The sequence below is a fragment of the Neisseria blantyrii genome (genome assembly GCF_962747855.1).
GTDB classification, from domain to species: Bacteria; Pseudomonadota; Gammaproteobacteria; order Burkholderiales; family Neisseriaceae; genus Neisseria; species Neisseria viridiae.
Map to the genome: position 1 here is coordinate 1 of NZ_CAUIZY010000014.1, position 47,861 is coordinate 47,861.

A 47,861-nucleotide genomic window follows, 5' to 3' on the forward strand; every position below is an offset into this window, starting at 1 on the left:
ACCTTGTCCACCTCCTGAATAAACTTCATTGGGATTATTTTCTGCTTGATGGATAAATTCTAAATTTTCATCAATGTCTTTTTGTAGATAAAGGTCTCCTGTTAAAACATAAATTAAGTATTCATATATTCTATCTTTAATTATTTCATTATTTTCTTCATCTAAAAATATACATCTTTTTAATAGTTCTCCATTAAATTCATAAATATCGTAATAAACTTTAAAAATAGATATCATATCATTTCCTTATCTTCCATAAATTGGATATGCTGTTCCTCTTGGTGTAATAAACCCTTTATAATGTTTCAGCACCGCCCGGCTTTGATACCCAAAGGATTAGGCTGCAATAAAAACCCTTTTCCGCTTTGGTAACGATTGAAATTTATGTAAATTCAAATACCTAGATTCCTTCCTACGCGGGAATGACGCGGAAAGGTTCAGATGCAGGGTGGGCATTCCCGCCCGCCAAATCCCGCCCTTGCATCGGTCGGCAAGAATGCTCGCCCTACGGTTTGACGGTTCGATATGATGCCGTCTGAAAACCCAACGGCGGCATGACAATGCCGCCCTGCCAACGCACGTAAGTCAAAATTTCCATCCCGACATCAAACGCTTGGAAACGAAATGCCGTCTGAAAATCAAACGGCAACATAACAATGCCCCCCTAACAAATGCAAAAATGCCGTCTGAAAGCCCTTCAGACGGCATTGGCGCGACGGGTTTACCGCCTCCTGCCGAAACCGCGCATAGCGGGGCGGCGGTAATTGGCGGGCGGGCGCGTTGTCGGGCGGTAACGCTGCGCCTGCGCCGCCTGTTGTTTTGCACGGAGGCTGCGCGTGTTCAAATCCCTGCTGGTGCGCGCATTGGGATGTGCGGACTGATGGTAGGCTGCACGCGCGCGCCGGGCGACGGGACTGTCTTGGTTGCCTGCCCGTGTGAATTTGTTTGCCAGCGCGTTGCCGATAAACGCGCCTGCCGCCGCGCCGACCAAGCTTTGCAGCAGCCAGCTTCCTGTCGATTGGTCGTAAATATACTGCTGCCCGTCTTTACCGGTAACGGGTTGCCCGTTGTTGCCGTTTGCCTGTGCTTCGGCAGGAATGGTGTCTTTGACTGCTTCGGGAGTCAGTTGGTAAACCGTATCGTCTGCCTGCTGTGCGAGCTGCTGTTGCAGGGCTTCAATCTGTTTCTGCTGCTGTTCGAGCCGCGCCTGCGTGTCGTCTTGGCAGGCGGCGAGTGCGAATGTTGCGATAAGCGCGGAGGCGATGATTTTTTTCATGTGTGTCCTGTTTGGGTGGAAAATCGGTTTTATTGTATCGCCGTCGGGAATTTTGGCAAGCATTCTGCCGACAAATCGTGATGTTTACAGGGGCAGGGTGTGCAGTTTGCGGACAAATGCGAGGCTGTTGGCGACTGGGTTGCCTTTGTTTTCGACTTCGTGTTCGGTTTCTACGGTCAGCAGGCGGCGGTTTTTGTGTTTGTTCAGGCTCAATTCGGCTTGTGCGGGTGTGAAAAACAGGCGGTGTTTTTCGGCAAAGCGGCGGGCGCGCTTGTTTGCGGTTTTCAAAATCTGAAGCAGCGATACGTCAAGATGGAAGCGTCGCACACCCAATACGAGAATCCGTGCGGCAAAAAAATCGGCGGCATCGGTAAACTCGGCGGGGCTGCTGCGGCTGAAGTCGTGCCGTTCGGCGGCTATCAGGGCGGCAACGGTGCGGATTTGCGGAATCATCGATTCGCTGATGAGTATGTCGTCCCGCCCTGCATTAAGAAGCATGGGGGAAAAATCCCGTGCATCATCGACAATAATGCTGCAAGTGTGCAGGGTTTCGTTTTGTGCGGCGGTTTGGGGCATTGCATTCATGGTCATTTTTCTGATTCTGCCGTGTGTTGCCGAATCGGGCGACCTGTGTGAAGGTAACAAAAAAGCCGCCCCGTTTTCGAGCGGCCTGTTTTGCGTATGGGATGGATTTCAAGCAAGCGCAAAAAAGTACCGCACGTCTGTGTGGTACCAATAGCAGTAAGCGGTTGTAAACATTTTGCCTTGCATGATGAAATGCCGTCTGAAGATAAAAATATGGGGGAGAGTTTAAATCAAAACGCTGCCGCGCCTCAAGCACTTTATCGAAATTTTTTTGATTTTTCATCTATCCTATTGAAAATATTTCAGTTTATTTTTACCGCTACCCGATATTGTCGGCAATTTCCCTTTATCCGCCTTGAAAAACGGTGCATAATCCCGAGCAAAACCGCAATCAGGAGCAATTATGCAAAACTATCTGACCCCCAATTTCGCCTTTGCACCGATGATTCCCGAACGCGCTTCAGGCAGCCGCGTTTGGGATACGGAAGGGCGTGAATATATTGATTTTTCAGGCGGCATCGCCGTTAACGCGCTGGGACACTGCCACCCTGCCCTTTTCGATGCTTTAAACGCGCAGATGCACAAGCTGTGGCACATTTCCAATATCTATACGACGCGTCCGGCGCAGGAATTGGCGCAAAAATTGGTTGCAAACAGCTTTGCCGACAAGGTTTTTTTCTGCAACTCGGGCGCGGAGGCGAATGAGGCGGCGTTGAAGCTGGCGAGGAAATATGCGCGCGACCGTTTCGGCGGAGGCAAAAGCGAAATCGTCGCCTGTATCAACAGTTTCCACGGGCGCACGCTGTTTACCGTGTCCGTCGGCGGCCAGCCGAAATACAGCAAGGATTATGCACCGCTGCCACAAGGTATTACGCACGTTCCGTTCAACGATATTGCCGCTCTGGAAGCTGCCGTCGGCGAACAGACCTGCGCGGTCATCATCGAGCCGATACAGGGCGAAAGCGGCATCCTGCCCGCCACTGCGGAATATTTGCAAACCGCGCGCCGTCTGTGCGACCGGCACAATGCGTTGTTGATTTTGGACGAAGTTCAAACCGGTATGGGGCATACAGGCAGGCTGTTTGCCTATGAACATTACGGCGTTGTTCCCGATATTTTGAGTTCGGCAAAAGCCTTGGGCTGCGGCTTTCCGATCGGCGCGATGCTGGCGGAGGAAGAGGTTGCCGCCGCCTTCCAACCGGGTACGCACGGCTCGACTTTCGGCGGCAACCCGATGGCGTGTGCGGTCGGCAGCCGCGCATTCGACATCATCAATGCGCCCGAAACTTTAAACCATGTCCGTGAACAGGGGCGGAAACTTCAGACGGCATTGCTGGATTTGGGCAGGAAAACGGGCTTGTTCTCACAGGTTCGCGGGATGGGGCTGCTGCTCGGCTGCGTGTTGGACGCGCCTTATCGCGGACGCGCATCCGAAATCGCCGCCGCCGCGTTGAAACACGGCGTAATGATTTTGGTTGCGGGTGCGGACGTATTGCGTTTCGCGCCTTCGCTGCTGTTGAACGATGAAGATATGGCGGAAGGTTTGGCGCGTCTGGAAAACGTGCTGGTGGAATTTGCCGCCGCAAACCGCCCCTAGGCAGAAAGCAGATGCCGTCTGAAGACCGGAAGGCTTCAGACGGCATCAGAAACAAAAAACCGCTTCGGAAACGTGGTTCGGCGTTCCGAAGTGGTTTTGTTTGCCATCAGGACTCGAACACCAATTCCGGTTCCCTGCCCTCTTCAATGACTGCCTTGCCGACCACCACTTTTTTCAAGCCTTGCAAATCGGGCAGGCGGTACATCGTATCGAGCAGGCAGCGTTCGACAATGGAACGCAGGCCGCGCGCGCCGGTTTTACGTTCCATTGCCTGACGCGCAATGGAACGCAATGCGCCTTCTTCAAATTCCAACTCGACGTTTTCCATGCCGAACAAGACCTGATACTGCTTGACCAAAGCGTTTTTCGGCTCGGTTAAAATATTAATCAGCGCGTCCTCATCCAGTTCTTCTAGTGTTGCAATCACGGGCAAACGTCCGATCAGTTCGGGAATCAGGCCGAATTTAATCAAATCTTCCGGTTCGACAATACCGAACAGCTTGGTAATGTCGGCATTTTCGTCCTTGCTGTGAACGGACGCACCGAAACCGATACCGCCTTTCTCTGTGCGCTGGCGAATCACTTTTTCCAAGCCTGCAAACGCACCGCCACAGATAAACAGGATGTTGGTGGTATCGACGTTGATAAATTCCTGATTTGGATGCTTGCGACCGCCTTGGGGCGGAACACTAGCCACCGTACCTTCAATCAGTTTCAGTAAGGCTTGTTGCACACCTTCGCCGGATACGTCGCGGGTAATCGACGGGTTGTCGCTTTTGCGTGAAATTTTATCGATTTCGTCGATATAGACGATGCCGCGCTGGGCTTTTTCGACATCGAAATCACATTTACCCAAAAGCTTGGTAATGATTTGCTCGACGTCTTCACCGACATAACCTGCCTCGGTCAGCGTGGTTGCATCCGCCATCACGAACGGCACATCCAGTTTGCGTGCCAAAGATTGTGCCAACAGCGTTTTACCCGATCCGGTCGGGCCGATAAGCAGGATGTTGGATTTCGACAATTCGACATTACCGCCGGCTTTAGGGTGGCGCAGGCGTTTGTAATGGTTGTACACCGACACCGCCAAGGCTTTCTTGGCTTGTTCCTGACCGATAACGTGGTCGTTAAGGTTGGCGACGATTTCGGCAGGAGTGGGCAGCTTGCCGGATTCCTCCGGCTCCCCTCCGGCACTTTCCGAAGGCGTGCCGTCATTTCCGTCTTCATGCAATATTTCAATACAGTTTGAGACGCATTCGTCGCAGATAAAGGCGTTTTCGCCCTCAATCAAATGTTTGACGTGTGATTTGGATTTTCCGCAAAAGGAACAGGTACGGTTTTCGTTGGACATGGCTTTCTTTACAATGTATGCGTTGCAGAAACGGCACGCGCCGTTCGGGTTGCCAAGTATAATAACTATATCCGTGCTTATCAATATAAAAGAATAGCATACATCTCAAGAATCAATTCTCTCGACTGAGATGTATATACCAACCATTTTTTATAGGACGATATAACTCTATATTTGCAGAATATCTTTGAGCAACTTGATCCAAATCTTCCTCCGTAATTCTTTCTACGATATACATTTCAGTGCTGGGATCTAAGGCAACCTCTTTATCGTAGTTCTTTATATGATTCTCAAGATTTGGAGTATAGACATACTCCTTGTACCCTCCACTGATAGAAACACCCCATGTATGAAAGAGCAAGCATACTTCTGATATCCCATCATACTGTATACTAATAATATCCAGTCTCTTGATTAAAGAGTCCAATTCCTTTTTATCTTTAGATGAGATAACATGGGCCGTACTATCTGTTTCGTCATAAGGGGGATAATGAAATCCATCGTACTTAACAGAAATTTTTCTCAATCTCTCAAATTCAGACTCGTAGAGCTTGAAATGCTCTAACATTTGATGATCTGACGACACATTATTTCTTGTACACCCAAAAAGCAAAAAAATGAATGTAATTAAAAAGAATATTGATGATTTAGGCATTTCTTGATATTTACAGGTTTGTTATCTTGATAAGATTTATAGATTTCATCTAAGATAACTTGAGCCGTTAAAAAAGAAGGAGTTCCTCCATATCTATTATATAGTCTGAAACCTATTTTGATAGCTTCATTATATCTATAAAGGAAATTTTAAAGTACACCCATAATGGAAAAAATGTTTTATCAAATTAGCGACCCCACACAAAATGTTCCCGAAGGAGATGACAGTTGGATAGATCAATTGAAACAAGAGAATATAATGTGCGATTGTGGAAATATCATTAAACATACAGCAATTGATGTCTTTCTAAATGAAAAAATAAAAAAAAGTTTTGCTCCAATTACCTACGCAAGAGGTACATTTATTGGAATGTTACATAAAGATATTGTTTCATTACTGGGCATTCAAAATATTGAGAATGTATATTTTGTAGGAAAGGTTTATGATGTAAACAAAACTGTATCCAAAGAATACATTTCAGTTGTTCCAAAATTTAGAATTTATATAAGGGGAGGGAAAGAATCAACTTGTAGTATATGTGAAAAGTGCGGAGTCGTTTTATATTTTCCTTTGCCATTAAATAGTTGGTATATTGTGGATAAATCTATCCCAAATCTCACTTTCTTTCCAAGCGCTTTAACAGGTATTATTGTGAATGACGAAATTTTAAAACAAATAAAAAAATCAGGAATTAAAAGAATTGGATATGAAAAATTGCCAGTATTAAAAGAAGCAATTGATGGTCACAATAGTTGTTTTGGGGCTTTGCCACCGGAATAATGACCTTTTCGGCAAAATCAAGAGTACTAATGTCTTAGTTCCCTCAATGACAAGTAATTGCAGGCTCATTATGGCTGGCAGGAGGGAGATACCGCCTACGAGTGGTACGGCAACGGCATGCTCAGGAGCGTACGCACACCCGAAGGTGCCACCATAAGGTTTGAGTACGATGCCTTGGGCAGGCGTATCCTTAAAGAGACGCACGACACATGCCATCGCTATGCCTGGGACGGCAACGTGCTTCTGCATGAGTGGAGCTATGACAGGCGGGAGAAGACGCGTCCGACGCATCGGTTTCGTGCGTTCAGACGGCATCTTCGATTTCTTTTGACGAAACCGCCGTGCGCAAACCGAAAGAAGTTTTCAAGCACGGTGCGAGCTTCGCGTTCAAGAGCCGGCAGATTGTCCGTTATTACGACCCCAAACGCAAAGCCTTCGCCTATTTGGTTTATAGCGATAAAATCGTCCAAGGCTCGCCGAAAAATTCCTTAAGCGCGGTTTCCTGTTTCGGCGGCGGCATACCGCAAGCCGATGGGGTGCAAGCCGATACTTCCGGCAAACTGCTTGCCGGCGCCTGCATTATTTCCAACCCGATAGAAAATCCCGACAAACGCTGATATGAACCTCTCCAACCACTTTCTCGTCGCCATGCCCGATATGGAAGACGCATTTTTTTCACAATCGGTCGTCTATATCTGCAAACACGATGAAGACGGCGCACTCGGCATCGCCATCAACAAACCCTCTCCGATTACGATGGACATGATTTTTTCCGCCACCGGCAAAAACATCCCCATGCGGATGCAGCACGACAGCGTGATGATGGGCGGGCCGGTGCAGGTCGAGCGCGGTTACGTCGTCCACACGCCGGTCGGCAACTGGCAAAGCAGCATCGGCGTTTCAGACGGCATCGCGCTGACCTCTTCCCGAGACGTGATTGAAAATATTTCACGCGAAGGTGCGGTTGACAAAGCCTTGATCAGCATAGGCTATTCGAGTTGGGGCAAAGGGCAGCTCGAACGCGAACTTACCGACAATGCGTGGCTGACCGTTCCCGCCGACAAACACATCCTGTTCGACATCCCCTACGAACACCGTTACGCCGCCGCATTCGCCAAACTCGGCATCGACCCGCTCGCCCTGTTTTCGGGAGCCGGCCATGCATAAAATTCCAAAAGGAACGGCACTGGCATTCGACTTCGGCGAAGCGCGTATCGGCGTGGCACAAGGAGACGCGGAATTAGGGCTATCCCATCCTTTGAGCACCGTTACCGGCGGCAGCAACGATGAAAAGTTCGCGGCAATCGCCAAGCTGGTTCAAGAATGGCAGCCGCGTTATTTTGTCGTCGGACTGCCCGTGCATACCGACGGCACGAAACATGAAATGATGCACCTGTCGCGCAAGTTCGGACGCAGGCTGAACGGCAGGTTCAATCTCCCCGTCTATTGGGTTGACGAACGGCTGTCGTCCGTCTATGCCGAAAGCCTGCTTTCGGAAGCACAGGTCTTCGGCAAAAAACGCAAATCGGTGCTCGACCAAGTGGCGGCGCAAGCCATCTTGCACGGTTTTTTCGAGGGCGGTCCGGCGGAATGTTTCAACGGGCGTGAGGGTTAAGCGGCGCGGTTAACACCCTACCGTGAAAGAGGCGCGCACCAAGCCGTCCAGCTCCAATGCCAAATTGTCCCCCGCACCGATTGCGCCCACGCCGGAGGGCGTTCCGGTAAACACCAAATCCCCTTTCCCCAAACCGTAATCCGCCGCCAGTTTGTGTAAAATTTCCCGAATCGGGTAAATCATCAAACCGGTATCCCCGCGCTGTTTCAATACGCCGTTTTGTTTTAATGAAAACAACACCTTCTCGGGATTGCTGATTCTGCCTGCCGCCGCAAAATCCGACACGCACGCGGAATGCCTGAACCCTTTTGCCTTCAGCCAGGGCAGCCCCTGCGCCTTCAGATGGCATTGGATGTCTCGCGCGGTCAAATCCAAACCCACGCCGTACCCCGCCACACATCCCAAAATATCTTCACCCTCTCCCATGCCGTCTGAATCCTTACCGACCAGCAGCACGAGTTCGCACTCAAACTGCACATCCCTACTGAACTCGGGCAGTAAGATTGTACCGCCGCTATTCAAAATGCTGCCTGACGGCTTCATAAACACCACAGGTTCGGAAGGTATTTCGTTTTTTAACTCTTCAATATGTGCGGCATAGTTCCTGCCGATACAGAAAATATTGCCGACCTCGACTGCTTCTCCTTCTAAAAATACTGAGGCCACTTCACTTTCTCCCCAAATAAAAATGCCGTCTGAAATTATTTTCAGACGGCATTTGACCAAGCTTACCCATTTAATGAAGCTGTTACACGCGCAACAATTTCTCCGATTGCAACTGCCTGCGCTTCGTTGTTGCGGCGTTCGGCGTATTCGACATTGCTTTCTTTCAAAGCGCGGTCGCCGATGACGATGCGGTGCGGAATACCCAACAGCTCGGAGTCGTTCAGCAATACGCCTGCGCGTTCGTCGCGGTCATCCAGCAGCACATCCGCGCCTGCCGCCAGCAATTCGGCATAGATTTTGTCGGCGGCTTCGCGTACGGTGTCTGATTTTTTGTAGTTCATCGGCACGATAACGACTTCAAACGGCGCCATTGCTTTGGTCCAGATGATGCCTTTTTCGTCGTTATTCTGCTCGATGGCGGCGGCAACGACGCGGGTGATGCCGATGCCGTAGCAGCCCATTTCCATAATTTGCGATTTGCCGTTGTTGTCAAGGAAGCTTACGTTCATGGCTTGGGTGTATTTGTCGCGCAATTGGAAAACGTGTCCGACTTCGATGCCGCGCGCCAGTTTCAGACGGCCTTGCCCGTCGGGGCTTTCGTCGCCTTCGACCACATTACGCAAATCGACGAATTCAGGCTCGGCGGCATCGCGCCCGAAGTTGAAGCCGGTATAGTGGTAGCCGTCTTCGTTCGCACCGATGACCCAGTCCGCGCCTTTTTCAGTGGCGAAATCGGCATAGACTTTGCCTGTGAAGCCGACGGGACCGAGAGAGCCGCCGTTTGCGCCGAACTGTTCGATAATCGCGGCAGGACTTGCCATGGTCAGTGGCGATTTCACGCCCGCCAGTTTTTCTGCCTTGATGTCGTTAAACTCATGGTCGCCACGCAACAGCAGCAGGACAAGTTCGCCTTCATTTTCGCCTTCAACCACGATGGATTTGAGAGTTTGTTCAACCGGAATATTCAGGAATTCAACCAAAGACTCAATGGTTTTGACGTTTGGTGTATGTACTTTGGTCAACTCGGCCTGAGCAGCGGCGCGTTCGCCTTTGAGCGGCAAGGTCGGTGCCAGCTCGACATTGGCGGCATAATCGGAAGTGTCGCTGTATGCAATCACATCTTCGCCGCTTTCCGCCAACACTTGAAACTCGTGCGAACCGGTGCCGCCGATGCTGCCGGTATCTGCGGCAACGGGGCGGAATTCCAAGCCCAGACGGGTGAAGATACGGCAGTAAGCGTCATACATGGCATCATAGGTCGTCTGAAGCGAGGCGTAGTCGGCATGGAAGGAATAAGCATCTTTCATGACAAACTCGCGCGCACGCATCACACCGAAGCGCGGACGCACTTCATCACGGAATTTGGTTTGGATGTGGTAAAAGTTTTTCGGCAGTTGTTTGTAGCTGTTGACTTCTTTGCGCACGATGTCGGCAATGACTTCTTCGCAAGTCGGACCCATACAGAAATCGCGGTCATGACGGTCTTTCAGGCGCAGCAGTTCTTTACCATAAAATTCCCAGCGACCGGATTCCTGCCACAGTTCGGCAGGTTGTACCACCGGCATCAGCAGCTCCACGCTACCCGCGCGAGCCATTTCTTCACGCACGATATTTTCAACTTTGCGCAATACACGCAGACCCATTGGCATCCAAGTATAAAGACCGGATGCGTTGGCTTTGATCAAGCCGGCACGAATCATCAGCTTGTGGCTGGCAAGTGCGGCTTCAACAGGGGCTTCTTTTAAAGTAGAGATAAAGAATTGGCTGGCTTTCATAAAAGTATTTTTCCAAACAGGCAGATTCAAAAGTAAATCGGGTGCAGATTGTAACGCGAAAAAAGCAGGTTTTGCACCAACCTCCAAAATTCACCCCCTGCCCCAAGCGCGGGACAAATCCCATAACAGACGGCAAAAACATGACCAGAAACATCATATTGAACATAATCACATGATTTTTATAGATTTAAATGTGCCTATTTTTTAATCAAAATAAGCGTACATTTGTTGCGTAAGACTTTTTTAACACAAGCCGTGGCTTATCAACACGGTTATCCACAAAGCTTGTGTATAGATTTTCTACAATAGGGAAATTGCCGGCAGAGACATAACGATTCGACATCCCACAATTCCGAAAAAATATAACCAAAATCAAACAGAATGTTTTCGCAATCAAAAAGACCTGTCCTTACCAAACGCCAACTTCAGTATAAAACCTGCTTTTAAAAGCATGGTTATTTGCCAGCAGACCCGATTGCTGATAGGATTTCGTGTGGAGCAGACCGAACATTTTTTTCAAGTTTTCCCTTGTTTCCAAGACTTTTATAATTTTTTGAAAACATTGGACTTAAATTGTTTTGTTTCGGTTTGATTTAGAAATTTTCGTTTTTGCTTATTATTTTTCACAAACGAAAATAAAGGGGTTGGCTACACCCTCCCTGCCGATTAAACACTCAACATAAAGGATAGATACTATGTCCACCCAATTACACGATGTTGACCCTATCGAAACCCAAGAGTGGCTGGACGCGTTAAGCTCCGTCCTCGAATATGAAGGCGGCGAACGCGCGCAATACCTCTTGGAAAACCTGGTCAAATACTGCCGCGACAAAGGCGTACGTATGCCACATGGCACGACCACCCCGTATTTGAATACCGTTTCGGTTGAAAACGAAAAAGGCATTCCGGGCGACCAAAACATCGAACACCGCATCCGCGCATTCGTGCGCTGGAACGCCGCCGCCATCGTATTGCGCGCCGGCAAGAAAGATTTGGAACTGGGTGGGCACATCGCATCTTTTCAATCTGCCGCCACCATGTACGAAGTCGGTTTCAACCACTTCTGGAAAGCCAAAGGTGAAGGTGAAGAAGGCGATTTGGTCTTTTTCCAAGGACACGCCTCCCCGGGCATCTATGCCCGCGCCTTTGTCGAAGGCCGCCTGACCGAAGACCAATTGAACAACTTCCGTCAAGAAGTTGACGGTAAAGGCCTGCCTTCTTACCCTCACCCTCACCTGTTGCCTGACTTCTGGCAATTCCCAACTGTATCTATGGGTCTTGGCCCATTGATGGCAATCTACCAGGCACGCTTCCTGAAATACTTGGAATCTCGCGGTCTGGCTAAAACCAAAGGCCGTAAAGTATGGGTATTCTGTGGCGACGGCGAGATGGATGAACCTGAAAGCCAAGGTGCTATTGCTCTGGCTTCACGCGAAGGCTTGGACAACTTGGTATTCGTCATCAACTGTAACCTGCAACGTTTGGACGGCCCAGTACGCGGTAACGGCAAAATCATTCAAGAGCTGGAAGGCAACTTTGCCGGTGCCGGCTGGAATGTTGTGAAAGTCATCTGGGGTCGTCGTTGGGACCTCCTCTTGGCAAAAGATAAAGATGGCATCCTGCGCAAACGTATGGAAGAGTGCTTGGACGGTGACTACCAAACTTACAAATCCAAAGACGGTGCATACGTTCGCGAACACTTCTTCAATACGCCTGAACTGAAAGCATTGGTCGCTGATATGACCGATGATGAGATTTGGGCATTGAACCGCGGCGGCCACGACCCTCAAAAAGTGTACAACGCTTACGACCGCGCAGTGAACCACGCTGACGGCAAACCTACTGTCATTTTGGCTAAAACCATTAAAGGTTACGGCATGGGCGCATCCGGCGAAGGTCAAAACGTTGCCCACCAAGCTAAAAAAATGGACAAAGCTTCTCTGAAACAATTCCGTGACCGCTTTGACATTCCTGTTACCGACGAGCAAATCGACAGTGGTGACCTGCCTTACCTGACTTTTGCTCCCGACAGCGAAGAATACAAATACCTACATGCACGCCGTGAAGCTTTGGGTGGCTACCTGCCTCAACGCAAACCTACCCAAGAAGTTCTGGAAGTGCCTGAACTGTCAGCATTTGAGACTCAACTGAAATCCAGCGGCGACCGTGAATTCTCAACCACTATGGCTTTCGTCCGCATCCTGTCTACTTTGCTGAAAGACAAAAAAATCGGCAAACGCGTGGTACCTATCGTTCCTGATGAGAGCCGTACGTTCGGTATGGAAGGTATGTTCCGCCAATACGGTATTTGGAACCCTAAAGGCCAACAATACACTCCTCAAGATAAAGACCAACTGATGTTCTATAAAGAGTCTGTTGACGGTCAAATCTTGCAAGAAGGTATTAACGAACCGGGTGCCATGGCTGACTGGATTGCTGCTGCGACCAGCTATGCGAACAGCGACTTCGCCATGATTCCGTTCTATATCTATTATTCCATGTTCGGTTTCCAACGTATCGGCGACTTGGCATGGGCGGCGGGCGATATGCACGCGCGCGGCTTCCTGTTGGGCGGTACTGCCGGCCGTACGACGCTGAACGGCGAAGGTCTGCAACACGAAGACGGCCACAGCCACATCCAGGCCGACCTGATTCCGAACTGCGTATCTTATGACCCGACCTTCCAATACGAAGTCGCCGTCATCGTACAAGACGGTCTGCGCCGTATGTATGCCAATAATGAAGACGTGTTCTACTACATCACCCTGATGAACGAGAACTACGCTCACCCAGATATGCCTGAAGGCGCAGAAGAAAACATCCTGAAAGGTATGTATCTGCTGAAAGCTGGCGGCAAAGGCGACAAGAAAGTTCAATTGATGGGTTCCGGTACCATCCTGCAAGAAGTCATTGCTGGTGCTGAATTGTTGAAAGCCGACTTCGGCGTAGAAGCAGACATCTGGTCTTGCCCATCATTCAACCTGTTGCATCGCGACGCTATCGAAGTGGAACGCTTCAACCGCCTGAATCCTTTGGAAACTGCAAAAGTACCGTTTGTTACTTCTCAGCTGCAAGGTCATGACGGTCCGGTTATTGCCGCTACCGACTACATCCGCAGCTATGCTGACCGTATCCGCGCCTACATCCCTAACGACTACCACGTCTTGGGTACTGACGGCTTTGGTCGCTCCGACAGCCGTGCCAACCTGCGCCGCTTCTTCGAAGTTGACCGCTACAACGTTGCCGTTGCTGCATTGAGCGCATTGGCCGAGCAAGGCAAAGTCAGCAAAGAAACCGTTCAACAAGCCATTGAAAAATATGGTATCAAAGCCGATTCAGCTCCTAGCTGGAAACGCTAATTGATGTTTCAGACGGCCTGTTTGCTTCGTTCAGACATCAGGCCGTCTGAAAACCGAATGCTTGAATGGTTTAACAAACTGTACCGATGCCGTGTGAAACAGTTTTCAGACGGCATCAAACTGAAAATATTAAAGGAACTCAAATGAGTATCGTAGAAATCAAAGTCCCTGATATCGGCGGTCATGAAAACGTCGACATCATCGCCGTAGAAGTCAAAGTAGGCGACACTATTGCCGTTGACGACACCCTGATTACATTGGAAACCGACAAAGCCACTATGGACGTACCTGCCGATGCAGCCGGCGTCGTGAAAGAAGTTAAAGTTAAAGTTGGCGATAAAATCTCTGAAGGCGGCGTGATTCTGACCGTTGAAACCGATGCTGCCGCTGCTGATGCTGCTCCGGCTCCTGCTGCAGAAGCTCCCACTGCTCCAGCTGCTGCGCCTGCAGCCGCTCCTGCCGGTGGTGCTACCGTACAAGTTGTTGTACCTGATATCGGCGGCCACTCTGACGTAGATGTTATTGCCGTTGAAATTAAAGTTGGCGACACTGTTGCCGTTGACGACACCCTGATTACTTTGGAAACTGACAAAGCCACTATGGACGTACCATGTACAGAAGCCGGTGTGGTTAAAGCCGTATTTGTAAAAGTTGGCGACAAAGTATCTGAAGGTTCTGCCATTATCGAAGTAGAAACCGCCGGTTCCGCCGCAGCTGCTCCTGCTCCTGCCGCCCAAGCTGCCGCTCCTGCACCGGCTGCCGCTCAGGTTCCGGCTGCTGCCGCCGCGCCCGCACCTTCTGCACCTGCCGCTGCCAAAATCGATGAAGCCGCTTTCGCCAAAGCACACGCCGGTCCTTCCGCACGCAAACTGGCGCGCGAATTGGGCGTGGATTTGGGTCAAGTCAAAGGTACCGGCTTGAAAGGCCGTATCATGGGCGACGACATTAAAGCCTTTGTGAAATCTGTGATGCAAGGCGGTGCGGCGAAACCTGCTGCTGCCGGCGCATCTTTGGGCGGCGGTCTGGACTTGCTGCCGTGGCCGAAAGTGGACTTCTCTAAATTCGGTAATGTCGAAGTTAAAGAGTTGTCCCGCATTAAGAAAATTTCCGGTCAAAACCTGTCCCGCAACTGGGTAGTCATCCCGCACGTTACCGTTCACGAAGAAGCGGACATGACCGAACTGGAAGAATTCCGCAAACAGCTGAACAAAGAATGGGAACGCGAAGGCGTGAAACTGTCTCCGTTGGCGTTCATCATCAAAGCCTCTGTTGCTGCGCTGAAAGCCTTCCCTGAATTCAATGCTTCTCTGGATGGCGACAACCTGGTGCTGAAAAACTACTTCAACATCGGTTTCGCAGCCGACACGCCAAACGGCTTGGTTGTTCCAGTGATCAAAGACGTAGATCAAAAAGGCTTGAAACAAATTAGCCAAGAATTGACCGAATTGTCCAAAAAAGCCCGCGAAGGCAAGCTTAAACCGCAAGAAATGCAAGGCGCGTGCTTTACCATTTCCAGCTTGGGCGGCATCGGCGGCACAGGTTTCACGCCGATTGTGAACGCTCCCGAAGTCGCCATCTTGGGCGTGTGCAAATCCCAAATCAAACCGGTTTGGAACGGCAAAGAGTTTGCCCCGCGCCTGATGTGCCCGTTGAGCCTGTCCTTCGACCACCGCGTCATCGACGGTGCGGCCGGTATGCGCTTCACCGTATTCTTGGCGAAGCTGTTGAAAGACTTCCGCCGCATTACCCTGTAACCCGATCGGCTTCAGACGGCATAGCGGCCTGTGCCGTCTGAAAAGGAAGTTTGAACATCATTCAGAAAGATGAGACATGAGCTTAGTTGAATTGAAAGTGCCCGACATTGGCGGTCACGAAAATGTAGATATTATTGCGGTTGAAGTAAATGTAGGCGACACCATTGCTGTGGACGATACCCTGATTACTTTGGAAACCGATAAAGCCACTATGGACGTGCCTGCCGAAGTTGCGGGCGTGGTCAAAGAAGTGAAAGTCAAAGTCGGCGACAAAATCTCCGAAGGCGGTTTGATTGTTGTCGTTGAAGCTGAAGGCACGGCTGTCGCCCCTAAAGCCGAAGCGGCTGCTGCCCCGGCGCAAGAAGCCCCTAAAGCTGCCGCTCCTGCTCCGCAAGCCGCGCAATTCGGCGGTTCTGCCGATGCCGAGTACGACGTGGTCGTATTGGGCGGCGGCCCCGGCGGTTACTCCGCTGCATTTGCCGCTGCCGATGAAGGCTTGAAAGTCGCCATCGTCGAACGTTATAAAACCTTGGGCGGCGTTTGCCTGAACGTCGGCTGTATCCCTTCCAAAGCCCTGTTGCACAATGCTGCCGTTATCGACGAAGTGCGCCACTTGGCTGCAAACGGCATCAAATACCCCGAGCCTGAACTCGACATCGATATGCTGCGCGCCTACAAAGACGGCGTAGTTTCCCGCCTCACGGGCGGTTTGGCAGGTATGGCGAAAAGCCGTAAAGTGGACGTTATCCAAGGCGACGGCCAATTCTTAGATCCGCACCACTTGGAAGTTTCTCTGACGACCAGCGAAGTGTACGAACAAGCGACTCCTACCGGTGAGAAAAAAATCGTTGCCTTTAAAAACTGTATCATTGCAGCAGGCAGCCGCGTAACCAAATTGCCTTTCATTCCTGAAGATCCTCGAATTTTCGACTCCAGCGGCGCATTGGCTCTGAAAGAAGTACCGGGCAAACTGTTGATTATCGGCGGCGGTATTATCGGTCTCGAAATGGGTACGGTTTACAGCACGCTGGGTTCTCGCCTGGATGTGGTTGAAATGATGGACGGCCTGATGCAAGGCGCAGACCGCGACTTGGTTAAAGTATGGCAAAAACAAAACGAATACCGTTTTGACAACATCATGATCAACACCAAAACTGTTGCTGTTGAGCCTAAAGAAGACGGTGTTTACGTTACCTTTGAAGGTGCAAATGCGCCTAAAGAGCCACAACGTTACGATGCCGTACTGGTCGCGGCAGGCCGTGCGCCTAACGGCAAACTCATCAGCGCGGAAAAAGCAGGCGTTGCCGTAACCGATCGCGGCTTCATCGAAGTGGACAAACAAATGCGTACCAATGTGCCGCACATCTACGCCATCGGCGATATCGTCGGTCAACCGATGTTGGCGCACAAAGCCGTTCACGAAGGCCACGTTGCTGCCGAAAACTGCGCCGGCCACAAAGCCTACTTCGACGCGCGCGTCATTCCGGGTGTTGCCTACACTTCTCCTGAAGTGGCATGGGTTGGTGAAACCGAATTGTCTGCCAAAGCTTCCGGCCGCAAAATCACCAAAGCCAACTTCCCGTGGGCGGCTTCTGGTCGTGCGATTGCCAACGGTTGCGACAACGGTTTTACCAAGCTGATTTTCGATGCCGAAACCGGCCGCATCATCGGCGGCGGCATTGTCGGGCCGAACGGTGGCGACATGATCGGCGAAGTCTGCCTTGCCATCGAAATGGGCTGCGATGCGGCAGACATCGGCAAAACCATCCACCCGCACCCGACCTTGGGCGAATCCATCGGTATGGCGGCGGAAGTGGCATTGGGTACTTGTACCGACCTGCCTCCGCAAAAGAAAAAATAAATCCGACTGAATAAACAGCCGATAAGGTTTATTTGAGCAAATGCCGTCTGAAATGTTCAGACGGCATTTTTATTTGGCTGTGTTTTAACCATCTGTCAATTTTAACTGGTTGCAAGGGAAAAGACGATTATTTTCCGGTTAGGCAAAAACCTATCTTATTGAATATCTTGAAGCTAAGCATGCCTATCGACACCATATTAAAATACAGCCTTTTATTTTTCCTCCATGCTTTCCAATCACAGATTTCAACCGGATTTCAATAGTTCCCTTACCCCGTCTGGGTTCCATATCTAAACATTAGAAGCGTGTCCTGATATTGGATTGGAGACAATCAATTTAGTCCGTCATCGGTACAATCGCCTACACCGATACAATCAACACCACCGGTAACGCCGAATAAATAAGGCAAACTAAAACCCCAGCATTTGCTGGGGTTTCCTTTAATATCTTCTGATGAAAATTCGGTCTTTCGGTCGAACAGAATCGGGGCAATCTCCACCGACATCCCTACCGCCATTTTTGTACCATACATCAGTGCAGTATTCCAATTGCGTAATACGACCTTCACGATAGGCTTGAAGTCGCGCTGTCTCTTCACGAGTGTTCCACCAAACTCGACAAGCCCCATAACGTTCTTCCAAACGCCCTTCAAAGATAAAAGGACAGCCCGGAAAATCATTTTGTATTTTGTACAAGTAGGTGCGGATTTCCTCTGCCGTATAGCGAGAGCCACTGCGTTTTACAGTGGTTGAGCCAGTATTCAAAGCAGAGCAACCAGTCAAAACAACCAATGCGCAAACCATCAATAATTTTTTCATTTCAAGCACTCCTGTTCAATCAATTCATGTGGCTATATTAGCACATTGGTTGTCCTGTGCACGATTTTCAAAAACAAAAAGTCCTGCTTAATGCAGGACTTTCATTATTAATTAATTCGGCGTTGCTTGTGCCGCCAGTTTTGCTTGTGCTGCAGCCAACATGGCTCGCAAGTCTTCCACTGATTTGTTGGACAGGTCACGGTTTTCCGCATCTTGCAACAGTTGTTTGAGGCGTTCTACTTCGCTACGTGCTTGTTCACGGACAACTGCCGCATCACGTTCGGCTTTCAACACGTTGATGATGTGCAGCACAATATCAAATTTGAGTTGCAACACACTATCTTCGTTATTGGTTTCTGTACCGTTCACGAAATCGATTTGCGGTTGCTCTTTCAACTTGCCGTGCAAATCTTGCGCCAATTCATTCAAGGTGAATTTGTTGTTTTTAGCAAGTGTCTTTGAAACATGAAAATCCATCCTATTTTAAGACCGACAAAAATGCCGTCTGAACATTTCAGACGGCATTTGGCATAAACGGCATTAATGCGGTTGGCCGGAAACCATATCTCCCTCGTCAAAATCAGGATCAGGTTCGTTTTGCAACGTTTTACCGTTCAGTTTCAACTGATTGTTTTTCAGAGAAATGGCAGTATCAATCTGGTCGCCGTTCAAAGTCAGATATTTTTCCCTTGCCATACTCTGAACCGTACTGTCCACCATCAGGCGCAAGGTCTCGTTGATGTCGTCAAGACTTGCCCTGCCTTCCGCCTCATCTTCGGCATTGACGCTGAAAATATTACCTGCCTGACTGACCGCCAAGTCTTCCAGCATTTTTTGAGGCACGCTCATTCTGATGTCCGCCTCGGTTTTCTTCAGCATCGCCCCCAATTGGTTCAAGTCTTCCTTCTTCAGATCTTTAAACATAATTTTCCCGCCCACATCGATTTTTCCCGACGGCAGCGTGAAACGGAACGTTTTGATGTCGAGTACCGGGTTATGGGTAAATAATCCGGAAGCCTCGCCTTTGACGGCGGCAATCAAATCATTGCGGATTTGCTCCTCGGTCATTTTTTTGGCGGAAATTTGTGCAAACTTGCGTTTCAATACGGTTAAGGCAGAAGCATCGAGATGTTCGGCGGCGATATGGATATCCAGCGGGCCATATTTTTCATCGCCGTAAACCAGCGTGTCAAAACGGAACTGCCCTTCACTGTTGATAAATGAGCCTGATTCCCCGGTCTTGGTTGAAAAAGCCAGTTTGCCGACTTCGATTTTGGAAGGTGCGATGCTGCCGTTGGGATTGATAAACGCGCCAATCTGCAAATCGGTAACAAGATTGACCAGTTCGTTCAATTTGACGTTGTAATCGACACCCTCTTTCCATTCTAAGGAAAATTTTTCCAAGGTCAGATTGCTGCTGCCCAAAGCAAGCGGATTGATGCCGTCTGAAGTTTCCGAATCGAAATGCACTTTTTCAAACGCGGCATCGCCTTTGTCTGCCAGCTTGATTTTGAACAAGGGCGCATCATAGCTGTTGCGGTAGCTTTTGAAACCTTTTTGGTAAACCGTTTTCCCCGTCAGACCTTCCCAGTGCAGCCTGATGCCCGACAGTTCTTCATAATCGAAGGCGGGAACGCCGACTTCCATCTTGCCGCTGCCGTTAAAATAAACGGTATTGGCAAGGGAAACCGGAGCTTGTTTCCCAAAAAAGCGTTCCAGAACTTTTTCCGTTTCAGGCGCGTATTTGAACTCGGTTTCAATGTGCGCCTGAGTGCCGAATCCGCCGGCAAAAGGGCCGTGCGTGATATGGTTTACCAGCGTAACCGGCTGTTCCAACACTGTTCTCAGGTTATCCGGTAGGTATTTCTGCGCATTATGCAGCAACTCGGGTTTCAGACGGATGACCGTCGTTTCCGTAGAGGTAAACCAGCCGCGGTCATATTGGTGCGATTCGACGGTCAAGAAGCCCGTTTCCTGCAATATTTTTTGCTGCTGCGTCAGGCTTTCTTCGGCTTTGACACCCAAATAATAAGGTGTACCCAAAGCAACGCCGAGTAATGCTGCCGCAACTGAAATCAAAGGTTTTTTCATCACTTCAAACAAGCAGGTTTCAAAGACGCTAGAATAGCATTATTTAAGCGTATCCCGCCATATTTCTTTAAAAGAAATGCCGTCTGAAACCTGTTCGGACGGCATTTTCCGGATGCGGAGAAATCAGAAATCCAATTCCGCCTTCAGCCAGTAAGTACGCGGCATACCGACGACGGCGAAGCTGCGGTCAAATTGTCCGCGCTGTACCTGCCAGTAGTTTTTGTTGAATAGGTTTTCTACCGAGCTGCTGACGGTCAACATATTTTTGCCGAGCTTGGTTTTGTAGCGCGCGCCTACGTCAACCAAAGTGTAAGACGGGAAGGCGTATTGTTTTTTCGTATCTTGGTAAGACTTGCCGAAATACGAAACGTTGCCGTTCAAGGTCAAACCTTTGACAAACGGCGTATCCCATTCCACGCCTGCTTTGGCAATCACGCGCGGATTGGCGACTTGTACGCCGTTAACCAGCATATCGCGTGAATTTGGGTAGTCTTTAACAGTCGATTGCAGATACATCAAACCCAAAGTCGGACGCAGGGTTTTGTTTAACAGGTTGGCGTATGCGTTGAACTCGATACCGCGATTGCGTTCTATTCCTTGTTCATCTCCGTCCGCGCCGCCTTGCGCTTTATAGCGGGCGAAATCGGAATTGTTGCCATAAGTCAGGTTGCCTTTCTTATCGGTCTGACCGCGCCAGTATCCCGGGCGTTTGATTTGGAACGCGTTCAACGTCGTAACAAAATCGCCCCAGTTTTTGCGTACACCGATTTCAAACTGGCGGCTGACGCTCGGTTTAGCCAGCGTGGTGTTGCCTGTGCCGTCGTCTTTGATGTTGGCAGGCTCAAGGTCTTCCATATAGTTGCCGTAAACGACCAAATCGGGCTGCGGCACCCACGCCGCCATCAGCATCGGGCTGAAGCGTTTGGCATCAGCGCTCTGTGATTTTTTCTTGTCGGTGGATTCAACTGCTTGGAAACGACCGCCCAAGGTCAAGCGATATTTGTTGCCGGCAAAACCCAGTGTATCGGACAAAGCCAAGCTGTTGACTTTGATATTGGCATCCAAGTTGGCGGTTTTCGCCCAAGAATTGGGATAGTCGGCTGTAAACGATGCCAATTGATTCGCAATATTTTCGTTTGCCTTCACTTCTATCTTGCTGTTGCCGTTTCCGCTGCCGTTTATGGTTTTCCGTTGGCGGATGATGCGGTCGAAAGCCGTACTCCAGTTATGTGTTACCGGACCGGTTTCAAATTCGCCGCGTGCGGTCAGATTCATACTCAAAGTACGGAAATATTGGTCGGTCAGGCGCGCCGTGCCGGTGTGGTATTGGTTGGCAGCCGTGCAGGTAGCGGTTTGGCTACTTGCTCCGCTTGTACCGCAAACGGTCGGGGAAATCAACGTACCGTAATAGCGCGCCTTGTTGTAGCCGATGCCGCCGGTAATTTGGGCATTGTCAAACGCATCCCATTCAAAGGTCAGCATATTGGTTTGACCGACGGTGTTTTGCCAGTTCCACGCAGGCAGCAGGTTGGTTTTGCCATCAGGCGCATCAAACAAGCGGCCGTTGGCATTTTGAATATCCTGAATACGCGCACGGCCGCCGTTGGTTTTGCGTTTCGCGTAGATGGAATCGAACGCCACGCGCAATTTTTCACCGCGATAGTCGGCATTCAAGGCAAATTCTTTGTTGTCCTCGCTGTAACCGTGGCGCGGAGTGTCGCCGTGGCGCAGTTTGCCGTTGGCGCGCACGCCAAATTCTTTGTTTTCGCCGAAGCGTTGACCCAAGTCGAACGTACCTTGGGCGCGGTTGTTGCTGAACCAACCCAAACCGATTTTGCGGTTGCCTTCGTCGGCGGCTTTTTTGGTTTCGATGTTGACGGAACCGGATACCGCGCCGTCGGGGTCCATACCGTTTACGGCGGTGGACGCGCCTTTAATCAGTTGCGCAGAGCCGACTTGCACGCTCGCCGTACCTTGTGTGCCGTACATCCCTGCCAAGCCGTTGACGCTGAATTGGCGCGAGTCAAGCTGATAACCTCTGAAATACAGACCGGTCAGCGTGTTGCTTTCGCCGCCGAACTGCCAAACGGAAGCGTCTTTTTTGGCTACGGCATCCACCAAAGTACGCGCTTCGGTGTTGTTGAGGGCTTGTTCGTCGTAGTTGACGACGGTAATCGGCGCGGTAAACGCGTTGGCCTTACCCAACAAACCCAAGTTCACGCGGTCGCGCAAATCGCCGTCGCTGGCGATGGAGTAGGAACGGGCGGCTTTGACGCGCTTGGCATCGGCACGGACATGAACCTGTCCGAGTTCGCCCTGCTGCGGGGCATTGTCGGCGGCAGATGAAAACGCGCTCAAAATTAATAACGGCATTAAGGCAAGTTTTTTGTTCATGAAACGCTCTCTTTATTGATTATTCAAATTTGAATTGGAAAAGATAAAACCCAAAGGATATTTTGTGCGCGCATTATATTTGATAATCAAACCCATTACAAAACGAATCCATACGCTTAATCTATCCGCCTACCAAATATCGGTTTATTTCTATTTTCAAGTGTGTACTTTATACCACACCGGCAGGGTGTGCCGTCACTCCGCGCTTTAGGCGGCAATAAAGGAAAAGTTAACGAACCGACACTATCCGACCAAAAGATTGTTCCGCTTCAAAGCAAAATGCCGTCTGAAATACGGTCGGGTATTTCAGACGGCATTCTATTCTTCCCCTCCTTCGGGAAAGACTCGGATTAAACGTGTGCGGAAATGATTTGCAACATTTGCGCCAGCACTTTGGGATTGGCGGCGACAACATCGCCGCTTTCCAGCCAGCCGTCTTCACCCGTCATATCGGTTACGATACCGCCCGCTTCCTGAACAATCAATGCGCCTGCGGCAATGTCCCACGGTTTGAGGTTGAACTCGAAAAAACCGTCAAAACGTCCTGTTGCTACGGCGCACAAATCCAAAGAAGCCGCACCTTCACGACGGCCGCCGGCGGTTTTTGCCAAAAAGTCTTTCAGAATCGCCAGATACTTGTCCATCATGCTTTGATCGACAACGGGGAAGCCGGTACCGATTAGGCAGCGGTTCAATTCGATGCGGTTGGAAACGCGGATGCGGCGGTCGTTGAGCAACGCGCCTTTGCCGCGCGAAGCCATATAAACGTCGTTGCGTTCGGGGGCGTACACCAAAGCTTCCTGCAACACGCCTTTGTGCAGCAGTGCCATAGAGATGGCGTATTGGGGATGGCCGTGGAGGAAATTGGTCGTGCCGTCGAGCGGATCGATAATCCATTCGTATTCGGCTGCGGCTTTGCCGTGGGAGCCGCTTTCTTCGCAAGTGATTTTGTGGTGCGGATAGGCTTCTTTCAAAGCCTCAACCAGGATGATTTCGGAATTGCGGTCAACATCGGAAACAAAATCGTTGAAGGCTTTGCTGTCGGTTTTGACGGCATCGAGGTTGCCTGCGGCGCGTATCATCATCTGACCGGCACGGCGGGCGGCTTTAAAGGCTGTATTCAAAAACGGATTCATCAGATTTCCTTAAGGGTGGCATACCGCCGGTTCGGACGCGCAGTCCTTCGGAGCGGCAAAATCGGAGTTTATTTGGTTGGGGTAAACCCTGCCAAATCGGGTAAAATACCACCTGACGCGTGTCTGCTTCAGGCGCAACGTTAAATTTCCGACGTTGTTAAAGAACAATTCAGACGGCATTTGACCGTCCGAACGAAAAAGACGGCGCATTATACCCTATTCCATTCCGACCGAAAACCGAACATGACTGCTCTCAAACCCGCCCTGCCCGCTTATCTGGACAACATCCGCATCGTCCTCACGCGCACCAGCCATCCCGCCAATATCGGCTCTGCCGCGCGCGCGATGAAAACGATGGGCCTGCACAGGCTGACCATCGTCGCCCCCAATCTGATGGCAACGCCGATGACGGAAAATCCGCCCGTTTTCAATCCCGATGACGTGCAAAGTTTTGCACTGCCTGAAGAAAGTTTCATCCTCGCTTCGGGAGCGGCTGACGTATTGCACAACGCCGAAATCGTCGCCACGCTGGACGAAGCCCTTGCCGACACCACCATCGCCTGCGCCCTCACCAGCCGCCGCCGCGAAATCACCGCCCCGTTGCAAACCCCGCGCGCACTCGTTCCCGAGCTGTTGCAGGCGGCGCAACGCGGCGAACAGACCGCACTCGTGTTCGGCAACGAAACTTTCGGCTTGAGCATCGAAGAAGTCCGGGCGTGCAACCGACTGATGACCATCAACGGCAACCCTGATTATTTCTCGCTCAACCTTGCCCAAGCCGTGCAGGTCGTGTGCTACGAAATCTTCAGCCAGACCGATATGCCCATGACCCACCTGCAACAGGAAGACCACGCCGCCACCCACGAACAAATCAAAGGTATGGTCGCCCATATGGAAAGCGTGATGGACAGCATCGGCTTTTTCAACCGCCGCAACGGCGAGCGTCTGATGCGCCGTATGCAGAGCCTGTTCGGTCGTGCCAACACGCAAACGGAGGACATCGACATCCTGCGCGGCTTCTTCAATACGCTGCAACAGCATCTGAAGGACGGGCAATCCTAAGCACATGCCGTCTGAATCCGCTTTTCAGACGGCATTTCAGGAAAAATCAGAATACAGAAACAGGAAAACCATGAACTACGCCCTCGATGCCCTGTGGTGGAAACTGACCGACCCTGCCGTGCGGGATTTAGCCTCGCTGCTGACTGCGCCGCCTTTGTGGCAAAGCGGCTGCGAATTGAGCGTGCGCGAACTATTGGGGGAACACGGTTTCCGTTACCTTTTGGCATTGGATGCCGATCCCACGCAGCTGACGGATTACCTCGCCCAACGCGCCCCGTTCGGACATCGTCTCGGCATTTATGCCGAAGAACTGCTGGCTTTTTGGTTTGCCAACGCGCCGCACGCCAAACTGCTCGCACACAACCTGACGGTTTCCGATTCAGACGGCAATACGCAAGGCGCGGCTGATTTTGTGGCAAGACTTAACGGCAAGCCCTGCCACATCGAACTGACCTGCAAATATTACGGCGGCGGCACGGGCAGTCCCGAAGGGATGCGCGGATTCGACCCCAAAGACACGCTTTTGGGGAAAGCCGCCAAATTGACCGCCCAACTCGGTCTGCCGCACACTTCAGACGGCATCCGGACCTTGCGGCAGCACGGTTTGCCGCTTGACGTAAAACCCGTTTCCATCGTGCGCGGCATTGGATTTTTTCCACAAGGTTTCCATGCTTTTGAGCCGCCGCTTAATCCATACGGCTGGCGCGGCATCTATATTCAAGATTGGGCGGAATACGGGTTTGAACGCCAAGAAGCGCGCTACCACCTGCTCGACCGCATGGCCTATCTTGCACCTGCGCGTGTCGCCGAAACCGAAACATTGAACGCAGCCGAAATCCGCCGCATCGACCAAGGCTTGATTGCCGTTTTGGAATGTCGGCCGGACGGCTTTTGGCACGAAATCGAACGCATTATGAAGGCCGTCTGAAACCCTTTACCAACTTTAAGAGAACCCATTAATGATGAACGCCGCACAACTCGACCATACCGCCAAAGTTTTGGCTGAAATGCTGACTTTCAAACAGCCTGCCGATGCCGTCCTCTCCGCCTATTTCCGCGAACACAAAAAGCTAGGTAGGCAGGATCGCCACGAAATCGCCGAAACCGCCTTTGCCGCGCTGCGCCACTATCAAAAAATCAGCACTGCCCTGCGCCGCCCTCACACGCAGCCGCGCAAAGCCGCGCTCGCCGCACTGGTTCTCGGCAGAAGCACCAACATCAGCCAAATCAAAGACCTGCTTGATGAAGAAGAAACAGAGTTTCTCGGCAATTTGAAAGCCCGTAAAACCGAGTTTTCAGACGGCCTGAATACCGCCGCCGAATTGCCGCAATGGCTGGTGGAACAACTGCAACAGCATTGGAACGAAGAAGAAATCCTCGCCTTCGGCCGCAGCATCAACCAGCCTGCCCCGCTCGACATCCGCGTCAATACTTTGAAAGGCAAACGCGATAAAGTGCTGCCGCTGTTGCAAGCCGAAAGCCCCAATGCGGAGGCAACGCCTTATTCGCCTTGGGGCATCCGCCTGAAAAACAAAATCGCGCTTAACAAACACGAACTGTTTTTAGACGGCACACTGGAAGTTCAAGACGAAGGCAGCCAGCTGCTTGCCTTATTGGTGGGCGCAAAACGCGGCGAAATCATTGTCGATTTCTGTGCCGGCGCAGGCGGTAAAACCTTGGCTGTCAGCGCACAAATGGCCAACAAAGGCAGAATCTACGCCTTCGACATCGCCGAAAAACGCCTTGCCAACCTCAAACCGCGTATGACCCGCGCCGGACTGACCAACATCCACCCCGAACGCATCAGCAGCGAACACGATACCCGTATCGCCAGACTGGCAGGCAAAGCCGACCGCGTGTTGGTCGATGCGCCCTGCTCCGGTCTGGGTACTTTACGCCGCAACCCCGACCTCAAATACCGCCAATCCGCCGAGACCGTGGCCAACCTTTTGGAACAGCAACACAGCATCCTCGACGCCGCATCCAAACTGGTCAAACCGCAAGGACGCTTGGTGTACGCCACCTGCAGCGTGTTGCCGGAAGAAAACGAGCTGCAAGTCGAACGCTTCCTGTCCGAACATCCCGAATTTGAACCCGTCAACTGCGCCGAGCTGCTGCAAAGCCTGAAAATCGATTTGGATACCGGAAAATACCTGCGCCTCGATTCGGCAAGACACCAAACCGACGGCTTCTTCGCCGCCGTATTGCAACGCAAATAAACCGGTTTGAACAAAATGCCGTCTGAACCCTTTTCAAAGCGTTCAGACGGCATCCCGTAAATTAAAATACCAAATACCTCAGACAACTTACATCCGACCGATTCAACGTTAAAGACAGAATCACACGCTACTCAAAACGATTCCTATGCGCACTATCCTGCAATTTTCTTTTTCTTTGCCGAAATATACGGTAGCATAAGCATATTCCAATGATATTTTTGGGAATCTGTTTTACTCCAATATATAAAGCACCATATAAGGCGGAGTTTCTTCCCCACTTTGACCCGAACCCGGAAAAACACCGCCCGAGCCAATCCTGATGCCGCCTCGGCAGCCAACCATTAAGGAAACCCTAATGAACTTTTCTTTATCCGTCATCATATTTACCCTCGCCTCTTTCCTGCTCATACCGCCTGCCGAAGCCGCCGTCTTTACTTGGAAGGACGGCGGCGGCAACAGCTATTCGGATGTACCGAAACAGCTTCATCCCGACCAGAGCCAAATCCTCAACCTGAGGACACGCCAAACCAAACCTGCGGTCAAGCCCAAACCTGCCGTCGATCAAAATGCGGGCAGTGCGAAGGAAAACGAAAAGGATATTGCCGAGAAAAACGGGCAGCTTGAGGAAGAAAAGAAAAGAATTGCCGAAACCGAACGGCAGAACAAAGAAGAAAACTGCCGGATTTCCAAAATGAACCTGAAGGCGGTGGGAAACTCAAATGCGAAAAACAAGGATGATTTGATCCGTAAATACAATAACGCCGTAAACAAATACTGCCGTTAATCGGCTCTAGCGCAAACCCCATGCCGTCTGAAGCGGCACGGGGTTTGTCATTTCTGCCAGTAGGTTTTGACGTTGACGAACTCGTACAGCCCGAATTCGGACAATTCGCGCCCGTAACCGGAATCTTTGACTCCGCCGAAAGGCAGGCGCAAATCGCTGCTGGTATGGCGGTTGATAAACACCGAACCCGCCTGTATTTTTTCGGCAAACCGCCAGGCGCGTTCAGTATCGGCGGTATAAATGCAGGCACCGAGTCCGAACGGGGAATCATTGGCAAGTGCGATGGCATGTTCTTCGTTTGCCGCACGCAAAATCAGGGCGACGGGACCGAATACTTCTTCTCTCCAAACGCGGCAGGCAGGATTTACCCTGTCCAAAACAGTCGCGGGGTAGAACCATCCCTGCCCTTGTGGAACTTTGCCCCCGGTCAGGCATACCGCGCCGTTTGAAACGGCGTCTTCAACCTGCCCGTGAACCCGGTTCCGCAAATCTTCGCGGTGCAGCGGTGCAAGCGTGGTATCGGGATGTTTCGGGTCGCCCATTTTCAATTTGGCGCATTCGGCAAGAAACAGCGGAATAAAGCGGTCGGCTGCTGCTTCAGTTACGATGATGCGTTTGGCGGCGTTGCACGATTGCCCCGCATCGCGGAAACGGGAATAGCAGGCTTCTGCGGCGGCGCGTTCCAAATCGGCATCGGGCATCACGATAAAGGCATTGCTGCCGCCGAGTTCCAACACGGTTTTTTTGAGGTTTGCGCCCGCGTGTGCCGCAAGGATGCGCCCCGTATGCGTCGAGCCGGTAAACGCCATCGCATCGGTATCTTCGACTGCCTTGAGCGTGTCCACCTCATCCAGCCACGCGCCTGCCAAAGGAATGCCGTCTGAAGCCAAATCGAACAACGCCTGACTGACGCGTGCCACGCTGGGTGCGGGTTTGACGGCGCACGCGTTGCCCGCGCACATGGAGGGAACGGCGAAACGCAAAACCTGCCAGACGGGATAGTTCCAAGGCATGACGGCAAACACCACGCCCAAAGGCTCGAAGCGCACCTGACTCAAACTCGCCTGCGTCGCAATGGTTTTGTGGGCGAGCAATTCGGGGGCGAGGCGGGCGTAATAGCGTATCAGTTCGATAGACTTGCCGATTTCGGCGCGGCATTCGTGCAGGCAGCGGCCGACTTCCTCACACACCATTTCCGCAAAACGCTCTTTCTCCGCCTCCAAACGGCCGGCAAATTTTTGCAGACGTGCGGCACGATCGGTTACGCCCAATTGCGCGAACGCCCTGCCGCGCATTTTCAAATCCGCCAGCCGCCGTTCAAACTCCGCATAATCTTGAGCTGGGCGGCGGTAAAGCGTTTCGCCCGTAAATACATTGACACTGTGAAACATCGAATCAACCTGCCAGTTGCGGGAATATCGTTTTCAGTCCCGACACAATAATCTCCACCGATACCGCCGCTAGCATCATACCCATAATGCGGTTTAAAATCGTCAGCCCCGTCGTGCCCAGCAGGCGGCTGACTTTCCCGGCAACGATTAAAATGGCATAACAAATCGCACTGACCACCAAACCGGCCGCGATAATCAGCGCGATGTCGCCGTATGTTTTAGCCGCCGAAGCGTAAATAATCACGGTTGAAATACCGCCCGGGCCGATGGTGATCGGTATGGCGATAGGCACGACGGCAATCGCCCCGGCATTGCGGGCGGGGCGCGCCTGCCCCGTGTCCGGCTGCGCGCCGAGATTCTGCTTAGCGGGATTGTCGTTGCCGTTCATCATCGAAATGGCGATCAGCAGCACCAAAATCCCGCCGCCGACCTGAAACGAACCGACGCTGATGCCCAAAACCTTCAACAGCGCACCGCCGATCAGCGCAAATACCGCAATCACGGCAAACACGGCGACGGCAGCCGTCCGTGCGACCTTCCTGCGCTCCTTCGTACTGTGCCCGTTGGTCAGGTCAAGGTAAAGCGACAACGCGCTAAACGGATTGATCAGCACCAAAAAAGCCACAATCAGCTTGCCGATTTCCATACCCAATCCCATTATTTCCCCTCCTTCAAACCCGTGCGGCAGGCATCCGATGCTGCAAATTGCCGCCGCAACGGATTTTTCCGTTATAATTAAAAATTCAAGCAATACGCCCCATCATACCCGAACGACGGTATCTTTACCATCAGACAAGGATGCTTTTCATGGCACTGACACTTGCCGACGTAGACAAAATCGCCCGACTCTCCCGACTGCACCTGACTGCGGAAGAAAAAGAAAAATCGCTTCAAGAATTAAACGACATCTTCTCTATGGTCGAACAGATGCAAACCATTAACACAGACGGCATCGAACCGATGGCGCACCCGCACGAGGCCGCCCTGCGCCTGCGCGAAGACGAAGTTACCGAAACCGACCGCGCTGCCGAATACCAAGCCGTTGCGCCGGAAGTACGCAACCGCCTGTACATCGTACCGCAAGTTATCGAAGAATAATCCGAATACGCTTCAGACGGCATCAGCAATACCGCCCGAAGCCCTTTAAGGATGGAAGATTTATGACCCAATACACATTGAAACAGGCAGGCAGCCTGTTGCAGTCCAAACAGATTTCCGCCGTCGAACTGGCAAACGAATACCTCGCCGCCATCGCTGAAAAAAATCCCGCCCTCAACGGCTACATCACGCTGAACCCCGAAAAAACCCTTGCAGAAGCCCGTGCTGCCGACGAACGCATCGCGCAGGGCAACGCCTCCGCACTTACCGGCGTTCCCGTCGCCTACAAAGACATTTTCTGCCAAACCGGCTGGCGCAGCGCGTGCGCTTCCAAAATGCTCGACAACTTCATCTCCCCCTACACCGCCACCGTCGTCCAAAACCTGCTTGACGAAGGTATGGTAACGCTCGGCCGCACCAATATGGACGAGTTCGCTATGGGTTCGACCAATGAAAACTCATTCTACGGCGCGGCCAAAAACCCGTGGAATCCGGAACACGTCCCCGGCGGCTCTTCCGGCGGTTCGGCAGCCGTCGTTGCCGCGCGCCTCGCCCCTGCCGCGCTCGGTTCGGATACTGGCGGCTCTATCCGCCAACCCGCATCGCACTGCGGCATTACCGGCATCAAACCCACATACGGCACGGTTTCCCGTTTCGGTATGGTTGCCTATGCCTCCAGCTTCGATCAAGCCGGTCCGATGGCGCAAACCGCCGAAGACTGCGCGATTCTGTTGAACGCGATGGCAGGTTTCGACCCCAAAGACTCCACCAGCCTCGAGCGCGAAAAAGAAGACTACACCCGCGATTTGAACCAACCGCTCAAAGGTTTGAAAATCGGCCTGCCCAAAGAATATTTCGGCGAAGGCAACAGCGCCGATGTTCTGACGGCATTGCAAAACACCATTGATTTGCTGAAAGCCCAAGGCGCGGAATTGATTGAAGTTTCCCTGCCGCAAACCAAGCTGTCCATTCCGGCCTACTATGTCCTCGCCTCCGCAGAAGCCAGTACCAACCTTTCACGTTACGACGGCGTACGTTACGGACACCGTGCCGCCCAATTCAGCGATTTGGAAGAAATGTACGGCAAAACCCGCGCCGAAGGTTTTGGCAGCGAAGTCAAACGCCGCATCATGATCGGCACTTATGTACTGTCGCACGGCTACTACGATGCCTACTATCTCAAAGCCCAAAAACTGCGCCGCCTCGTTGCCGATGATTTTCAGACGGCATTTGCACGGTGCGACCTCATCCTCGCGCCGACCGCACCCTCCGCCGCACCCAAAATCGGAGCGGATGCTTCGCCGGTTGAAACCTACTTGAGCGATATCTACACCATCGCCGTCAACCTCGCCGGACTGCCCGCATTGACCCTGCCCGCAGGTTTCAGCGGCGGCGGACTGCCCGTCGGCGTTCAGCTTATCGGCAACTATTTCTCCGAAGCCAAAATCCTCGGTGCGGCGCATCAAATCCAACTCAACAGCGATTGGCACGGCAAACGACCCGAATGAAGCAGAACCGCACCTTTACCTTCCCCGATTTTCGCACCGTTTACAGCTATGCGCCTTTATATCGGCTGCAACATTTAAAATACACATTGCGAAAATTTTTCGGGAAAAAAGAAATTTACGCCTTCGAGCAGTTTGTCAACGCATCCCCTATCCGTCAGGGGCTGTTCCTCCACTGCCCGCAAAATGCCTATCCGCTGCTGCGCGAATTTGTTGACAGGCGTTTTAACTGCAAACGCCGTTTAGATGCGATGACGGCAGATTTTCTCATGGCGGAAAAACTGTTCGGCACAGACATTCTGCACCAAATGGAAGACTACCGCTTCCATCTGGTCTTGGCGCACCTTTCAGACGGCATCAGCTTGTGGCTCAACCGCAACGACAACTGCGTCGAAGAAGGCGCGTGGTCTTTATCTTTGCGCGATGAAGCAGGCAACCGGCTGTATATGGCGACCTTCGCCTTTGTCGGCACACACCTGCTGACAGCCTCCGTACAAGGGCCGTCAGGTGAAGAAGCCAAAGACACCGTCCGCCGCATAACCAAACAACTTCACGGCTTGCGTCCCCAACAACTGATGGTAACCGCGCTGCAATATTTCGCCGCCGCATTAAAATTAGACGGCGCGATAGGCATTGCACAAAAACATCAAGTCAAATTACGCTGGAAACTTAAAAAGCGCGTCAAAATGAATTACGACGCATTCTGGCAGGAATACGGCGCAAGTTTGGAACGGGACGGCTACTGGCATCTCCCCCAAACCCCCGCCCGCAAAGACCTTGCCGACATCGAAAGCAAAAAACGCTCGATGTACCGCAAGCGTTATGAAATGCTGGACAACATGGTTGCAGAGATGAAGGACAGTCTGAAAACAGAAGCACGCGGCATTTCAGACGGCATCCAAACGGAAAAACCGCTCCGCCGGACAGCCTGACGCGAAGACTATCGAATTGATATTTTAGAGAAAGAACCTCTTATGACCTGGGAAACCGTAATCGGCTTGGAAATCCACGTCCAATTGAACACCAAATCCAAAATCTTCAGCGGCGCATCGACCGCATTCGGCGCAGAACCCAACGCGCACGCCAGCGTAGTGGAATGCGCGCTGCCGGGCGTACTGCCGGTAATGAACCGTGAAGTCGTTGAAAAAGCCATCAAATTGGGTTTGGCTTTAGATGCGAAAATCAATCAGAAAAACGTGTTCGACCGTAAAAACTACTTCTATCCCGACTTGCCCAAAGGCTATCAAATCAGCCAGTTGGACTTACCGATTGTCGAACACGGCAAATTGGAAATCGTAGTCGGCGACGATGTGAAAACCATCAACGTAACCCGCGCGCACATGGAAGAAGACGCAGGCAAGTCCGTGCATGAAGGCTTGAACGGCGCGACCGGTATCGATTTGAACCGCGCCGGCACGCCGCTGTTGGAAGTCGTATCCGAACCCGAAATGCGCTCCGCCGCCGAAGCCGTTGCCTACGCCAAGGCCTTGCACAGCTTGGTAACCTGGCTGGACATTTGCGACGGCAATATGGCGGAAGGTTCGTTCCGCGTCGATGCCAACGTATCCGTTCGCCCGAAAGGCCAAGCAGAGTTCGGCACGCGCCGCGAGATTAAAAACCTCAATTCCTTCCGTTTCTTGGAGCAGGCGATTAATTACGAAGTGGAAGCGCAAATCGAGATTTTGGAAGACGGCGGCAAAGTACAGCAGGCAACCATGCTGTTTGACCCTGAAAAAGGCGAAACCCGCGTGATGCGCTTGAAAGAAGACGCGCACGACTACCGCTACTTCCCCGACCCGGATTTGTTGCCCGTCATCATTTCAGATGCCCAAATGCAAAAAGCCAAAGCAGAAATGCCCGAGCTGCCGAAAGAAATGGCAGCGCGTTTCGTAGCAGACTACGGTGTGAGCGACTACGACGCACGCCTGCTCACCGCCAGCCGCGTGCAGGCTGCCTATTTTGAAGAAGCCGCCAAAGAGAGCGGACAAGGCAAGCTGACTGCCAACTGGATGAACGGCGAACTCGCCGCTACGCTGAACAAAGAAGGCATGGAACTTGCCGACAGCCCGATTACCGCCCCGCGCCTCGCCGCGCTGATTGGCAAAATCGCCGACGGCACATTAAGCAGCAAGTTAGCGAAAAAAGCCTTTGAAGCCATGTGGGCAGAACCCGAAGCCACCATTGCCGAAATCATTGAAAAACACGGTTTGCAACAGATGACCGATACCGGCGCGGTTGAAGCCATGGTGGACGAAGTGCTGGCCAACAACGCCAAAGCCGTGGAACAGTTTAAATCCGGCAACGAAAAAGCTCTGAATGCGATTGTGGGGCAAGTGATGAAAGCCAGCAAAGGTAAAGCGAATCCCGCGCAGGTTCAAGAACTGATCAAAGCCAAACTTGCCTGATAAGCAAGATGCCGTCTGAAACCCAAATCCGACGTTCAGACGGCATTTTCACAGTCTGACCACATTAAAACAGCATAAAAAACAATATTCCATGAACCACACCGTTACCCTGCCCGACCAAACCACCTTTGCCGCCAGCGACGGTGAAACCGTTTTAGCCGCCGCCGCCCGACAAAACCTCAACCTGCCCCATTCCTGCAAAAGCGGCGTATGCGGGCAATGCAAAGCCGAACTGGTCAGCGGCGATATTCAAATGGACGGACACTCGGAACAGGCTTTATCCGAAGCAGAAAAAGCGCAAGGCAAGATTTTGATGTGCTGCACCACTGCGCAAAGCGATATCAGCATCAACATCCCCGGCTACAAAGCCGATGCCCTACCCGTCCGCACCCTGCCCGCACGCATCGAAAGTATTATTTTCAAACACGATGTCGCCCTCCTGAAACTTGCCCTGCCCAAAGCCCCGCCGTTTGCCTTTTACGCCGGGCAATATATCGACCTGCTGCTACCGGGCAATGTCAGCCGCAGCTACTCCATCGCCAATTCACCCGACCAAGAAGGCATTTTGGAACTGCACATCCGCAGGCGCGAAAACGGTGTCTGCTCGAAAATGATTTTCGGCAGCGAACCCAAAGTCAAAGAAAAAGGCATCGTCCGCATTAAAGGCCCGCTCGGTTCGTTTACCTTACAGGAAGACAGTGGCAAGCCCGTCATCCTGCTGGCAACCGGCACAGGCTACGCCCCCATCCGCAGCATCCTGCTCGACCTTATCCGCCAAAACAGCAGCCGCGCCGTCCATTTCTACTGGGGCGCACGTCATCAAGATGATTTATATGCCCTCGAAGAAGCACAAGGGTTGGCATGCCGTCTGAAAAACGCCTGCTTCACCCCCGTATTGTCCCGCCCCGGAGAGGGCTGGCAGGGAAGAAAAGGCCACGTACAAGACATCGCGGCACAAGACCATCCCGACCTGTCGGAATACGAAGTATTTGCCTGCGGCTCTCCGGCTATGACCGAACAAGCAAAAAACCTGTTTGTGCAACAGCATAAGCTGCCGGAAAACTTATTTTTCTCCGACGCATTCACGCCGTCCGCATCATAATTCCCCGGTATAGTGAAAGGGCAGTAATTATGCAAAAAAAAATAATACTTTCTTTAAAAGAAAAAATAGAGAGTATAGGTAATAATGTAGATCATATCTTACTCGCAACTTTAATTCTTAAATGGTTACATGATTATCCTAGTTTAGAGAAAGAATTTTTAGATCACTATTCAAATATTTCTAAATTTATGAATATAGAAATTTTAGATATCCCTAATTATCCAATAAAAAAATCACTAATTAGTTTTTACGATTTAAAAGCTCTTAAACGGGAAATAGATATTTCCATGCAAAGAAAAAATTCATATATTTATCAATCGCTACAAAATTTTTTAGAGAATTTATTTATTATTCAAGAACCAGATATGGAATGTAATATTTGCCATGGCACCTATGGTTTTGATTTATGGAAGGAAATCGAGACTAATAGATTAGTTTATTGCTGCAAAACATGTGCATTCTCAGAATATGTTAATGGGGAATTTAGAAATAATGAAAATCACCTTACCATTCCAACAAATGATGATTTGAGTTTATTGAATACATAATTAGTAGAATAAAATGAAACAACGTAATCAAAAAACTAAAATTTGGACAGAGAATGAAGTTGAGCAGTCATTAAATGAATTTAATGATATTTTGCTTAATAATACATTTCTTATTGATGATTTAAAAAAGAAGTTTTTAGCAACAAGTGCCTATTGTTTATCTCTACTTCCGGAAGAAGAAGATATATATGAAATATTAGTCAATGGCACTAAAATTGTAAATTTAGAATTTAACAAGCATGCAAATACATCATATATTACAAATGTAATTGATATTGATGAGTATATAGAAACATTAAATAATGAAGCTTGCAAATTATTTTTTAGGTTGGCAAAAAAAATTGGTATGCAGAATATAAATATTTAGTCTGCGTAGCCTGTGCAACATACTAATCGTGAAATGGTAGGGTGTGCATTCATGCATACGCGGTTTGGGCTTCACGGAATTTTATTTCAGGCCGTCTGAAAATACTGCGTGGGTAACAAGTTGCCCACCCTGCGCGTACTTGCCGTGTATGCTAAAAATGACATTACTATCAGCTCAGGCATCCATACCGGCCAAGTTATAGAATAAGTTATAGAAAACCATGTTTACATTTTTCATCATGAGAAGCTTAGGACTGAATTAAATCTTGTTTTAGATAACCTCAAAAAGAGGATTCGGGCTTTCCGTTCGGAACACAAAAAACTTCCTGTCCGTGTTTTCCCGTGAAAAAATGCCGTCTGAAACCCAATTCCGGCTTTCAGACGGCATATGTTTTTTCCTGTTCAAGGCGACAGCCGCTCGCGTATCCAGCCGCCATCCAGCAAACGGTATTGGATGCGGTCGTGCAGCCTGCTCGGCCTGCCCTGCCAAAACTCAATCAAATCGGGAATCACAATATAGCCGCCCCAATGCGGCGGACGCGGCACGTGCAAAGGATGTTTGAGTCCAACCGCCGCCGCCTTTGCCACCAATACTGCCTTGTTCGGAATAACCTCGCTCTGCGCACTTGCCCACGCACCCAAACGGCTCTGATACGGGCGACTCTCAAAATATTCGTCCGACAACTTCTCAGCCAGCCTTTCAACACGCCCTTCCACGCGCACCTGACGCTCCAGCTCCGGCCAAAAAAACGTCATCGCCGCAAATGGATGAGCATCCAGCGAACGCCCCTTGCGGCTGTGATAATTCGTAAAGAAAACAAAACCTTCAGAATTAACTTCCTTCAGCAGCACCATACGGCTGTTAGGCCTGCCGCGTCCGTCAACCGCCGCCACATTGACCGCCGTCGGCTCGTTGACCTGTGCGCGTACCGCCTCGTCCAACCACCGCTCGAACTGCTCGATCGGATTGTCGGCGCAATCGCCTTCCGACAATTCCCGTTTGCTGTAATCTTCCCGAATATTGTGCAAATCCATTTACCGCTCCTCTTGTCATTTGAAAGATTCTACTCCCGCACGCAAACCGATTTCAACCGTTGCACAAACTTTGTCCCCAAAGCCACAGCGACGATTTCATCCACAAACACGCCGCATAAGGTACAATATCGAACCGTCCGACTGAGGACGGCATTTTATCAACCCGTCCTGCCGCACACGCCGCAGAAGAACCGCCTTATCAGGCGAGTTAGGAAAAATGATGTCCAAACAGCCCACCAGCAAACGCCAATGGCGCGACGGCGCAGCCCCGTCTGCCAAGAAAACCGCCAAACCCTTCAAAAGCAAAGCCCGTCCCAAAGGCGAAACGCGCAAAACCGCCGCCCAAGCTTACGGACAAAAAGCTTCAGACGGCATCAAGCCACAAAACGCTCCCAAGCAGCGTGCCGCCAAAGCCAAAAAACTCGTCGTCCGCAATCCCAACCAAAAAATTATGGAACACGCGCGCGATTTGAAAGAACGCCGCAGCGACCTGTCGCGCATGGAACCCGAACGCCTGCAAAAAGTGCTTGCCGCGTCCGGCGTAGGCTCGCGCCGCGAAATGGAAGAATGGATTACCAACGGCTGGGTAACGGTCAACGGCAAAACCGCGCAACTGGGCGATAAAGTTACCCCCGACGACCACGTTACCGTCAAAGGCAGCATCATCAAACTCAAATGGGCGGACCGTCTGCCGCGCATCATCCTGTATTACAAACAAGAAGGCGAAATCGTTTCCCGCGACGACCCGCAAGGCAGGGTCAGTATCTTCGACCGCCTGCCGCAGGCCGCCAGCAGCCGCTGGGTCGCCATCGGACGCTTGGACATCAACACCAGCGGACTTCTGATTCTCACCACCTCCGGCGAACTCGTCCAACGGTTCGCCCACCCCAGCTTCGAAGTTGAACGCGAATACGCCGTGCGCGTACTGGGCGGGCTGACCGGCGAACAAATGCGCGTCCTCACCGAAGAAGGCGTGATGCTCGAAGACGGCTTGGCAAAAGTCGAACGCATCCGCGAACAAGGCGGCGAAGGCGCGAACAAATGGTACAACGTCGTGATTAAAGAAGGCCGCAACCGCGAAGTGCGCCGCATTTTTGAAAGCCAAGGGCTCACCGTCAGCCGCCTCGTACGCGTCGGCTTCGGCCCCATCGGACTACCCAACCGCCTCAAACGCGGACAGTTCTACGAACTCAACCCCGCCGAAGTCGCCAACATCCTCAAATGGGCGGAAATGCTGCTGCCGGGCGAATACCGCCGCAAAAAAGCCTAAACCCGCCAAAACACAAAAATGCCGTCTGAAACACCTGCTGTTTCAGACGGCATTTTGTTCGGGCGTTTTCAGGAGAAAAGGTCGAGTGCTTTGACAAAGACCATCACCACGCCGTAGGCGAGCGGTATGACGGCCAATGCCCAACGCCACCAGACCGATATGCCGCCGCCGGAAACTTTTTCGCCCACAAGGTAAGCGTCGGATATGGCGGTTTCGTCGTCGGGGTTGCCGCTGCGTGCGGCGGTTTTGATGTCTTTTTCGTGGTGTTTTTCGTGTACGGACTTGACGGCGAGGTTGCACAACAAACCGATAATCAGCAGGCCTGCCATAATGTACATGGTTACGCTGTATGCCTGTGCCGCCGGTATGCCGCTGTCGATTTGGCTTTGGCGTATGTAATTGACCAGTACCGGGCCGATGACGGCGGCGGTTGACCAGGCCAATAGGATGCGCCCGTGAATCGCGCCGACCTGATAGGTGCCGAACAGGTCTTTCAGGTAGGCGGGAATGGCGGCAAATCCGCCGCCGTACATGGAAATAATCACGCAGAAGCCGATGATGAACAGGGCTTTGCTGCCGCCCTCGCCGATGGAGGGAACGGCGAAATACAGCAGCGAACCGAGTACGAAGAAGATGGTGTAGGTGTTTTTGCGTCCAATTTTGTCGGAAACGCTCGACCACAAAAAGCGTCCGCCCATGTTAAACAGGCTCAGGAGGCTGACGAAACCTGCCGCCGCACCTGCGCCGACTGCCGCCTGCCTGCCTACGGAGGTTTCGGAAAAAAGTTCCTGAATCATCACGGATGCCTGACCCAATACGCCGATGCCGGCTGTTACGTTCAGGCACAATACCCAGAACAACAGCCAAAACTGCGGCGTTTTCATGGCTTGGGACACGTTGACATGATTGCTGCTGACCAGCTTGTTTTGCGTTTTCGGCGCGGTATAGCCTTCAGGTTTCCAGCCGTCGGCAGGTACGCGGATGGTAAACGCGCCGAACATCATCAGTGCGAGGTAAAGCAGGCCCAATACGGCAAAGGTTTCAACAACCCCGACTGAAGTGGCGTTTGAAAAGGCATTCATCAGTGATACGGAAAGCGGCGAGGCCAGCATTGCGCCGCCGCCGAAACCCATAATCGCCAAACCGGTCGCCATACCCGGCTTGTCAGGAAACCATTTCATCAGTGTGGAAACCGGCCCGATGTAGCCTAAGCCTAAGCCTACGCCGCCGATGACGCCATTGCCCAAATAAAGCAGGAAGAGGTTGTGCGTACTCACGCCGAATGCGGATACGAAGAAGCCCAGGCTGAAACAGCAGGCGGCGGCAAATATGGCTTTGCGCGGTCCTACCCGTTCCATCCATGTGCCGAACAGGGCGGCCGACGCGCCCAGCATCGCGAGTGCGATACTAAAAATCCAACCTACGGTCGTCAGCTTCCAATCTCCGGCCGCCGATTCGCTTATGCCGATAAGTTTGGTCAGCGGCGCGTTGAATACGGAATAGGCGTAAATCTGCCCGATGGCAAGGTGCACCGCCAATGCTGCGGGCGGTACGAGCCAACGGTTGAAACCCGGCTTGGCAATGCTTGCCTCACGGTCTAAAAACTTCATAACATCCTCTTTCTGTCAGTTGAAAAATAAAATTTCATTTGCCCAATGGAAACTTATTGAAAATTATATAGTGGATTAACAAAAATCAGGACAAGGCGACGAAGCCGCAGACAGTACAAATAGTACGGAACCGATTCACTTGGTGCTTGAGCACCTTAGAGAATCGTTCTCTTTGAGCTAAGGCGAGGCAACGCCGTACTGGTTTTTGTTAATCCACTATAAAAAATATCGGGTCGGTTTTTTATCCTCCCCAAGATGCCCCGTCTGAAACATTTCGGGTGTACGGAGAGGTTTCTGTTTTTTCCGATAAATTCCTGCGGCTTTTCGCTTCCGGATTCCCGCTTTCGCGGGAATGACGAATTAAAGATTATCTTAAGGTCAAGGGACCGGATTCCCGCTTTCGCGGGAATGACGGCGGCGGGTTGCTGTTTTTTGTTTATAAATTTCTGTAACTTTGAATTTCAACCATCTTCAATAAATTATCGAAACGTATCAATCGTCATTCCCGCGTAGGCGGGAATCCATCCAGTTCGTTCGATTTCGTTTTTTTTAAGTTTCGAGTAACTTCTGACTCGTCATTCCCGCGCAGGGGGGAATCCATCCACTTCGTTCGATTTCGTTTTTTTAAGTTTCGAGTAACTTCTGACTCGTCATTCCCGCATAGGCGGGAATCCATCCACTTCGTTCGATTTCATTTTTTTAAGTTTCGAGTAACTTCTGACTCGTCATTCCCGCGCAGGCGGGAATCCGGTTTTTTGAGTTTCAGTCATTTCTAATACATTCCCACCACTTTTCGCTTCCGGATTCCCGCTTTCGCAGGAATGACGGCAGAGGGGGAACTGTTTTCCGATTGGGTTTAAATGCAATCAAACAAATCCTGCTGCCCTTGTTCTTTGCTTACGCGCACGTCGGTTTCGCCGTCGGCAAAGGTAATGTGCAGCTTCTGCCCCTGCTTCAAAACATCGGCGTTGCGGATGACTTGTCCGCGTGTGTTTTTGACGACGGAAAAGCCGCGCTCCAGAATGTGCTGCGGCGAAACGGCTTCGAGCAATGCGGCTTGGGCAGCCAGACTTTGGCGGCGGCGGGCGAGCAGTTGGCGGAAGGCGTGCGACAAGGCCGTCTGAAAGCGGTCGATGTCTTGCCGGTAAACGGAAATATCGGGGCAGCAGTGTTGCAGTGCTTGGGTTTGGCGTTCGAAACGGGCGGTGTGGGCGCGGAGGTTTTGCGTCATCGAGTAGGACAGCGTTTGCGCCAGTTTGTGGATGTAGGTGCGCTGTTCGTCGAGTTTTTGGCGCGGATGACGGATTTGCCGCGCCAGCCAGTCGAGTTTTTGGCTGGCATCGAAATAGCGTTGTTCCAAAACGGTTTTCAGACGGCCTTGGGCTTGGGCGAGGCAGTGCAGCGATTCTTGGCGGTTGGGGCTGACCAGTTCCGCCGCGCCGGTCGGCGTGGGCGCACGCACGTCGGCAACGAAATCGGCGAGCGTGAAATCGGTTTCGTGTCCCACGCCGCTGACGACCGGAATCGTGCAGGCTTCGATGGCGCGCACGACCGGTTCTTCATTAAACGCCCACAAGTCTTCGATGCTGCCGCCGCCGCGACAGACAATCAACACATCGCATTCGGCGCGTTGCGATGCGGTTTTAATCGCTTTGGCAATCTGAAACTCGCTGCCTGTGCCTTGTACGGGCGTCGGATAAACGATAACGGGGATTTCGGGCGCGCGGCGGTTTAAGGTAGTAACGACATCGCGCAAAGCCGCCGCCGCCAGGCTGGTTACGATGCCGATACATTGCGGACGGGCGGGCAAAGGTTTTTTGCGTTCCGCCGCAAACGCGCCTTCCGCCTGCAACTGCGCCTTCAACCGCTCGTAGGCTTCGTAAAGCTGCCCCAAACCTTTGAGCCGTACCTCGTTCACCGTAATCTGAAATTCGCCCCGCGCCTCGTAAATGCTGATTTTCCCTGATACTTCGATATGGTCGCCTTCTTTCAAAGGCTTCGCCAAACGCGCCGCCGCACCTTTGAACATCGCGCAACGTACCTGCGCGCGGCTGTCTTTGAGCGAGAAATAATAATGTCCGCTGGCGGCGCGGGTCAGGTTGGACACTTCGCCGGCAATCCACAAACCGGCAAGGTGGTTTTCCAAAAGACTTTTGGCAAATGCGTTCAACTCGGAAACGGACAACACGTCAGAATGAAAAAAATCAGACATCGAATCAATCAAATAGTAGAAAATATGAATATGTTTTGAAGCCTAAGGCGGCATTAATCGGTCTAAATTGTCAACAATATTATAACATGCACCATCTTGGCGGCCGCTTTTTTCCATATGACTTTTTTAAGCGTAGGATAGAAAAAATGTTCATAAATTTGCCTGCAATCTATTCAAATTGAACCGCCGACAAGCTATGATGCGGGTATTTCCGACAGGAGGAACCATGGATACGCAAGCGGTTATCACACATATCGCCCGATGGTTGGACGAATACGCCGCCCGGGCAAATGCAAAAGGGTTTGTCGTGGGCGTTTCCGGCGGCATCGATTCCGCCGTCGTCTCCGCACTCGCCGCCCGCACCGGTCGCACCACGCTGCTTCTGGATATGCCGATACGCCAACACCCCGACCAGCTTGAGCGGGCAAGGCTGCACATCCGCAATCTGCAACGGCAATATGCCAATGTAAGCGCGCAAACGGTCGATCTGACCGACACCTTCCAGACCTTTGAGCAAACCGTCGGCATTCATCAGACGGCATTTGACAATCAGCCGCTTTCCCTCGCCAACGCCAGAAGCCGCCTGCGTATGCTGACCCTGTACTACTACGGGCAGATACACGGACTGCTGGTTACAGGGACAGGTAATAAAATTGAAGATTTCGGCGTGGGATTTTTTACTAAATACGGCGACGGCGGCGTGGACATCAGCCCGATTGCCGACCTGACCAAAACACAGGTTTACCGGCTTGCCGAAGCATTGGGCGTGGACGAGGCGATTCAAAAAGCCCCGCCGACCGACGGCCTGTGGGATACGGAACGCACCGACGAGGAACAGATGGGCGCAAGCTATCCCGAACTGGAGTGGGCAATGGGCGTGTACGGCACGCGCAAACCTGAAGATTTTGAAGGGCGGCGGCGCGAAGTTCTGGAAATCTATACGCGGCTTCACCGCGCGATGCAGCACAAAATCAACCCGATTCCCGTGTGCCGCATTCCGCCCGAATTGCTGGGCTGAAACATGAAAATGCCGTCTGAAACGGAAAACCGTATTTCAGACGGCATTGAAATATCCGACTCCTATCCCTTAAGAATCGAGTACGCGGGCAAACAGAATATCGTTTTCCAAATGAATGTGGTCGTTCAAATCCTCCACCATTTCTTTGGCCAAAGCGTAAAGCCGCGTCCAGCTTCCGCAGGCTCCTTCGGGCGCTTGGAAATTATCGGTCAGCTCTTTGAGCCGTGCGATGGCGCGGTCGTGTTCTTCATGTTCGTGCATCATCACGCTGATGGGCATCGCCGCACCCCGGCCGACACCCTGATTAATCATCGGAAACAGCATCCTTTCCTCTTTCATCATATGCATCAGCAGTTCGTTCTGCATATAGGCAAGCAGCTCGGCGATTTCCGCCGGAAAGGTGTCGGCATGAACTTGGGCCACTTTTTGCGCCAGCGGCACCAATTCTTCAAATTGTGCACGGTGTACATTGTGGTAGCGTTGCAGGATATGATCGACAGTCACACCAAAGGGAGCAGTTTCCCAAACGGAAAAATCAGTCATGGCAGGGTTCCTTTTATAGGGTTTTAGGGTTTATTTTTAACATTCATATTTTAAGAATCTATTTAAACAAAGCATACACCGCCCGCGCGCTTCTGTACAGCCTCAAACATATTTATTACATTTTGATAATAAAAGTAATTTTCAGAAATATAATGCGACCCGTGCCGTCGGATGAATTTGCAAAGACGATGAGGGCGGTACAAAAAAACTATTATCCGAACATCCCCCTTGAAACTTTTGCGTTCAAGCCCTATTCTGCACACTATCCCACTAATCCAAACCTAAAAGGAAAATTTGATGAGCAGCGAATTGATTGTACACACCAGCGATGCCGCTTTTGAAAAAGACGTTTTAAATGCAGATATCCCCGTCCTGCTGGACTTTTGGGCTCCGTGGTGCGGCCCCTGCAAAATGATTGCCCCTATTTTGGACGACATTGCCGCCGAATTTGAAGGTCGTCTGAAAGTGGTCAAACTCAATATCGATGACAATGAAGCCACCCCGTCCCGTTTCGGCGTACGCGGTATTCCGACCCTGATGGTGTTCAAAAACGGCGAAGTCGTCGCCACCAAAGTCGGCGCATTGGCAAAAGGTCAGCTGACTGCCTTTGTTGAGGCTTCCATCGCCTAACGGCAATATGAAAAAAAGCCGCCGGAATTTAATCCGACGGCTTTTTTTGTTTTAAGCCTTTTTACGGATTTCCCAACACTGATGGATTTTTTTGTTGCGGAAATCGTCGGGAACGGATTGTTTGGAAATGTCTTTGACGGCGTATTGTTCCGATACCAAGTCGTCTAAGACGAAGCTGCGCAGGTTGTTGGAAAAGTACAAAATGCCGTCTGAAGCGAGCAGCTTCACCGCGCCGTCAATCAGCTTTTTGTGATCGCGCTGAATGTCGAGGATGTCGGACATTTTCTTGCTGTTGGAAAAACTGGGCGGGTCCATCACAATGAGGTCGAACTGCCTGCCTTCCCCATATGCCGTCTGAAGATATTGGAACACGTCGGCGCGAACGATTTTATGCCGTTCCGTATCGATACCGTTCAATTCAAAATTGCGTCTCGCCCAACCGAGATAAGTGTTGGACAAATCGACAGTTTCGCTGGATGCCGCGCCGCCGGTCGCCGCATAGACGGTGAAGCTGCCGGTGTAGGAAAACAGGTTCAAAAACCGTTTGCCCGCCGCCGTTTCGCCGACTTTTTTGCGCGTGTTTCGATGATCCAAAAAAAGCCCCGTATCCAAATACTTATCAAGGTTGACCCAAAACTTGCGGCCGTTTTCGGTGATGACGAAATCGTCGCCCGCCTTTCCGGTTTTCTCGTATTGCTGCAAACCTTTTTGGCGTTCGCGGCGTTTGAGGTGGATTTGTTCGGGCGCAAAACCGGTTACGAAACCAATGGCTTCCAAGACCTCGGCAAGCCACGTTTCGTATTCTTCGGGCCGCATCAGCCAGCCGGTATCGTATTCCTGAAGGTGGATTTGGTCGCCGTAAACATCGACAGCGAAGGGGAATTGGGGAATGTCGCGGTCGTAAATGCGCCAGGCTTCGATGCCGTTGCGTTTCGCCCATTTCATAAGGTGTTTGATGTTTTTGCCCAAGCGGTTGGCAAACGGTGTGATGTCGGTCATTGATTTCAGGCGGAATAAAGTGGAAAACGGCAATTTTACTGTAATTAACGCCCGATTGCTTGACCGTTTCGGGCAAACCCTATACCATCCGCCGCTTATCTTGTCATACGAAGCCATCGCCTTCCAACCTAAACCGCCCTTACGGGCGCGTTTCTTTTGTTGCTTTGATTTTACAAAGCGTATCTGTGCAGGTTGCCGTCGATGTAAACCACAAGCAAGCCGCTTGCGACAACCCTGTAACTTCACATTCCCCGTATCGTTACCCTTCCCTGCTTCAGGCCGTCTGAACCTTTCGGACGCGGGCGTTGTTGTCTTCCAAGGATAGCCATGTCTATTAAATTTGCCGATTTGAACCTCGATAAAAACATCTTGTCCGCCGTCAGCAGCGAGGGTTACGAAAGCCCGACCCCGATTCAGGCGCAAGCCATTCCGTTTGCTTTGGAAGGCCGCGACATCATGGCTTCGGCACAAACCGGTTCCGGCAAAACCGCCGCCTTCCTGCTGCCGACCTTGCAGCGGCTGACCAGCCGCAGCGAAAAACCGGGCAAAGGCCCGCGCGCGCTGGTGTTGGCACCGACCCGCGAACTGGCGGCGCAAGTCGAGAAAAACATGCTGGCGTATGCCAAAAATATGCGCTGGTTTCGCACCGTCAGCATCGTCGGCGGAGCGTCTTTCGGTTATCAAACCCGCGCCCTGAGCAAACCTATCGATCTGATTGTCGCCACTCCGGGCCGCCTGATGGACCTGATGCAAAGCGGCAAAGTCGATTTCGCCCGCTTGGAAGTGCTGATTTTGGACGAAGCCGACCGTATGTTGGATATGGGCTTTATCGACGACATCGAAACCATCGTGGAAGCCACACCGAGCGACCGTCAGACTTTATTGTTCTCCGCCACTTGGGACGGCGCGGTCGGCAAACTGGCGCGCAAACTGACCAAAGACCCTGAAGTCATCGAAGTCGAACGCGTGGACGACCAAGGCAAAATCGAAGAACAGCTGCTGTACTGCGACGATATGCGCCACAAAAACCGCCTGCTCGACCATATCTTGCGCGATGCCAATATCGACCAATGCGTGATTTTCACGTCCACCAAAGCCATGACCGAAGTCATCGCGGATGAGTTGTACGAAAAAGGTTTCGCCGCCAACTGCCTGCACGGCGATATGCCGCAGGGCTGGCGCAACCGCACGCTGATGGATTTGCGTAAAGGCCGCTGCAAAATTTTGGTTGCCACCGACGTTGCCGCACGCGGTATCGACGTACCGACCATTACCCACGTTATCAACTACGACCTGCCGAAACAGGCGGAAGACTACGTTCACCGCATCGGACGCACCGGCCGTGCCGGCCGTACCGGTATTGCGATTACTTTTGCCGAAGTGAACGAATACGTCAAAGTCCACAAAATCGAAAGATACATTAACCGCAAACTGCCCGAGCTGACCATCGAAGGCATAGAACCGACCCGCAAGCGCAAATCCGCAGGCGGCAAGCCGAAAGGCAAAGGCGGCCGGGGCGATCGTAAATCCGGCGGCCGGCGCGGCGATCATAGACCGGGCAAAGAAGGCTTCGGCGGCAAAACGCGCGGCGAAGGTTTCAAGAAAGAAGGCTTTAAGAAAGATAGTTTCAAAAAAACCGGCGAAGGCTTCAAAGGCAAACGCAAAGTCGGCGATTCTTTTGCCGGCAAAAGCGAACGCCGTTACAAAGACCGCTAAGCCCCAACCTGCCGCATAAACCAATGCCGTCTGAAACCGATTTCGGGTTTCAGACGGCATTTTTGTATAGCGGATTAACAAAAATCAGGACAAGGCGACGAAGCCGCAGACAGTACAATAGTACGGAACCGATTCACTCGGTGCTTCAGCACCTTAGAGAATCGTTCTCTTTGAGCTAAGCCGAGGCAACGCCGTACTGGTTTTTGTTAATCCACATTATTCTAAATCAAGGATCTTATCTAAATCAAAGGATTGCTGCCATTCGTTTATGAGGACTTGTATTCAATACAAGTCCTAACATCTTAATCATGGCGCAGCGTATAAGCGTGGATTTGCAGCCCAATCTATACTTTCTGATTCTATTCATTAAGCCATTATGCTTATTCCTCAATCACGGTTTCCACCACCGAATGAATACTTTTAGGCAATTGCAAAAAAGCATTCCAAGCAATTAAAGCAGTTTTAAAAGTATGCAGCGAACAGCTTAAATCAGGCCAGCCGTCTTCTTCATCAAATTCGTTGTGATAGAAAACTACTTTTTCAGCAGAAATATCCCAGCAAAAACCTTGTCCACCTCCTGAATAAACTTCATTGGGATTATTTTCTGCTTGATGGATAAATTCTAAATTTTCATC

Annotated in this window: 43 protein-coding genes and 3 pseudogenes; 24 read left to right on the top strand and 22 right to left on the bottom strand. The window is 51.3% G+C overall.

Annotated elements, in window-relative coordinates; all coding sequences use genetic code 11:
* The 4 genes and pseudogenes from Q9J80_RS09605 to Q9J80_RS09620 all read right to left on the bottom strand — a co-directional run.
* Positions 1-237: pseudogene (locus Q9J80_RS09605) on the bottom strand (hypothetical protein); the annotation flags it as partial.
* 268 nt (positions 238-505) lie between these two features.
* The gene (locus Q9J80_RS09610; protein ID WP_301672898.1) at positions 506-652 is read right to left on the bottom strand and encodes a hypothetical protein; all 147 of its coding nucleotides are present in this window, start codon (positions 650-652) and stop codon (positions 506-508) included.
* A 69-nt stretch (positions 653-721) separates the two neighbouring features.
* A complete protein-coding gene (locus tag Q9J80_RS09615; protein ID WP_002216993.1) occupies positions 722-1,276 on the bottom strand; it encodes a hypothetical protein in 555 nt (184 codons plus the stop codon).
* A gap of 84 nt (positions 1,277-1,360) precedes the next feature.
* Entirely contained in the window at positions 1,361-1,861 is a 501-nt protein-coding gene (locus Q9J80_RS09620) for a hypothetical protein (RefSeq protein ID WP_301672927.1), read from the bottom strand.
* Positions 1,862-2,264: 403 nt separating this feature from the next.
* Between Q9J80_RS09620 and Q9J80_RS09625 the strand changes: the two genes are divergently transcribed.
* Positions 2,265-3,458 (top strand): acetylornithine/succinyldiaminopimelate transaminase, encoded by a 1,194-nt coding sequence (locus Q9J80_RS09625; protein ID WP_301672897.1) that lies wholly within the window; start codon positions 2,265-2,267, stop codon positions 3,456-3,458.
* A gap of 106 nt (positions 3,459-3,564) precedes the next feature.
* Here Q9J80_RS09625 and clpX read toward each other — a convergent pair whose 3' ends face one another.
* The gene (gene clpX / locus Q9J80_RS09630; RefSeq protein WP_301672896.1) at positions 3,565-4,809 is read right to left on the bottom strand and encodes an ATP-dependent Clp protease ATP-binding subunit ClpX; all 1,245 of its coding nucleotides are present in this window, start codon (positions 4,807-4,809) and stop codon (positions 3,565-3,567) included.
* A 112-nt stretch (positions 4,810-4,921) separates the two neighbouring features.
* Entirely contained in the window at positions 4,922-5,377 is a 456-nt protein-coding gene (locus Q9J80_RS09635) for a DUF4948 family protein (protein WP_301672895.1), read from the bottom strand.
* Between the two features lie 252 nt (positions 5,378-5,629).
* On the opposite strand from Q9J80_RS09635, the gene Q9J80_RS09640 reads away from it, so the two are divergent.
* From Q9J80_RS09640 to ruvX, 4 genes and pseudogenes are all read left to right on the top strand, one after another.
* Positions 5,630-6,244 carry a hypothetical protein gene (locus tag Q9J80_RS09640; RefSeq protein WP_304673194.1) on the top strand — a complete coding sequence of 205 codons (615 nt, stop codon included), beginning with the start codon at positions 5,630-5,632 and terminating at the stop codon, positions 6,242-6,244.
* A 272-nt stretch (positions 6,245-6,516) separates the two neighbouring features.
* Positions 6,517-6,861: pseudogene (locus Q9J80_RS09645) on the top strand (CreA family protein); the annotation flags it as partial.
* Position 6,862: 1 nt separating this feature from the next.
* Positions 6,863-7,411 (top strand): YqgE/AlgH family protein, encoded by a 549-nt coding sequence (locus tag Q9J80_RS09650; RefSeq protein ID WP_301672925.1) that lies wholly within the window; start codon positions 6,863-6,865, stop codon positions 7,409-7,411.
* Positions 7,404-7,859, top strand: a complete 456-nt coding sequence (gene ruvX / locus Q9J80_RS09655) for a Holliday junction resolvase RuvX (protein ID WP_304671685.1) — start codon at positions 7,404-7,406, stop codon at positions 7,857-7,859. Before Q9J80_RS09650 ends, ruvX begins: the two co-directional genes overlap by 8 nt.
* Before the next feature lie 9 nt (positions 7,860-7,868).
* On the opposite strand, the gene Q9J80_RS09660 is transcribed toward ruvX, so the two are convergent.
* Positions 7,869-8,525: a fumarylacetoacetate hydrolase family protein gene (locus tag Q9J80_RS09660; RefSeq protein WP_002232607.1), complete on the bottom strand. Its 657-nt coding sequence runs from the start codon at positions 8,523-8,525 to the stop codon at positions 7,869-7,871.
* Between the two features lie 62 nt (positions 8,526-8,587).
* Positions 8,588-10,300: a proline--tRNA ligase gene (locus Q9J80_RS09665; RefSeq protein ID WP_301672924.1), complete on the bottom strand. Its 1,713-nt coding sequence runs from the start codon at positions 10,298-10,300 to the stop codon at positions 8,588-8,590.
* A gap of 695 nt (positions 10,301-10,995) precedes the next feature.
* Here Q9J80_RS09665 and aceE point away from each other — a divergent pair.
* From aceE to lpdA, 3 genes are all read left to right on the top strand, one after another.
* Positions 10,996-13,659, top strand: coding sequence for a pyruvate dehydrogenase (acetyl-transferring), homodimeric type (aceE, locus tag Q9J80_RS09670; protein ID WP_304672829.1), 2,664 nt, complete (start codon positions 10,996-10,998; stop codon positions 13,657-13,659).
* 143 nt (positions 13,660-13,802) lie between these two features.
* Positions 13,803-15,413, top strand: coding sequence for a dihydrolipoyllysine-residue acetyltransferase (gene aceF / locus Q9J80_RS09675; RefSeq protein ID WP_301672922.1), 1,611 nt, complete (start codon positions 13,803-13,805; stop codon positions 15,411-15,413).
* 76 nt (positions 15,414-15,489) lie between these two features.
* Positions 15,490-17,274 carry a dihydrolipoyl dehydrogenase gene (lpdA, locus tag Q9J80_RS09680; RefSeq protein WP_301672921.1) on the top strand — a complete coding sequence of 595 codons (1,785 nt, stop codon included), beginning with the start codon at positions 15,490-15,492 and terminating at the stop codon, positions 17,272-17,274.
* 440 nt (positions 17,275-17,714) lie between these two features.
* Here lpdA and Q9J80_RS09685 read toward each other — a convergent pair whose 3' ends face one another.
* From Q9J80_RS09685 to Q9J80_RS09700, 4 genes are all read right to left on the bottom strand, one after another.
* The gene (locus Q9J80_RS09685; protein WP_301817083.1) at positions 17,715-18,092 is read right to left on the bottom strand and encodes a hypothetical protein; all 378 of its coding nucleotides are present in this window, start codon (positions 18,090-18,092) and stop codon (positions 17,715-17,717) included.
* Positions 18,093-18,203: 111 nt separating this feature from the next.
* On the bottom strand, positions 18,204-18,569 hold the full coding sequence (locus tag Q9J80_RS09690; protein ID WP_167435375.1) for a hypothetical protein: 366 nt from the start codon (positions 18,567-18,569) through the stop codon (positions 18,204-18,206).
* Positions 18,570-18,632: 63 nt separating this feature from the next.
* A complete protein-coding gene (locus Q9J80_RS09695) occupies positions 18,633-20,183 on the bottom strand; it encodes a YdgA family protein (protein ID WP_301672919.1) in 1,551 nt (516 codons plus the stop codon).
* A gap of 123 nt (positions 20,184-20,306) precedes the next feature.
* Positions 20,307-22,577 (bottom strand): TonB-dependent receptor, encoded by a 2,271-nt coding sequence (locus Q9J80_RS09700; RefSeq protein ID WP_301672918.1) that lies wholly within the window; start codon positions 22,575-22,577, stop codon positions 20,307-20,309.
* Between the two features lie 189 nt (positions 22,578-22,766).
* Between Q9J80_RS09700 and Q9J80_RS09705 the strand changes: the two genes are divergently transcribed.
* Positions 22,767-22,931 (top strand): hypothetical protein, encoded by a 165-nt coding sequence (locus Q9J80_RS09705; protein WP_301672917.1) that lies wholly within the window; start codon positions 22,767-22,769, stop codon positions 22,929-22,931.
* Here Q9J80_RS09705 and Q9J80_RS09710 read toward each other — a convergent pair.
* A complete protein-coding gene (locus Q9J80_RS09710) occupies positions 22,928-23,713 on the bottom strand; it encodes an inositol monophosphatase family protein (RefSeq protein ID WP_301672916.1) in 786 nt (261 codons plus the stop codon). The genes Q9J80_RS09705 and Q9J80_RS09710 overlap by 4 nt on opposite strands.
* A gap of 9 nt (positions 23,714-23,722) precedes the next feature.
* Complete coding sequence (locus tag Q9J80_RS09715; RefSeq protein ID WP_301672915.1) at positions 23,723-23,893, bottom strand: hypothetical protein; 171 nt, start codon at positions 23,891-23,893, stop codon at positions 23,723-23,725.
* 63 nt (positions 23,894-23,956) lie between these two features.
* Between Q9J80_RS09715 and Q9J80_RS09720 the strand changes: the two genes are divergently transcribed.
* The 4 genes from Q9J80_RS09720 to Q9J80_RS09735 all read left to right on the top strand — a co-directional run bounded on the left by Q9J80_RS09720 (position 23,957) and on the right by Q9J80_RS09735 (position 27,778).
* A complete protein-coding gene (locus Q9J80_RS09720; RefSeq protein WP_301672914.1) occupies positions 23,957-24,775 on the top strand; it encodes an RNA methyltransferase in 819 nt (272 codons plus the stop codon).
* Positions 24,776-24,845: 70 nt separating this feature from the next.
* Entirely contained in the window at positions 24,846-25,703 is an 858-nt protein-coding gene (locus Q9J80_RS09725; RefSeq protein ID WP_301672930.1) for a DUF1853 family protein, read from the top strand.
* 34 nt (positions 25,704-25,737) lie between these two features.
* Entirely contained in the window at positions 25,738-26,994 is a 1,257-nt protein-coding gene (locus Q9J80_RS09730; protein ID WP_301672929.1) for an RsmB/NOP family class I SAM-dependent RNA methyltransferase, read from the top strand.
* A 355-nt stretch (positions 26,995-27,349) separates the two neighbouring features.
* A complete protein-coding gene (locus Q9J80_RS09735; RefSeq protein WP_301672913.1) occupies positions 27,350-27,778 on the top strand; it encodes a DUF4124 domain-containing protein in 429 nt (142 codons plus the stop codon).
* A 47-nt stretch (positions 27,779-27,825) separates the two neighbouring features.
* Here the strand turns inward: Q9J80_RS09735 and Q9J80_RS09740 are convergent, their stop codons facing one another.
* Positions 27,826-29,169, bottom strand: a complete 1,344-nt coding sequence (locus Q9J80_RS09740) for an aldehyde dehydrogenase family protein (RefSeq protein ID WP_301672912.1) — start codon at positions 29,167-29,169, stop codon at positions 27,826-27,828.
* A gap of 4 nt (positions 29,170-29,173) precedes the next feature.
* A complete protein-coding gene (locus tag Q9J80_RS09745) occupies positions 29,174-29,827 on the bottom strand; it encodes a MarC family protein (protein ID WP_127203261.1) in 654 nt (217 codons plus the stop codon).
* A gap of 149 nt (positions 29,828-29,976) precedes the next feature.
* Here Q9J80_RS09745 and gatC point away from each other — a divergent pair, with 149 nt between their 5' ends.
* From gatC to Q9J80_RS09780, 7 genes are all read left to right on the top strand, one after another.
* Positions 29,977-30,267, top strand: a complete 291-nt coding sequence (gene gatC / locus Q9J80_RS09750; RefSeq protein ID WP_118814611.1) for an Asp-tRNA(Asn)/Glu-tRNA(Gln) amidotransferase subunit GatC — start codon at positions 29,977-29,979, stop codon at positions 30,265-30,267.
* A 62-nt stretch (positions 30,268-30,329) separates the two neighbouring features.
* Complete coding sequence (gatA, locus tag Q9J80_RS09755) at positions 30,330-31,775, top strand: Asp-tRNA(Asn)/Glu-tRNA(Gln) amidotransferase subunit GatA (protein WP_301672911.1); 1,446 nt, start codon at positions 30,330-30,332, stop codon at positions 31,773-31,775.
* Positions 31,772-32,704 (top strand): VirK/YbjX family protein, encoded by a 933-nt coding sequence (locus tag Q9J80_RS09760; protein WP_301672910.1) that lies wholly within the window; start codon positions 31,772-31,774, stop codon positions 32,702-32,704. The genes gatA and Q9J80_RS09760 overlap by 4 nt, the downstream gene beginning before the upstream one ends.
* A 42-nt stretch (positions 32,705-32,746) precedes the next feature.
* On the top strand, positions 32,747-34,177 hold the full coding sequence (gatB, locus tag Q9J80_RS09765) for an Asp-tRNA(Asn)/Glu-tRNA(Gln) amidotransferase subunit GatB (protein WP_301672909.1): 1,431 nt from the start codon (positions 32,747-32,749) through the stop codon (positions 34,175-34,177).
* A 91-nt stretch (positions 34,178-34,268) separates the two neighbouring features.
* On the top strand, positions 34,269-35,279 hold the full coding sequence (locus Q9J80_RS09770) for a 2Fe-2S iron-sulfur cluster-binding protein (protein WP_301672908.1): 1,011 nt from the start codon (positions 34,269-34,271) through the stop codon (positions 35,277-35,279).
* Positions 35,280-35,308: 29 nt separating this feature from the next.
* Complete coding sequence (locus Q9J80_RS09775; RefSeq protein WP_301672907.1) at positions 35,309-35,827, top strand: hypothetical protein; 519 nt, start codon at positions 35,309-35,311, stop codon at positions 35,825-35,827.
* Between the two features lie 13 nt (positions 35,828-35,840).
* Entirely contained in the window at positions 35,841-36,194 is a 354-nt protein-coding gene (locus Q9J80_RS09780; protein WP_301672906.1) for a hypothetical protein, read from the top strand.
* A 401-nt stretch (positions 36,195-36,595) separates the two neighbouring features.
* Here the strand turns inward: Q9J80_RS09780 and pdxH are convergent, their stop codons facing one another.
* Complete coding sequence (gene pdxH / locus Q9J80_RS09785) at positions 36,596-37,228, bottom strand: pyridoxamine 5'-phosphate oxidase (protein WP_002219133.1); 633 nt, start codon at positions 37,226-37,228, stop codon at positions 36,596-36,598.
* A 220-nt stretch (positions 37,229-37,448) separates the two neighbouring features.
* Here pdxH and Q9J80_RS09790 point away from each other — a divergent pair, with 220 nt between their 5' ends.
* Positions 37,449-38,498 carry a pseudouridine synthase gene (locus Q9J80_RS09790; RefSeq protein ID WP_301672928.1) on the top strand — a complete coding sequence of 350 codons (1,050 nt, stop codon included), beginning with the start codon at positions 37,449-37,451 and terminating at the stop codon, positions 38,496-38,498.
* Positions 38,499-38,566: 68 nt separating this feature from the next.
* Here the strand turns inward: Q9J80_RS09790 and Q9J80_RS09795 are convergent, their stop codons facing one another.
* Complete coding sequence (locus Q9J80_RS09795) at positions 38,567-40,108, bottom strand: L-lactate MFS transporter (protein WP_301672905.1); 1,542 nt, start codon at positions 40,106-40,108, stop codon at positions 38,567-38,569.
* An 856-nt stretch (positions 40,109-40,964) separates the two neighbouring features.
* Positions 40,965-42,320 carry an exodeoxyribonuclease VII large subunit gene (xseA, locus tag Q9J80_RS09800; RefSeq protein ID WP_304671687.1) on the bottom strand — a complete coding sequence of 452 codons (1,356 nt, stop codon included), beginning with the start codon at positions 42,318-42,320 and terminating at the stop codon, positions 40,965-40,967.
* 196 nt (positions 42,321-42,516) lie between these two features.
* On the opposite strand from xseA, the gene nadE reads away from it, so the two are divergent.
* On the top strand, positions 42,517-43,338 hold the full coding sequence (gene nadE / locus Q9J80_RS09805) for an NAD(+) synthase (RefSeq protein WP_301672903.1): 822 nt from the start codon (positions 42,517-42,519) through the stop codon (positions 43,336-43,338).
* A gap of 69 nt (positions 43,339-43,407) precedes the next feature.
* Here nadE and dnrN read toward each other — a convergent pair whose 3' ends face one another.
* Positions 43,408-43,881 (bottom strand): iron-sulfur cluster repair protein DnrN, encoded by a 474-nt coding sequence (gene dnrN, locus Q9J80_RS09810; RefSeq protein ID WP_301672902.1) that lies wholly within the window; start codon positions 43,879-43,881, stop codon positions 43,408-43,410.
* A gap of 297 nt (positions 43,882-44,178) precedes the next feature.
* Here dnrN and trxA point away from each other — a divergent pair, with 297 nt between their 5' ends.
* On the top strand, positions 44,179-44,511 hold the full coding sequence (gene trxA / locus Q9J80_RS09815) for a thioredoxin TrxA (protein ID WP_003674588.1): 333 nt from the start codon (positions 44,179-44,181) through the stop codon (positions 44,509-44,511).
* A gap of 51 nt (positions 44,512-44,562) precedes the next feature.
* Here the strand turns inward: trxA and Q9J80_RS09820 are convergent, their stop codons facing one another.
* Positions 44,563-45,510, bottom strand: coding sequence for a class I SAM-dependent methyltransferase (locus Q9J80_RS09820; protein ID WP_301672901.1), 948 nt, complete (start codon positions 45,508-45,510; stop codon positions 44,563-44,565).
* A 327-nt stretch (positions 45,511-45,837) separates the two neighbouring features.
* Here Q9J80_RS09820 and Q9J80_RS09825 point away from each other — a divergent pair, with 327 nt between their 5' ends.
* Positions 45,838-47,226, top strand: a complete 1,389-nt coding sequence (locus tag Q9J80_RS09825) for a DEAD/DEAH box helicase (RefSeq protein ID WP_301672900.1) — start codon at positions 45,838-45,840, stop codon at positions 47,224-47,226.
* Positions 47,227-47,606: 380 nt separating this feature from the next.
* Here Q9J80_RS09825 and mafI read toward each other — a convergent pair.
* Positions 47,607-47,861, bottom strand: a pseudogene (gene mafI, locus Q9J80_RS09830) (protein MafI); the annotation flags it as partial.

Coding starts and splice junctions, on each gene's coding strand:
- gatC (WP_118814611.1), top strand. CDS start 29,977: ATGGCACTGACACTTGCCGACGTAGACAAAATCGCCCGACTCTCCCGA.
- nadE (WP_301672903.1), top strand. CDS start 42,517: ATGATGCGGGTATTTCCGACAGGAGGAACCATGGATACGCAAGCGGTT.
- Q9J80_RS09795 (WP_301672905.1), bottom strand. CDS start 40,108: ATGAAGTTTTTAGACCGTGAGGCAAGCATTGCCAAGCCGGGTTTCAAC.
- Q9J80_RS09610 (WP_301672898.1), bottom strand. CDS start 652: ATGTTGCCGTTTGATTTTCAGACGGCATTTCGTTTCCAAGCGTTTGAT.
- dnrN (WP_301672902.1), bottom strand. CDS start 43,881: ATGACTGATTTTTCCGTTTGGGAAACTGCTCCCTTTGGTGTGACTGTC.
- Q9J80_RS09745 (WP_127203261.1), bottom strand. CDS start 29,827: ATGGGATTGGGTATGGAAATCGGCAAGCTGATTGTGGCTTTTTTGGTG.
- Q9J80_RS09650 (WP_301672925.1), top strand. CDS start 6,863: ATGAACCTCTCCAACCACTTTCTCGTCGCCATGCCCGATATGGAAGAC.
- Q9J80_RS09710 (WP_301672916.1), bottom strand. CDS start 23,713: ATGAATCCGTTTTTGAATACAGCCTTTAAAGCCGCCCGCCGTGCCGGT.
- gatB (WP_301672909.1), top strand. CDS start 32,747: ATGACCTGGGAAACCGTAATCGGCTTGGAAATCCACGTCCAATTGAAC.
- Q9J80_RS09820 (WP_301672901.1), bottom strand. CDS start 45,510: ATGACCGACATCACACCGTTTGCCAACCGCTTGGGCAAAAACATCAAA.
- Q9J80_RS09770 (WP_301672908.1), top strand. CDS start 34,269: ATGAACCACACCGTTACCCTGCCCGACCAAACCACCTTTGCCGCCAGC.
- Q9J80_RS09740 (WP_301672912.1), bottom strand. CDS start 29,169: ATGTTTCACAGTGTCAATGTATTTACGGGCGAAACGCTTTACCGCCGC.
- Q9J80_RS09695 (WP_301672919.1), bottom strand. CDS start 20,183: ATGAAAAAACCTTTGATTTCAGTTGCGGCAGCATTACTCGGCGTTGCT.
- Q9J80_RS09640 (WP_304673194.1), top strand. CDS start 5,630: ATGGAAAAAATGTTTTATCAAATTAGCGACCCCACACAAAATGTTCCC.
- Q9J80_RS09625 (WP_301672897.1), top strand. CDS start 2,265: ATGCAAAACTATCTGACCCCCAATTTCGCCTTTGCACCGATGATTCCC.
- Q9J80_RS09735 (WP_301672913.1), top strand. CDS start 27,350: ATGAACTTTTCTTTATCCGTCATCATATTTACCCTCGCCTCTTTCCTG.
- Q9J80_RS09775 (WP_301672907.1), top strand. CDS start 35,309: ATGCAAAAAAAAATAATACTTTCTTTAAAAGAAAAAATAGAGAGTATA.
- trxA (WP_003674588.1), top strand. CDS start 44,179: ATGAGCAGCGAATTGATTGTACACACCAGCGATGCCGCTTTTGAAAAA.
- Q9J80_RS09790 (WP_301672928.1), top strand. CDS start 37,449: ATGTCCAAACAGCCCACCAGCAAACGCCAATGGCGCGACGGCGCAGCC.
- Q9J80_RS09665 (WP_301672924.1), bottom strand. CDS start 10,300: ATGAAAGCCAGCCAATTCTTTATCTCTACTTTAAAAGAAGCCCCTGTT.
- xseA (WP_304671687.1), bottom strand. CDS start 42,320: ATGTCTGATTTTTTTCATTCTGACGTGTTGTCCGTTTCCGAGTTGAAC.
- Q9J80_RS09725 (WP_301672930.1), top strand. CDS start 24,846: ATGAACTACGCCCTCGATGCCCTGTGGTGGAAACTGACCGACCCTGCC.
- Q9J80_RS09615 (WP_002216993.1), bottom strand. CDS start 1,276: ATGAAAAAAATCATCGCCTCCGCGCTTATCGCAACATTCGCACTCGCC.
- Q9J80_RS09760 (WP_301672910.1), top strand. CDS start 31,772: ATGAAGCAGAACCGCACCTTTACCTTCCCCGATTTTCGCACCGTTTAC.
- aceF (WP_301672922.1), top strand. CDS start 13,803: ATGAGTATCGTAGAAATCAAAGTCCCTGATATCGGCGGTCATGAAAAC.
- Q9J80_RS09690 (WP_167435375.1), bottom strand. CDS start 18,569: ATGGATTTTCATGTTTCAAAGACACTTGCTAAAAACAACAAATTCACC.
- Q9J80_RS09715 (WP_301672915.1), bottom strand. CDS start 23,893: ATGCCGTCTGAATTGTTCTTTAACAACGTCGGAAATTTAACGTTGCGC.
- aceE (WP_304672829.1), top strand. CDS start 10,996: ATGTCCACCCAATTACACGATGTTGACCCTATCGAAACCCAAGAGTGG.
- Q9J80_RS09825 (WP_301672900.1), top strand. CDS start 45,838: ATGTCTATTAAATTTGCCGATTTGAACCTCGATAAAAACATCTTGTCC.
- Q9J80_RS09700 (WP_301672918.1), bottom strand. CDS start 22,577: ATGAACAAAAAACTTGCCTTAATGCCGTTATTAATTTTGAGCGCGTTT.
- pdxH (WP_002219133.1), bottom strand. CDS start 37,228: ATGGATTTGCACAATATTCGGGAAGATTACAGCAAACGGGAATTGTCG.
- Q9J80_RS09730 (WP_301672929.1), top strand. CDS start 25,738: ATGAACGCCGCACAACTCGACCATACCGCCAAAGTTTTGGCTGAAATG.
- clpX (WP_301672896.1), bottom strand. CDS start 4,809: ATGTCCAACGAAAACCGTACCTGTTCCTTTTGCGGAAAATCCAAATCA.
- Q9J80_RS09685 (WP_301817083.1), bottom strand. CDS start 18,092: ATGAAAAAATTATTGATGGTTTGCGCATTGGTTGTTTTGACTGGTTGC.
- ruvX (WP_304671685.1), top strand. CDS start 7,404: ATGCATAAAATTCCAAAAGGAACGGCACTGGCATTCGACTTCGGCGAA.
- Q9J80_RS09635 (WP_301672895.1), bottom strand. CDS start 5,377: ATGTTAGAGCATTTCAAGCTCTACGAGTCTGAATTTGAGAGATTGAGA.
- lpdA (WP_301672921.1), top strand. CDS start 15,490: ATGAGCTTAGTTGAATTGAAAGTGCCCGACATTGGCGGTCACGAAAAT.
- Q9J80_RS09720 (WP_301672914.1), top strand. CDS start 23,957: ATGACTGCTCTCAAACCCGCCCTGCCCGCTTATCTGGACAACATCCGC.
- Q9J80_RS09620 (WP_301672927.1), bottom strand. CDS start 1,861: ATGAATGCAATGCCCCAAACCGCCGCACAAAACGAAACCCTGCACACT.
- gatA (WP_301672911.1), top strand. CDS start 30,330: ATGACCCAATACACATTGAAACAGGCAGGCAGCCTGTTGCAGTCCAAA.
- Q9J80_RS09780 (WP_301672906.1), top strand. CDS start 35,841: ATGAAACAACGTAATCAAAAAACTAAAATTTGGACAGAGAATGAAGTT.